The following is a 55532-nucleotide window of genomic DNA, read 5'->3' on the forward strand; positions in this document are numbered from 1 at the left end:
CTCGCCCGGCGCGCTGCCCGTCCAGGTCGACGCCGTGCGACTGCTCACCGAGGCCAAGCACCTGTGCGCGGCGCACGAGCCGGGGCGTGAGGGGGCGCCGCGTGCCGGCACCACCTCCTGAGCTGGCCGGCATCGGCGACGAGGCCGCCCCCGACCTCGACGGCCAGCTCGCCGCCGTGGGGGAGCTGGGCTGGAACCGGCTGGAGCTGCGCACGGTCGACGGCGTGCCGGTCGCCGCGCTCGGCGAGCAGGCGTTCCGGCGCGCGGCGCGGCGGTTGCGCGAGGCGCGGGCCGAGGTCGTCGCGGTCGCCTCGAAGATCGGCGACTGGTCGCGGCCGGTGACCGGCGACTTCGCGCTCGACCTGGCCGAGCTCGACGTGCTGGCCCGCCGCTGCCCGGTGCTGGGCACGCGGCTGGTGCGGATCATGTCCTTCCCCTCGGGCGGCCTGCCCGAGCCCGAGTGGGGGCGGAGGGTCCGCGACCGGCTGCGCGAGCTGGCCCGCCGGGCCGAGGACGCCGGGCTGCTGCTGGTCCACGAGAACTGCGCCGGCTGGGCGGGCGACCGCGCCGACCGCATGCTGGACCTGGTCACCGGGATCGGCAGCCCGGCGCTGCGGCTGCTGTTCGACATCGGCAACGGCGTCGCCCACGGCTACCCGGCGGCCCCGATGCTGCGCGAGGTCGTCCCGTACGTCGCGCACGTCCACGTCAAGGACGCCGTCACCGGCCCCGGCGGCGAGGTCGTCTACGTGCTGCCCGGCGAGGGGCGGGCGGGCGTCGCCGAGTGCCTGCGCCTGCTGTCCGCCCACGGCTACGCCGGCGCCCTGTCCATCGAGCCGCACCTGCGGCTGCGCCCCCACCTCGACGACCCGGGCGCCGGTGACCGGGCCGCGTTCGTCCGGTACGGGCGGGCGCTGGAACGGCTGGTGGGGCAGGTCGATGGACGTTGACGCCGTGCCTCTCGACGCGGCGGAGCGCGACCTGCTGCTGAGGCTGCTGCGGCTGCCCACGGCCGGCCCGCTGGAGACCGGACCGGCCGGGCCGCCGCCGCGGCTGCGCGAGGCCCAGGAGCAGTACGCGCGGGCCGCCGCGGCGCTCGGCTTCCGCACCGTGCGGCACACCTCGGTGCGCCCGGCCGAGCTGGACCGCGCCGACGTCCCCGCGCCCGTGCGCGAGGCCCTCGGCCTGCCCGGCTTCCTGGACGGCCAGCCCAGTCTGGTGCTGCGGCTGGGCCCCGGCCTCCCGGCGTCCCGCACGGTGATGTTCAACGTGCATCTCGACACGGTCGCCGGCGGCGGACCGGCCGGCTTCGACGGCGAGCGCTTCCACGGCCGCGGCGCGATCGACGCCAAGGGCCCGGCCGTCGCGCTGCTGGCCGGGCTGCGGGCGGCGCGCGCGTGCCGTCCGGCCATCGGGCGCGAGGTCGGGGTGCTGATCCAGGCCGTGGCGGGCGAGGAGGGCGGGGCCATGGGCGTGCTCGGCACCCGCCCGCTCGTCGAACGCGGCTACGTCGGGCGGCTCAACGTCTTCTGCGAGCCCACCGGCGTACGGTTCCTGCCGCGCAGCACGGCCGCCGCGACCGCGCGGATCGTGGTGGACGGCGACCACGCCGTGGACGACCGCCCGGCCGCCGGGCACAACGCCACGGTCCTGCTCGGCTTCCTGGCCCAGCACCTGGCCAGGGCGCTCGACCCGGACACCGTGTGCGTGGCGGGCCTGCACACCGGCACCCGCCACAACCAGGTGTACGGCCGCGGCTCCCTCCTGCTCAACCTGCCCTACGCCACGCCCGCCACCGGACGCCGCCTGGAACGGGACCTCACGCGCGCCCTGGACGACGGGCTCGCGGCCTTCGCGGCGGCCTTCGGCGGCACCGCCCTGTTCGCCAGGACCGCCCGCGACGCCAGGGCGGTCACCCGGCTGGAGTGGCGCAAACGCGGCCTGCCGGTGCTCGACGACCGCGACGCGTGGGGCCACGCGCTCCTGCGCGACCGGGCCGGGATCCCGCCCTGGCCCGCCGGAGAACCGGCCTTCACCTGCGACGCCATCTGGATGGCGGGCGTCGGGGGCGCCTGCACGGTCGTCCTGGGGCCGGGCGACCTGGCCGGCAACAACGCCCATGCCGAAGGGGAGTTCGCGCGGGCCGCCGAACTCGCCGGGTTCGCCGCCGCCGTGGCCCGGCTGATGATCGCCTTCACCGACGACAGGATTGGACGAGGAGCATGAACCCCACCGCCTCACCCGCGACGGACGCACCGCCCGCGCAGCCGTACCCGCCGGGCCCGGCAGTCGCCCGGCCGGCGCGGGCCGCCGTCCGGGTGCGCCACGACGACCTGCTGGACTTCGTCGCCGCCGTGTTCACCACCCGCGGCCTGGCCCCGGAACGCGCCCGCGAGGCCGCCGCCGCGCTGTGCTACGGCGACCTGGTCGGCATGACCTCGCACGGCCTGGCCAACCTGACCCGGCTCTACCTGCCGCTGTTCGACGAGGGGCGGGTCGATCCGCTGGCCGAGCCGTCGGTGCTGGCCGACCGGGGCGCGGCCGTGCTGCTCGACGCCGATCGCGCCCTGGGGTTGTGGGCCGCCGGCCTGGCCATGGAGATCGCCGCCGGCCGCGCCTCGACGTACGGCGTCGGCCTGGTCTCCGTACGCGGGGGCACCCATCTCGGCTGCGCCGGGCACCACGCGCTGCGCGCGGTCGAGTACGGCATGATCGGCGTCATCGCGAGCAACTGCGGCCGCCAGCGCATCGCCAGGCCGCCCGGCGGCGCGGTGGCGATGCTGGGCACCAACCCGATCAGCGTCGCGGCCCCCGCGGGCGGGCATCCGCCGTTCGTGCTGGACATGAGCACCACCGCCATGCCCACCGGGCGGGTCAGGCAGGCCGCGCGGCACGGCGAGGAGCTGCCCGAAGGGGTGCTGGCCGCCGACGACGGCGCTCCCGTGACCGACGCGGCGGCGTTCGACGAGGGGCGGGCGCACCTGCTCTGGCTGGGCGGCCAGGCCGGGCAGTACAAGGGCTTCGGGCTGGGGGTGGCGGTCGAGGTGCTGGCCGCGCTGGTGTCCGGCGCGGGTCTCGCCGCCCACCCCGACGCCCACGACGGCGACGGCGGCCCGAGCGGGCGCGACGACGACATCGGCTTCCTGGCCCTGGCCGTCGCGCCCGGGGCGTTGCGCGAGGGCCTGGAGGGCGACGCGGCCACGATGTTCGGCGCGCTGCTCGGCTGCCCGCCCGCCGACCCCGTCTCACCGGTGAGCTATCCCGGCTGGCACGAGCATCGCCGGGCCGAGGAACACCGGCGCTCGGGCGTCCCGCTCGGCACGGACCTGTACGACGAGCTGGCCGCCCTCGCCGCCGCCACCGGACTCGACGCCCCCGCCCTGGTGGTGGCGCGGTGAGCGCCCGGCTGCGCGTCGCGGTCATCGGGCTCGGCGTGATCTCGCGGTTCTACCTGGCGGCCCTGCACAGCTCGTCCGGGCTGCGGCTGGCCGCGGTGTGCGACACCGATCCGCGCGTCCTGGAGGGGCACCGCGTCCCCGGCTACCGCGACCACGTCCGGCTGCTGGAGGAGGAACGGCCCGACGCCGTCGTGGTCACCGTCCCCAACGACCTGCACGCCCGGGTCTGCGCCGACGCGCTGGAGCGGCGCATCCCGGTCTGCGTGGAGAAGCCGCTCGCCCTCGACGCCGCGCAGGGCAGGCGGCTCACGGACCTGGCCGCGAGCTCGGGCGTGCCGTTGTTCACCGCCTTCCACCGGCGCTACAACTCCGCCGTCGGACGGCTGCGCGCGGCGTGCGCGAGCGCCCGCGTCGAGGAGCTGACCGTGCGCTACCTGGAACGCATCGAGGACCACGCGGGCGACGACTCCTGGTACCTGGACGTGCGCCGCTGCGGCGGCGGCTGCGTCGCCGACAACGGGCCCAACGCCTACGACCTGGTGGACCTGCTGCTCGGCCCGGCGCACGTCGTCTCCGCGCACGTCGACCGGGACGCCGCGGGGGCCGACCGGCAGGCGGACGTCGAGCTGCGCGCCGGCGCGGCCCGCGCGCGCGTCCTGCTCGACTGGTCCTACCCGGGCGAGCGCAAGGACCTGGAGGTGCGCCTGGCCGACGGCCGCAGCCTGTACGCCGACATGCTGGCCGGCCACTCCGGCTTCAAGAACTCCCTGTGGCACGAGTACGAGGGCGTGCTGGCCGCGTTCGAACGCTCGGTGCGCTACGGCACGCCCGACGGCGAGGGCGGCCTGCCCGCCCTGCGCTTCGTCGAGGACGTCTACCGCCTGGAGAAGGCCGGCGCGGGACGGGGTGCCGCGTGAACCCCGACGAGGACGGCCCCAAGACCGCGGTCACCGGGACCCTGCTGAAGGTGCTGGTGCACCGCAGGCAGGACCGCGGCATGCGGCTCGAACCGTACGCCAGCCGGTGCGTGCGCGCCGGCGAGGTGCACGAGCTGGTCGCCACCGACCACACCGAGACCGACGCGGGCGCCAGGATCGACCGGGTCGCCTTCCTGGGCTTCGCCGAGATCGTCGCGGCCGGCGTGCTGGACCGGGGCGACGAGGTGTGGATCGGCGGGCGCCGGGTCGGGGTGCTGCTCGGCTTCGACGGCTGCCACCTGCCCAACCACTACAACGTGCTGATCCACAGCGATCCCGCGGTCACCGGACGGGAGCTGGGACTCATGCCGGGCGAGCCGCTGGTGTTCAGCCAGGCCCTCCCGGACGAGCCCGAGGAGGGCGGCGCCCGCGTCTTCCGCTGGCCCCTGCTGTAGAGCCGATCTTGGGGATTCCGATTACTTTCCGTGACCTCTGGTTTACCTTCAGTCACTCAGGGTAATCTGTTGATTGCGCACAGTAGTGGGAACCACTCGTTTTCGAGCCCACTAGAGGTCGCGTCCTTCCCCCCGATGATCCCCACCACGGCGGGCGGGCGCGTGTCACGAAAGGACAGACAATGGCTGCGGGCACCAAGACGACCAGCCGGCTGGAAGAGCGCTTCCGCCTCTGGGACAACGACGGCTCCGGCGCGATCGAGCGCTCCGACTTCGAGAACGAGGCCGACGGCATCATCGAGGGCCTGGGCGTGCAGGGGACGCCGCAGGCACATCAGCTGAAGCAGGCGTACCTGGCGATGTTCGACCACCTCGCGGGGGCGGTGGGCGCGTCGCGCCTCGACCAGGCGCAGTTCCTCCAGGCCGCCGAGCGCGAGATCATCAGCAGGGGCGACGACGGGTTCGCCCAGGTCGTGGGCCCGACCATCCAGGCCATCGTCAACGTCCTCGACCGTGACGGCGACGGCGAGGTCGACTCCTCCGAGATGGCCAAGTGGTTCGCGGCCATCGGGCTCGACGGCGCGGTCGCCGCCGAGGCCTTCCGGCAGATGGACACCGACGGCACCGGCAGACTCTCCGTCTCCGAGCTGGTCGCCGCCGTCCGCGACTACCACCTCGGCAAGAACGACATCCCTCTGCTCGGCAGGTGACCTAGGCCCGAGCAGGCCGAAGGGTCGCCCAGAGCCGCTGTCTCCGGGGCGGCTCCGCCGAGGGAGCCGTCCGGGGGCCTTGTCCCCGGGCGGCTCCGCCCGAAGAAGGGGCCGTCCGGGCCGCATCCCCGGGCGGCCCCGCCGCCACCATCGCACCAGGACGGGAACCTTGGAGAAAACACTCTCCCCGCCCGGGGGATCGCCGCCCCGCGCCGCCGCCGCTCCCATCCCCTTCTTCTCCCAGGCGGCGACGTTCGACCGGCTGTGGAAGGAGATCCGCGCCGGGTGCGTCGACGTGCTGGACCGCGGCAAGTTCTCCCACGGCGCGAAGGTCGCCGAGCTCGAACGCCGGCTCGCCCTGTGGACCGGCGCGGCGCACGTCGTCGGCGTCAACTCCGGCACCGACGCGCTGGTGCTGCTGCTGCGCGCGGCCGGCCTGCGGCCCGGCGACCAGGTCGTGGTGCCCGCCTACAGCTTCATCGCGACCGCCAGCTCCGTCGTGCTGGCCGGCGGCGTGCCGGTCTTCGCCGACATCGAGGAGCACGGCCACGGCATCGACCCGGCCTCCGTCGACGCCGTGGCCGGGCCGCGCACCACGATGGTCATGCCGGCGCACCTGTTCGACCGCCTGGCCGACCTGCGGGGCGTGTGCGAGGTCGCCCGGCGGCGCGACCTGACCGTGCTGGAGGACAGCGCCGAGGCCATCGGCATGCGCCTCGACGGCACGCACGCCGGGCTCGTCGGCGCGGGCGGCGTGCTGTCGTTCTTCCCGTCCAAGACCCTCGGGGCCATCGGCGACGCCGGAGCGCTGCTCACCGACGACGACGGCATCGCCGAGACCGCGCGGGCGCTGCGCCACCACGGCCGCGGCGGCCGCACCCTCGACCACTTCCCCGGCATCGCCAACCCCACGATCCTGCCCGGCTGCAACAGCAAGATGGACGACCTCCAGGCCGCCGTCCTGCTGGCCAAGCTCGCCCGGCTCGACGCCGACATCGCCCGCAGGTCCGAGCTGGCCACCCGTTACGACGCGCGGCTGCGCGACGTGCCCGGCGTGCTGGCCGTGCCGGGCGCGGCGCCGCCGCACCCGGGCGGCAACCGCGTCTGCTACGTCTACCTCGTCGAGGTCGAGTCCCGCGACGCCCTGGCGGCGCACCTGGCCGCGGCGGGCATCGGCACCGAGGTCTACTACCCGGTCCCGCTGCACCTCCAGCCCTGCTTCGCCCACCTCGGCCACGTCCGGGGCGACTTCCCGAGGGCGGAGGCGGCCTGCGAGCGGGCGCTCGCCCTGCCGCTCTACCCCGACCTGTCCGACGCCGCGGCCGACCGCGTGTGCGACGAGATCGAGGGCTTCTACCGAGGGCGGCGCGGATGAGCCGGGTGCCGTTCTTCGCCGCCGGCCTGTTCGAGGCCGACCGGGCGACGCTGCTGCGCACGGTCTACGCCGTCGGCACCGGCGAGGCCCAGAAGTTCATCCTGGGCGAGCACACCGCCCGGTTCGAACGCGAGCTGCGCCACCGGCTCGGCGCGGCCGACGTCGTGGCCTGCTCCAGCGGCACGTCCGCGCTCACGCTGGTGCTGGCCGCCATGGACGTGGGCCCCGGCGACGAGGTCGTGGTGCCCGCCTTCGGCTGCGCCCCGCTGGCCGCCACCGTGGTCGGCGCGGGGGCGCGGCCGGTGTTCGCCGACGTCGACCCCGTGACGCTCACCGCCGACCCCGCCGCCGCCGAGTCGCTGGTCACCGGGCGGACCAAGGCGGTGATGCCGGCCCACATGTTCTCCGTGATGGCCGACATGCCGCGCTTCCGCGAGCTGGCCGACCGGCACGGCCTGCGGCTGGTCGAGGACTCCGCGCTGGCCCAGGGCGGCACGCTGGGCGGGCGGCCCGCCGGCCGGTGGGGGGACGCGGGCGTCTACTCGTTCGTGCAGGTCAAGACGTTCGGCATGCCGGGGGAGGGCGGGGTGGTGATCACCGACGACCCGGCCCTGGCGGCGCACGTACGGATGCTGCGCAACCACGGCCAGGACGGCGCCCGGCGTTTCCACCACCGCCGCGTCGGCCACAACAGCCGCTTCGACGAGGTGATGGCGGCCTTCCAGCTCCACCGGCTCGCCGGCCTGGACGACCGCCTGTCGCGCCGGGCCGAGATCGCCTCCTACTACTCCCGGCGTTTCGAGCCCCTGGCGGAACGCGGGATCGTGGCACCGCCCGTCGGAGGGGACGGGCGGTTCCACTACGTCTACACCGTGCTCACCGAGCACCGGGACGCGCTGGCGGCCCACCTGGCCGCCCACGACATCGCCACCCACGTCTACTACCCGCGCACGCTGCCCGCCCAGCCGGCCTTCGCCCGCTTCGCGCCGCCCGGCGCGTCCTGGCCGGTGGCCGAGTCCGCCGCCCGGCGCAACCTGTCGCTGCCGCTGCACCCGCGGCTCGCCGACGCCGAGGTCGAACGGATCGCCGACGCGGTCTGCGCGTTCGCCCACGGCTCCCCGCAGGAGAACCCATGACCGACCAGGTGGTCACCCGCGGCCTCGGCCCCTACGCGCGGCTGGCCAAGCTCGACATCTACGACTACTACCTGGGCCTGCCGCTGGTGTGGTCGCTGCTGCCGCCGGCCGGGCGATGGCAGCCGTACGCCGTCGGCCTGCTGCTGTCCGTGCTGATCGCCGAGGCGGCCGTGGTGGCCGCGATGGTCGGGTTCGACGACATCACCGGCCACCGCGACGGCAGCGACGCGGCCAACTACTCCTCCGACGCCGCCCGGCGCAGACTGGCCCGCAAACCGCTGGTCGCCGGCACGCTCACCGAGCGGCAGGCGCTGCGCTTCGCCTGGACGGCCACCGCGATCAGCGCCGTGCTGTGGGCCGCGGTCGTGGCCGCCGCTCCCCACCGGCCCGCGTGGGTGGTCGTGACGGCGGCGGCGTGCGTGGTCGCGGCCGTGCAGTACTCGTGGGGGCTCAAGCTCAGCTACCGGGGGTTCCAGGAGCTGTTCCTCGTCGGGCTCGGCGTGGGGTGGGTGCTGGTGCCGTACGGGCTGCTGACCGGGCAGGCGAGCGGGTTCGTGGCGGTGCAGGCGGTGCTCTTCGGGCTCGGGCCGATGATCTTCGGCCTGTACTCCAACACCAACGACGCCCGCGGCGACCGGGAGGCCGGGCGGTTCACCGTCGCGGCGCGCACGTCCCCGCGGGTCAACGCCGCCTTCGTCACCGCGGTGAGCGCGGCCGAGAGCCTGGTCGTCGGGTGGGCCGTGGCCGCCGGGGTCGCGCCCTGGTGGTTCCTGGGCGTGCTCGTGCCGCTGGTCTCCCTCCGCGTCACCCAGCTGGTGATCGGGTTCGTCCGCGGGGACGTGCTGCGGGCCCGGCGGGTGGCGATCCGCACCCACCGCGTCACCGTCGGCGTGCTGATCCTGGCCAACCTGGTCCTGGCATGAACGTGGACGTCGCGGTGGTGGGCGCCGGGCCGGCCGGCCTGGCGGCGGCGTACGCGCTGGACCGGGCCGGGCTCGCGGTCCGCGTCCTGGAGGCGGCCGAGGCGGTGGGCGGGCGGATGCGCACGCTGCGGGCGCGGGGCTGCCTGATCGACACCGGCGCCGAGATGTTGCCGTCCGCGGACGGCTATCCGGCCACCTGGCGGCTGATCAGGGCAGTCGGCCTCGACGCGGCGGCCGTGCCGAGGGTGCGCGACGCCGTCGGCGTGTGGCGCGACGGGCGCGTCCACCCGCACGTCGGCCGCCCGCTCGGGCTGCTCACCGGCGCGGGCCTGCCGCCGCGCGCCCGCCTCGACCTGGTACGCCTGCGTCTTCGCCTGGCCCGCGGCCGTCCGGGCCCGGAGGCCACCGTCGCCGACCTGGTCGGGAAGTACCATCCCGACCTGCGCGCGTTTCTCGTCGAGCCGCTGGTCGCCGGGTTCTTCGGCTGGGACGCCGCGCGTTCGTCCGCCGCGGTGTTCGCCGAGCACCTGACGAGCTCGGGGAGCACGAACACCTGGCACACCTACCGAGACGGCATGGACACCCTGGCCAGGGTGCTCGCCGCCGGGCTCGACGTGGTCACCGGGCACGAAGTGACAGGGGTGGTCCCGTGCCCGGGAGGGGTGCGGCTGGAGTCGCCGCGGGGGAGCGTGAGCGCGCGGGCGGCGGTCCTGGCCGTTCCCACGCCCGTGGCGGCCCGGCTGCACCCCGGCGCCCCGCCGGAGGAGCGGGCGTACCTGGAGGCGTGCACGTACGCGCCCATGCTGCGGCTCAGCCTCGTCCTGTCCCGGCCGGCGGCGCCCGGCTGGCGCGGGTTCGCCACGCTCGTGCCCGCGGCCGAGGACCCCGTGCTCAACGTGATCACCGTCGACCACCACAAGCACCCGGGCCGGGCCCCCGCCGGTACCGGGCTCATCTCGCTCATCACCTCGCCGCAGGGCACGGCCGCGCTCATGGGGGAGAGCGACGAGAAGGTCGCCGACCAGCTCGTCGGGCGCGCCGAGCGGTTCGTGCCCGGCCTGGCCGGCCGGGTGGCCCGCTTCCACGTGCACCGCTTCCCGCACGGGCTGCCGGAGGCGACGCCGCGGGCGCTGGCGCTGCGGGCGGCGTTCGAGGGGCGTCCCGGGGCGACGGTCGACTACGCCGGCGACTGGGTCGCCCTGCGGCCGTGCAGCGAGGGCGCGGTCGCGGCGGGGGAACAGGCCGCCGCGCGGGTGCTCGCCCGCCTGTCGTAGCCGCCTGCCCGCCGTCCGCCCGTTTTTCAACGACGTACGCGCATGGAGAGAAATCAGATGGCCTTCTTCACCCGGCCCATCGAGTTGGGCACCCTTTTCGACGACCTCGCCGATCGCGGACGCGGGACCGGCGTGCACGTGAGCCGTCCCCTGGACATCGCCCCCCACCTGGGCGCCGACCTCGGCCTGCCGGACCTGGCCGAGCTGGTCAGGGAGGCGGCCGGCTGGCTGGCCGCCGCCGGCGCGCGCCGGGGCGACCGGGTCGCCGTCGTCAAGCGCAACCACTGGGACTACGTGCTGCTGTCCTGCGCCGCCGCGCGCATCGGGGCGGTGCCCGCCACACTGTCCGCCGACCTGCCGCCCGACGTGCTGGAGATCCTGCTCAAACGGCTGGAGCCCGCGCTGCTCGTCACCGACGCCGCCCTCGCCGCCCGGCCCGGCGTGGCCTTCCACGCGCCGCGCACCCTGGTCCTCGACGGCACGGCGAAGGGGCTGCTGTCGCTGGACGACGTCCGCGGCTGGGCCGTGCCGCCGGTGCACCGGCCCGCCCTCGACGACCCGCTGGCCGTCATGCACACCTCGGGGACGACCGGGGTGCCCAAACTCGTCGTGCACTCCACCCGTACGCTGCTGCGCCGCCTGGCCGGGTTCGAGGCCCACCGGTGGCCGGTGCTGGGCAGCCGTCCCGACGACGTCGTGGCGAGCGCCATCTCCTTCGCCCACGGGCGGGCCTTGGCCTGGACCGCGAGCGTGTTGTGGCTCGGCCCCGCCAAGGTGCTGGCCGTCTCCGCGCCCGGCTGGGAGGAGGCCGGCCCGTTCCTGGCCCGGCACCGGCCCACGACGCTGGAGGCGCTGCCGGCCACGTACGTGCGGTGGCAGCGGCGCGCGCTCGGCGAGGCCGGCCCGTTCGCGCGGGTGCGCCTGTACATCAGCACGTTCGACGCCGTGCACCCGCCCACCGTGCGCGCCTTCCTGAACGCCACCCGGCGCCGGCGGCCGGTGTGGATGCAGGGCTGGGGGCAGAGCGAGACCGGGCCGCTGACCTTCCGCCTGCTCACCCGCCGGTCCATGGCGGACGGCGACAGCCGCCACCCCACCACGCGCGACCTCGGACGTCCGGTGCCCACGCGGACCCGGCTGCGGGTGGTGGACCGCGAGACGTTGCGTCCGCTGCCGCGCGGCGCGAGCGGGCTCGTGGTCTGCCGCACCAAGGCCCTGTGCCTCGGGTACGTCGGCGAGCAGGAACGGTGGCAGGGCAAACGGCTCGGAGGGTGGTGGCACACCGGGGACGTCGGGACGCTCAGCCGTACCGGCCGGGTGCGGTTCGTGGACCGGGAGACCGACACGATCCCCGGCGCGAGCTGCGTGGAGCTGGAGGACGTGATCGACGACCGGCTGCCCGAAGTGCTGGAGTGCGTGATCCTGGGCGTTCCCGGACGGCCGTCCCTGCCGGTCGTGGTCACCGAGGACGGCGGCCTCGACCGCGACGCGTGGCGGCGGGCCGTCGCCGACCTGCCCGAGCTGGCCGACCCGGTGGTGATCACCTGGGACCAGGTCCCCCGCACCGGCACGGGCAAGGTCCGCAGGACGGCGCTGCGCGAGCTGCTGGGCGAGACCCCCGACACGTACGGCACCGGGCGGTGGACGTGACGCCGGGTTCGCGGACCGTGGGCCGGTCCGTCGCCGAGCGGGAGGCGGTCGCCCGGCCGCTGGCGGGCGTGGTCGTGCGGGCGCGCGGCGAGTCGGTGGCGTTGCGGGTGGCCGTCCAGCGGTTGTGCGCGCTGGGCTGCGAGGTCCGGTTCGACGGCGCGCCGCCGCCGGACGGGTCGCCCGCCGGATGGCTGGGGGTCGCCTCCGCGCCGTTCGGCAGGCCGGGGGAGGCGCTGCCGGAGTGCGGGATCGGCTGGTCGGGGCCGGTCGGGGTGCCGATGGAGGGCGAGCGCGACGTGCAGGCGGCCTGCGGGATCGCCCACGTGCACGGGCGGGCCGCCGGCGGGCCGAGGGCGCTGCGCCTGGACTACGCGTCGGTGTGCGCGGGGGTGCTCACCGCCCAGGCGCTCACGGCGGTCCTGCTCGCCCTGCTGCGGGGCGGGCCCGCGCTGGCGGCGCGCACGTCCGTGGCGCAGGCGGCGCTGCTCGCGCTCACCCAGTACATCGCCGTCGCCACCTGTGAACGCTTCGACCCGCCCCTCTCCGCCGGACGCGTGCCGTCCCCGGGAGCGGGCCGGGTGCCGCCGTTCCGGTCGGCGGACGGGGTGCGGTTCGAGATCGAGACGTTCGACGCGGAGTGCTGGCGGCGGTTCTGGGACCTGCTCGGCGCCGAGCCGAGGGCCGCGGCGGCGGGCTGGCCGCCGTTCCAGCAGCGGTTCGCGACGGCGACCTGCACGCTGCCGGCCGGGCTGGGCCGGACGGCCGCCGCCGCCGGATACCGGGACGTCGTGGCGGCCGCCGCGGACGCCGGCGTCAGCGTGCTGCCCGTACGGGACGCGGACGCGCCGCTGGCGCCCCCGCCCGCCTCGCCGTGGCGGCTGCGCGCACTGACCGAGGACGCCGCCGAGGCCGCCGCCGGGGAGCCGGCCGGCCTGCCGCCGCTCGCCCGGGACGCCCGGGGCCCGCTGGCCGGGCTGCTCGTCGTGGAGTCCACCAACCGGGTGCAGGGGCCGCTGGCCGGCCACGTGCTCGGCCTGCTCGGCGCGGACGTCGTACGCCTTGAGCCGCCCGGCGGGGACCCGCTGCGCGGCGTGCCGCCGATGGCGGGGCCGACCTCGGCCCGGTTCCTCGCGCTCAACCGCGGCAAACGCGCCCTCGAAGCCGACCTCAAGTCCGCCGCCGGACGCCGGGCCGCCCTGCGCCTGATCGCCTGCGCCCACGTGTTCCTGCACAACTGGCCGCCCGGCCGGGCCTGCTCGTACGGGCTGGACCACGACGACCTCGCGCCCGTCCGGCCGTCCCTGGTGTACGCGCAGGCCGGGGGGTGGGCCGAGGCGCTGCCCCCGCCGCAGCCCATGGGCACCGACTACCTGGTGCAGGCCTACAGCGGGGTGGCGGCGCGGCTGGCCGGGCCCGGCGAGCAGCCCGCGCCGTCCCTGATGACGCTGACCGACGTGCTGGGCGCGCTGATCAGCGCCGAAGCCGTCGTCGCGGCGCTGGTGGCGCGCGCCCGCACCGGCGCCGGCGTCCGCGCCGGGACGGCGCTCATCGACGCGGCCCGCCTGCTGCGCGTCACCCCGCCCGGGACGCCGCCGGGGAGCCGGGAGGCCGCGCCCGTGACGGATCTGGCCGCCATGGCCGACGACCCGGCGTTCCACCGGGTGCTCGACCGTACCCCGCAAGCCGCCTACAGCCGTGCCCCCTGGACGTTCGTGCCAGCCCCCCACCACGAGGAGGCCCTCTGAATGCGTACCGACCCCCTGCCCTGGACGTCGGCCAACGGGATCGTCCTGGCCGACCGCGTGCCCGCGGGCGTGCGCGCGGCATGGACCGCCCGCGGCTGGTGCCCCGGCCTGGACCTGTACAGCCTGTTCAGCCGGCACGTGCGGCGCACGCCGGAGCGTGCGGCGGTCGCCGACGAGACCGGCTCGCTCGACTTCGCCGCGCTGGACGCCCGCGTGCGCCGGGCCGCCGCCGCACTGGCCGCCGCCGGGCGGGGAACGGCCGACATCGTCGCCGTCCTGCTGCCCAACGGGCGCGACGCGGTGGTGGCCGAGCTGGCGGTGGCCGCCGTCGGCGCGGTGGCCCTGCCCATCCCGCACACGCGGGGACGGCGCGACATCGCGGGCCTGCTGAACCGGTCCCGGGCGGCCGCGCTGATCACCGTGCCCGAGCTGGCCCTGGGGCTGCGGGCCGGGCTGCCGTACCTGGAGCAGACATGGACGTTCGGCCCGCCCACGCCCGGCGCCCGATCGCTCGACGAGGTGGCCGAGCAGGACGTCCGCGCGTGGCGGCCCGCGTGCCCGGACGCCGAGCGGCCCGCCCGGATCCTGCTCTCCTCCGGCACCGAGTCCGAGCCGAAGATGGTCGCCTACTCCCACAACGCCATGGCCGGGGGCCGGGGCGCCTACCTGCGGGCCGTGCTGGGCGAGGACGGGCCCACGCGCAACCTGCTGCTGGTCTCGCTGGCCTCCTCGTACGGCTCCTGCGGCACCTCCGTCCTGCTGGCCCGGCACGGCGGCACGCTGATCCTGCGCGCCCGCTTCGACGCCGCCGACGCGTTGCGCGCCGTCGAGCGGCACCGCCCCACCCACCTGTACGGCGTCCCGACGATGTTGCGCCGCATGGCCGACTCGGCGGCCGAGGCCGACCTGTCGTCGCTGCGCCGCGTCGTCAGCAGCGCCCAGCCCCTGCACGGCGAGGCCAGGCAGGCGTGCGCCCGCCGGTTCGGCGTGCCGCTCGTCAACGTGTACGGCTCCACCGACGGCGTCAACTGCCACACCGGCCGCGCCCCGGACCGGTGGGCCCCCGGCCTGGCCGGAACCCCGGACCCCGCCGTCGCCGAGATCACGATCCGGGACGCCGACGGCGAGCCGGTGCCGCCGGGCGAGCCGGGCGAGATCTGGGCCCTCGGCCCGATGACCCCCCTGTGCTACGTCGCCGCCCCCGACCTGGACGACCGCTACCGCGCCCCCGGCGGCTGGGTCCGCACCGGCGACCTGGGCCGCCTCGACCCCGACGGCACGCTGTGGGTCCTCGACCGGATCAAGCGCGTCGTGATGCGCGGCGGCCTCAGCATCTCCCCGGCCGAGGTCGAGCGCGAGCTCAGCGCCCATCCCGACGTCGCCGACGCCTTCTGCGTCCCGGTGCCGGACGACGACCTGGGGGAGCGCATGTGCGCCTGCGTGTCGCCGCGGCCCGGCGCGAGACCGCCGTCCCCGGCCGAGCTGATCGTCTACCTGCGCGAGGAACGCGGCCTGGACCGGCGCAAACTCCCCGAACGGTTCCTCTGGCTGCCCGAACTGCCGCTCGGCCCGACCGGCAAGGTCTGCGCCGCCACCCTCACCCGCCTGGCCGCGCAGTCGGCGGTGCCCGTCCCGCGCAGCCCGATGAGGAGCGGCCGATGAGCCGGACCGCCTACGTGTTCGGCGAGCGCCGCGACCACGTCGCCGAGCAGCACCGCTGCCTGGAGCTGGCCTACGACCCGATGACCATCGAACGCCTGGCCGAGGCGGGCGTCGGGCCCGGTATGCGGTGCCTGGAGGTGGGCGCGGGCGGTGGCAGCGTGGCGGAGTGGCTGGCCCGCCGCGTCGGATCGGCCGGGAGCGTGCTGGCCACCGACATCGAGCCCGCCTTCGAGCCCGTGACCCCACGGCTGGAGGTGGTCAGGCACGACATCGTCCGCGACCCGCTGCCGGAGGCCGCGTTCGACGTGGTGCACGCGCGGCTGGTGCTGCTGCTCCTGCCGGAGCGGCTGGCCGTGCTGGACCGGCTCGTCCGGGCGCTCAAGCCGGGCGGCGTGCTGCAGCTCGACGAGTTCGACATCACCTACGGCCCCGGGCTGCTGATGCCCGACCCGGCCTCGGCCGAGCTCTACGAGACGTTCATGCAGGCCAAGATCCGCGTGATGACGCGCGCCGGGGTGGACGTGGCCTGGGGACGTCACGCGGCGGCGGCGATGCGGCGGGCCGGGCTGACCGGCGTCGACCCCAGGCCCCGGGTGGAGTTGTGGGACGCGCGCTCGCCGGGGGCGCGGCTGGTCGCCCACCACACCAGGCACCTGCGCGACCGGTTCGCCGAGGAGGGCCTGACCGACCGGCAGCTCGCCGACGTGCGCGCGCTGCTGGCCCATCCGGACTTCCGCGCCACCTCGTGCGTGACCTACTCCGTGCAGGGCCGCCGTCCCCTGGAGGTGGCGTGATGCGCATCGACCTGCACGGCGCCGCGCCCGGCGTGCATGCTGCGATGGCCCGCTTCGACGCCGCCGCGAGCCGGGAGCTCGATCCCGCGCTCGCCGAGCTGGTCCGGGTGCGGGCCTCGCAGCTCAACGGCTGCGCGGTCTGCCTGGGCATGCACACCCGCGCCGCCCTGGAGGCGGGCGAGGACGCCGAACGCCTGCACAACCTCGCCCTCTGGCGCGACAGCACCCTGTTCACCGGGCCCGAACGCGCGGCGCTGGCGCTCACCGAGTCGATGACCAGGATCGCCGAGGCCGGGGTGCCGGAGGAGGTGTTCGACGCGGCCCGCGAGCACTTCGACGAGACCGCGCTGGCCCACCTGCTGTGGACGATCGCCGCCATCAACGTCTGGAACCGGGTGGCGATCGCCGCCGGCCCGCCCGCCGGATAGGCGGCGGCTGTGGCACGATCGAGGCATGCGATCCCGTACGGAGGTGGCCTTAGCGGGCCTGATCGTGCTCACGCTGACCGGCGGTTGCGCCGACCCGGCGACCCAGCGGGTGTCCCTGATGAACGACCCGTCCGCGCCGCCGTCGTCCAGCCTGGCCCCGGCCATGCCGCGCGTCGCCACGGACGCCCCCGCGATGCCGGGCGGGACTCCGTCGCCGTCGTACTTCCGGCCGCCGCCGTTGGTTCCGGCGACCTCCCTGGCCGAGCCCATGGCGACGGGCAAGCCCCTGACGGCGACCGGGCCGCCGCGCTTCTTCGTCACCGCCCGGACGCCGATCTTCTCCTTCGCGGACTCGTCCAAGACGGCAACCGCCACGCCGGTGCCGCCCGCCGTGAACGACGCCGTGACGGGCGCCTTCGTGGCGGCCGTGCCGCTGCCGCCCGGGGTGCGCTCGTCCTGGCACCTCGTCGCCGCCGCCCCCGACAACCGCACGTTCGTGCTGGCCGGATGGACGGGGCTGGACACGCCCCTCCGGCTCTTCCGCATCCGTCTCGACGAGAAGGGACGGCCCGGCGAGCCGGAACTCGTGCCCGATTTGGAACCCGAGCGCGACCAGGTGACCGCGATGGCGCTCAGCCAGGACGGCACCAGGCTCGCCTACACCGTCACGCTCATCGGCGGCGGGACCAAGGTGGCGGTCCTCGATCTGGCCACCGGGCGGCGGCGGGACTGGGTCACCCGGGAGAGCACCGCCGTCATGGGCCTGGCCTGGGCCCCCGACGGGCGGCGGGTGGCCACGGTGCTGGGCCGAGGGGGCCTCAGCGTGCTCGACCTGGGGAACGCGGGCACCGATCTGATCGCCGCGTCGCGGCCGGTCAGGCCGGACAGGGCGGTGTGGAGCCCCCAGTCGGTGGCCTTCACCCCCGACGGGAGCGCTCTGCTCTACTCCACCGGTCACGACGTCGAGCGGGTGCCGATCGGGGGCGGCCGGCCCCAGGTGGTGGCGCGGCTGACCCTGCCGCGCGGAGCCTCGCTGGGCCTTCGCTTCAGCATCGACGGGACCGGCGGGCAACTGCTGTACACGGACGGATGGCGGGCGCACCGGGTCGACCTCGCCGACGGGTCCGACACGGCGGTCCCGATCGACGCGGGCGAGCGCTCGGGCGAGGGCGAGTCGCCGGTCGCCGCCTGGTGAGGGGTCAGGTGCCGAGGTGCTGGGCCTCGTGTTCCCACTGGTCGCGGGGCTGGGTGTGCAGGCGCCAGTAGTGCTCGGCGATGTCGTCGGGGTCGAAGGCGGTGCCGGGGGCGACCACGCCGGCCACCGTGACGCCGGCCACGTGCACGCCGTCCGCGCCGTACTCCTGGTCGAGCAGGGTCACCAGGGTCCGTACGCCGGCCTTGCCCAGTGACAGGCTCACGTAGTCCGGCTTGGGATGCGGCATGCCGCCGGTGACGATGAACGTGCCGCCGCCGCGCCCGGCCATCCCCGGCGCCACGTGGGTGGCGGCGGTGAGCGCCCCGACGACGTTGACCGCGTACGCGTCGAGCTGGGCCCGCGCCGGCAGCTCCCCGGGCCGGTCGGCCTGGACGATCGCGGCGTTGTACACCACGACGTCGGGCGGGCCCAGCTCGGCGGCCGTCTTGTCGAGCGCGGCGCGCAACGCGTCCTCGTCGGCGCTGTCGGCGACCGCCGTGGCGACCGGCACCCCGTAGGAGGACAGGGACGCCGCGGCCGACTCCACCGTCCGCGCGCTGCGCGCGATCAGGCCGACCGGCAGTCCCTCGGCGGCGAACCGGCGCGCCACCGCCTGCCCGATCCCCGGCCCCGCTGCGATGATCACTGCTCCGGACACCTTCATCTCCCATCTGTAGTGGCGACAATGGGGACGATAAAGGGTCACATCCATGTGAAGGTCAACCCGGAGGTTCCATGCGAATCGGCGATCTCGCCCGGCAGACCGGAGTGAGCCGCAGGCTGCTGCGCTACTACGAGGACCAGGGCCTGCTCAAACCGCTGCGCCGGCCGAACGGCTACCGCGAGTACGCCGAGACCGACGTCGCGGAGGTGCGCCACATCCGCGCGCTGCTCGAAGCCGGGCTGCCCACGTCGGTCATCACCAGGGTGCTGCACTGCGTCCACGACGACGGCGCCGACATGGTGCCCTCCTCCTGCCCCGAGATGATGGACAACCTCAACCGCGAGCGCGCCCGCATCAGCGGCGAGATCAGCCGCCTGGCGGCTTCGCGGAAGGCGCTCGACTCCATGCTCGCCACCGCCCGCGAGCCTGTCGAGAGGAAGCGTCCGCCCAGGTGAGAGGATGGACGGCATGGATCTGGGGGCCATCCGGACGATGAGTCGCGAGGAGTGCCTGACGCTGCTGTCCACGGTCCCCGTGGGCCGGGTGGCGTGGGCGCGGCCGGGCGGCACGATCATCGTGCTGCCGGTGAACTTCACGCTCGACGCCGACACCGTCGTGTTCCGGATCCCGCCCGGCCGCATCCTGGAGGCGATCGAGCACCGTGTGCCGATGGCGTTCGAGATCGACGACATGGAGCCGGCCATGCGCACCGGGTGGAGCGTGCTGGTGACCGGCGTCGCGGAGGTCGTCCGGGATCGGGAGGAGGCCGGGCGGCTGGAGCGGCTGACCGGCGCGCCCTGGCCGGAGCTGGCCGATCCGGTGCTCGTCCGGCTGCCGTTGCACCGGGTGTCCGGGCGTCGCCTGCCGCTGCATCCGGGCGGGGTGGTGGTCGAGCGCCTCGACGGGGAGGCGTGAGGCCGCGGCAGGCTCACACCGGCGGGACGAGCGTGAAGTAACGGTCGAGCAGGGCCCGGTCGCCGCGGACGTCGAGCCGGTCGGCGGGCAGCCGGTGCCACAGGTGCAGCAGCAGGTCGGAGGCCGTTCCGACAAGCTCCACCGCGGCCTTCGAGTCGCCGGTGAGCCGGACGTCGTCGCCGTCGAAGCACACCGCCCACACCCCCGGCCCGTCGCTCTGGCGGAACAGGTAGCGCTCGCCCGCCCCGGGCGGGGCCTGCGTCCAGGACCTGCGGGCCGGGGCCATCACCTCGAAGACCTGGGTGACGGCGTCGGCGGCGAACGCGGCGTCGATCGGGGCGGCCGTGCCGAGCGCGTTCTCGGCGTCCCAGCGGTGGATGGCCGCCTCGATGGCCTGCATGCGCTGCCAGAACCCGACGGTCTGCTCGGCGGACCACGTCCAGGCGGGGTCGTCGGGGGAGGCGGCGGAGAAGCGCGCTCCGAGCCGCGCGGCGCCCTCGGCGAACCAGTCGAGCACGGCCGGGGGCACCGGCCCGGTGTTGGGCGCGCGGTCGGGATGGGGCCAGTCGCCGAAGTCCGCCGGCAGGCCGAGGACGGCGACGTCGGCGGGGTCGGGCAGCCCGGGAAGGCGCTCGTCGATGACGGCGTGCACGTGCCGGTGCACCGCGCCGAGGTGGATGACCAGGTCGGCGACCGACCACCCGGGACAGGACGGCACGAGGGGCGCGCCACCCGACGCGGTCGCCCGCCGCGCGGCCGCCTCGAACGCCCGCACCTCTCGGTGGAAGTGCGCGACATGATCCATGGGCTCGCTCCGATCGGCTGGGTGCGGATGTCGGATGACGTTATGCGCGGGATGGAACGGCTCGAAACTGTACCGGTCAGCCGGTACAGTAATGGCCATGCCACGACCCAGTTCCAAGGACCGGCTGCTCGACGCCGCCGCCGACGTGCTGCTGACGGAGGGCGCGGAGTCGCTGACGCTGGAGGCGGTCGCCCGGCGGGCGGGCGTCTCCAAAGGCGGCCTGTTCTACCACTTCCCGACCAAGCAGGCTCTGGTCGCCGCCATGGTCGCGCGGCTGACCGACGCCTTCGACCAGGCGCTGGCGGCGGCGGGCGGCCGGCCGGGCGACTTCCTGCGGGCGTACGTGCGGGCCACGATCCCCGAACGGCACACCGCCTCCGTCCCGGCCGACCGGGTCACCGTCGCCCTGCTGGCGGGCGTGCTGGTCGACCCGGCCGGGCTGGAGCCGCTGCGCGAGCGGTTCGCCGCCTGGCAGGCCCGGCTGGCCGACGACGGCATCGACCCGGCCGCCGCGACCGCCGTCCGGCTGGCGGTGGACGGCTGGTGGGCCGCCCGCCTGCTCGGCCTCGGCGAACCCGGCCCCGGCCTGCACGAACCCACCCGCCGCTACCTGATGGAGGCCATCGACCGTGCTGCGCGCGACTAAGGCGTTGATGGTGCTGACGGATGTCGGCTTCGTGGCCTACTTCACGATCACCGGCCTCGGCCTGATCCCGCCCGAGTGGGCCTTCGCCGACTATGCCGATCCGCTGATGGCCGACTGGAACTGGTCGTTCCTCTGGATCGACCTCCTGGCCAGCGCCACCGGCCTGACCAGCCTGTGGCTGCTGCGCCGGCGTTCGCCCGCGGGCGAGCCGCTGATGCTGGTGTCGCTGGTGCTGACGGCGGCCTCGGGGCTGATGGCGATCGCGTTCTGGACGCTGCGCGGCGACTTCTCGCCCGCCTGGTGGATCCCCAACCTCTACCTGCTGCTCTTCCCGCTGCCGGCGATCGCCGCGCTCACCGCCCGGGGAAGAATTCCGCGCTCTGGACGTATTCCATCGCCTTGACGAACCCGGGGTCGGCCAGGCGGCGCTCCGCCTCCTCGGCGGAGACGTCCTCGACGTGGGTCTGGATCCACCACAGGTTGCCCCAGGGGTCGCGCACCCGGCCGACGAGGTCGCCGAAGAACAGGTGCGTGACGTCGGTGACGGACGTGCCGCCCGCCTCGACCGCGCGGCGGTGGACGGCTTGCGCGTCGGGCACGTACAGGCGGAGGAAGCCGGGCGTCGCGGGCCATTCGGGCCGGGCGTCGAACATCATCACCACGGCGTCCCCGATCCGCACCTCGGCGTGCTGGACGTCGCCGTCCGGGCCGGTCATCCGGCCCAGCTCGACGGCGTCGAAGGCGGCCTTGAGCCAGTCGATCAGTCCGGCCGTGTCCCGCGAGATGATCCACGGCGTCACGGTGGTGTAGCCCTCGGGGATGGGGTTGACGGTCATGATGTGCCTCCTCGATCGGTGTGTCGAGACGACATTAGGAGGCCAGTAGGTCAACTCCTGTCCTACATCGGCGGCATCCTTGAACCATGACGTCCTTGCGGTTGCTGAGCCTGCTGTCGCTGCTCCAGACCCCGCGCGAATGGCCGGGCGGCGAGCTGGCCGAGCGGCTCGGGGTCAGCCGCCGTACGGTCCGGCGCGACGTCGAGCGGCTGCGCGACCTCGGCTACCCGGTGGTCGCCACCATGGGCGCCGACGGCGGCTACCGGCTGGTCGCGGGCGCGGCCATGCCGCCGCTGCTGCTGGACGACGAGGAGGCCGTCGCCATCGCCGTGGGCCTGGTGACCGCGGCCCGGCATCCCGTGCAGGGCATCGAGGAGGCGTCGGTGCGCGCGCTGGCCAAGCTGGAGCAGGTGCTGCCGTCCCGGCTGCGCCACCGGGTGGCCTCGCTCGGCGCCGCGACGGTCCCGCTGCCCGGCGCCGAGGGGTTCGACGTCGATCCGGGCCGGCTCACGACGCTGGCCATGGCCGTCGCCAACCGCGAACGGGTGCGCTTCCGGTACCTGGCGGGCGACGGCGCGCGGAGTGCCCGGCTGGTGGACCCGTACCGGCTGGTGGCCGCCGGGCGGCGCTGGTACCTGCTGGCCCACGACCACGACCGGGACGACCGGCGGCTGTTCCGCGTCGACCGCATGGACGACGTACGGGCCACGGGCGCCCGGATCACCACGACCGAGCCGGCGGACCCCGCCGCGTACGTCGCCGCCAAGCTCTACTCGGGCGCGCCCACGTACGAGGCGGTGGTGACCCTGCACGCGCCCGCCGAGGTCGTGGCCCGCGCGATCCCCGGCGAGCTCACCCCGCTGGACGCGGACACCTGCCTCCTGCGCGCCTCCGCCGACACCCTGGACTGGCTGGCCTTCCGGCTGATCACGCTCGGCTGCGAGTTCGAGGCGCACGAGCCGCCCGAGCTCGTCGCCCACCTTCAGGGGCTGGCCGCCCGGCTCACCCGCGCGAGCGCGCCAGGAACTCCAGCACCAGCGGGCCCGCCACCTCGCGGAACTCCTCGAAGTAGGCGTGCCGCGCCCCCTCGATGAGCCGCAGCTCCGCCCCCGGGACGCGCCCGGCCAGCAGCGGGGCGTTGGCGGCCGGGTTGAACACGTCGTCGGCGCCGTGCACGACCAGCGTCGGCGCGGCGATGGCGGGCAGCACGGCCCAGGCGTCGTGCCCGGCGCTGGCGGCCAGGTGGCGGCGGCGCGCGTGGGCGGGCATGCCCGGATCGCCCACCGTCCGGTACGGCCCCGGATGCGTGGCCAGCCAGCCCGGCGTGTACATCAGCTCCAGCAGCGCCCGCCCGGCGGCGGCCCGGTCGCGTTGCGCGAGCGCCCTGCGCACGTCGGCGCCGCGCTCGAGGCCGTGGACGCCGCCGGGGGAGGTGCAGCCGAGCACGAGCGCCCCGACCCGGCCGGGATGGTCGGCGGCCAGCCACTGGGCCACCCGGCCGCCCATCGACGTGCCGTAGACGTCGGCACGGGCGACGCCCAGCTCGTCGAGCACGGCCAGCACGTCTTCGGCGAACCCGCGGGTGGTGTAGGGCTCGTCGGGCTTGTCGCTGTCGCCGGTGCCGCGGTAGTCGAAGGTGATCGTGCGGTGGGCGCGGTCGAAGTCGTCGCGGACCGGGTCCCACCAGCGGTGGTCGTTGGCCTGGCCCTGGAGCAGCACGAGCGCGGGACCGCTGCCGCGGACCTGGTAGGACAGCTTGACGCCGCCCGTCGTCATGGCGAAAGGCACGCCTTCGATGGTGCCACGGCGACGCCCGTGCCCTTGACGGAGTGAGTACTCACTCCGTACTGTCGTCAGTATGACGAACGAGACGAGCCGGCGGAGAGCGCCGGCGATGAGCCCCGAACGACGCCGCGAGATGATCGTGAAGGCCGCCCTCCCCTTGGTGGTGGAGTACGGCACCTCCGTGACCACCGCCCAGGTCGCCCGCGCGGCCGGCATCGGCGAGGGCACGATCTTCCGCGCCTTCGGCGACAAGGAGGCGCTGCTCGCCGCCTGTATGGCCGAGGCGCTGCGCCCCGACGACACCCTCGCCCACGTGTCCGCGATCTCCCTCGACCTGCCGCTGGCCGACCGGCTGGTGGAGGCCGCCGAGGCGCTGCGCGGCTACCTCGCCAGGATGGGCGCGGTCGCGGGCGCCCTCGCCACCACGGGCGGCCTGCGCCGCCCGGCACCCGGAGGCGAGGCCCGCCCGGCACCGGGAGGCGAGCCTCGCGCCGCCGAAGGGGGCGGGCGGCCCGGGTCCGGGCGGGAGGAGTCGATGGCGGCCTCCCGCGAGGCCCTGGCCGGGCTGTTCGAGCCCGAGCGCGACCGGCTCAGGCTGGCCCCCGAGCGCCTGGCCGAGGCGTTCCAGTTCCTGGTGATGGCGGCCGGCCGCGGCCCGTCCCCGCTGGGCTCGGAAGAGCTGGTGGACCTGTTCCTGAACGGCGCGCTCGGGGCGGGCGAACGCCCTTGACCGACCTCTACGAGGACCTCGCGCCCCGCCGCCGCACGGCGGTCACCTTCGCCTTACTCGGCTGCGCCTTCCTGGGCATGCTCGACGGCACCGTCGTCGGCACCGCGCTCCCGCGCATCGTCGCGCAGGTCGGCGGCACCACCTCCTGGTACGTCTGGCTGATCACCGCCTACCTGCTCACCTCGTCGGTGAGCGTCCCCATCTACGGCCGCTTCTCCGATCTGTACGGCCGCCGCCGCCTCCTCCTCTCCGGCCTCGCGATCTTCCTGGCCGGCTCCCTGGCCTGCGGGCTCGCCGGCTCGATGGAGGTCCTGATCGTCAGCAGGGCCGTCCAGGGGGTCGGCGCGGGCGCGCTGCTCACGCTGGGCATGGCCCTGATCCGCGACCTCCATCCGCCGCACCGGAGCGAGGGCCTGATCCGCATGCAGACCCTGCTGGCCGCCATGATGATCGTCGGCATGGTCGGCGGGCCGCTGGTCGGGGGCCTGCTGGCCGACCACGCGGGCTGGCGCTGGGCGTTCCTGGTCAACCTGCCCGCCGGGGCGCTCGCGGCCGCGCTGATCGCGCTGCTGCTGCCCGACCGGCGTCCGCCGCGCACCTCGGGCAGGCTCGACGCGGCCGGGATCGCGCTGCTCACCGCGGGCCTGTCGCTGGTGCTGATCGGCCTGAGCCTCAAGGGCAACACCGGCCGCGGCTGGAGCGACCCGGCCGTGCTCGGCTCGCTGCTCGGCGGGGTGGCGCTGCTGGTCGCGCTCGTCCCCGTCGAGCGGCGGGCGGACACGCCGGTGCTGCCGCCGCGGCTGATGCGCCGCCGCACGTACGCGGCGCTGCTCGCGGGCGGGTTCTTCTTCCAGGTGGCGGGGCTGCCCGCGGGCGTGCTGCTGCCGCTGTACCTCCAGCACGTACGCGCCTACTCGGCCACGGTGTCCGGCCTGCTGCTGCTCCCGATGCTGGTGGGCATGATCGCCGGGAACCGGCTGACGGCCGTCCTCGTGCTGCGGTCCGGCCGTACCAGGCCGGTGCTGCTGACCGGGGCCGCGCTGGTCACCGCCGGCACGCTCGCCTTCGCCGCGCTCGGGCCGGGCACCTCGCCGTACCTGGTCGGGGTCTGGCTGCTGCTCGTGGGGCTCGGCACGGGCCCGGCCATGGGCGGGCTCACCATCGCCACGCAGGGCAGCGTCCCGCACGCCGACATGGGCGCGGCCACCGCGGGTTCGGCGTTGTCGAAGCAGCTCGGCGGCTCCTTCGGCCTGGCCTGCGCCCAGTCGCTCATCGGCGCGCAGGTCAGTGCGGCGGCCGTGGGCTCCACCGTCGCCTGGACCGGCGGTGTCGCGGGCCTGCTGGCCTTCGCCGTCCTGCTGCTGGTCCGCGAGAACGGGCTGCCGGCCCGGCAGCCGGCCGCCGTCCGGACCTGAGCGGAATCGGGGGGAACGCGGGGAATGTTCCTGGGGGAACCCCCGTTACATAGACCGTGGCCGGTGTGTCCAGTGTCCCCGGGCCTCACCTATTGCCTTCGCGGACTACCGTTCGGCTGGAGCCGCGTTGTGCCTTTCGCCGAGAGGCGACCTGCACACCGGTACACGCACACGTGGAAGCCCGCCCTCTCCGGAGGGCGGGCTTTCGCGTCGTTCAGGCCGGGCGGTTCTTCACGTAGTACGGGTCGGTGATGCCGCCGGGGCAGGCCAGCTCCTCGACGTCCAGGTGGGTCAGCTTGGCCCCGGCCTGGTAGGCGCTCTGCAGGAACTCCAGCACGCTCGCCACCGGATCGCCCATGGCGCGCACGTCGTCGTAGCGCAGCACGGCCAGATGGCTGCCGCGCGCGGGCAGCCACTCGGCCTGCTCGGGCAGCAGCGGCTCCCGCTCCAGCCCCTTCGGCTCCGGCGCGGTGTAGGAGTAGAACGCCGGCCAGGGCCGTTCCTTGTCGCCGAACCAGAACCCGGCGCTGATCACCTCCCGGCTGTACGCCTCGCGGGTGACCGGGTCGGCCTCCTCCGGCACGTCGGCCGGGCGTCCGGTGAAGAGGGTGACCGCGATGTCGAACGTGTGCCAGAAGTGGTGCACCGGGCTGACCTTGCCGCCGAAGTCCGCGGCGAACCGGTCGAGCAGCTGCGCCACCTGCGACAGGATCCGCCAGTAGCGGTTGATCAGGACCGGGTCGTAGTGCGCGTGGCGGGTGTCCTCGGCGAACGGCGTCTCGTCGTCCAGGTCGTACGGCACCGCCCAGATCTCCGGCCGGATCCCCAGGTCGGCCAGCGTCTGGAAGAGCCGGGACTGGAACGCGGCCACCGACAGCCCGATCATGCTGAACTCCGCGCTGCGGCCGTCCAGCACGTCGATCACCAGGCGGTGGCGGACGAGGTCGAAGTCCACGCAGAACAGCGGCTGCTCGCCGAGCCCGCCCATGGGACGCGTCGTCAGGCCGCGCCCGGTCAGATGGAACGGCACCTGCCACCAATGGTTACGCCGGTTACTCACCGTCAGCCGGATTTTCCCGACGATCTGCGCGAAGCGGTGGAAGGTCTCCTTGGTGTCGGCCCACTCTTCGAGTGGCATGGCCGGAAAGAGCTCCATGTGTCCATCGTAACTACGCTGCGTAACCATTCTTCGGGGGGTCTCCGCTAATATCCGGCTTGAAGGGTGGTTCAAGTCGAGGAGCCGGGGCATGCGGGACACGTTGATCGACATTGGCGAGGTGGCCAGGCGTACCGGGCTGGCCGCGTCCGCGCTGCGCTTCTACGAGCGCAAGGGGCTCATCGAGGCCGAGGGCCGCAACGGCCTGCGCCGCGTCTACCTGCCCGAGACGCTCGACCGGCTGGCGCTGATCACCTGCGCCCGCGACGCCGGGTTCACGCTGTCGGAGATCGCCGAGTTCCTGCGCGCCCGGCCGGCGGACACGCGGCTGCGTGAGCGCATGGCCGCCAAGGAACGCGAGGTCGACCAGCGGGTGCGGCAGCTCACCCGGCTGCGCGACAGCCTGCGCCACGCGGCCGTGTGCGAGCACGACCCGCTGGTCGAGTGCCCCGAGTTCAAGCAGGCCGTGAAGGCCGTCAGCCAGAGCTGACGTACTTGCGCGGGCGCAGGGCGTGGGCGCGCAGCGCGGCCAGGGCCGCGTACTGGCCGGGCCGGTCCATCCGGACGACCAGGTCGTCGCTGTAGGCCAGGCCCAGCGCGGTGAGCTGGGAGACCAGGTCGGCGACCGGCGCGGTGACGTCGTCGAGGCTCGTGGCCGGGTGCCAGCCCTCGCCGCCCACCACCTCGGCCACCCGTTCGCGCAACTGGGCGGGGGACATCAGGACGCCGTCGGCCAGCAGCATGAGCGTGGCCTCGCGGGCCGAGACCTCGAACTCGTGCTCGCCCCTGGCCAGCAGCAGCCGGGTGACCGCCTCCCACATGGCCTCCGGCGAGCCCAGCAGGTGCCGGCCGTAGTCGGTGATGGCCAGCCGGGCGCCGTCGCGGCTGATCGCGCCGAGCTCGCGCTCGGCCAGCTCGCGCAGCCGCAGCGCCGCGGGCGAGGGGGCCAGCCGGAGCGGCAGGCTGCCCTCGGAGGCGGCCAGGGACAGCAGCTTGCGCAGGGCGGGCAGCGGTTGCGGCGTGACCGGCGCGTGCAGGCGCACCTCGAACGGCTGCGCCAGCTCCCGCCTGGCCGGGCCGCGGCCGAGCACCCAGCGGTTGAGCCGTTCGCCGTGCACGCGGTTGAGCCAGCTGTCGCCGCCCAGCTCGGCGCGGGGCTCGGTGAGCCAGCGGCGGGTGAGCGCGCCGCGGTCGACGTCGTCGCCGGCGACGATCGCCAGTTCGAGCGCCGCGGAGCAGGCCACGTGCGCGCCCAGCTCCTCGGGGCCCATGATCATGCTCCACTGCAGCTCGGGCACGTCGGGCGGGAGCACGCCCGTGGCCTCCAGGGCCTTCTGGTAGGCGCTGGTGCCGGCGTCCTCGCCCTCCTGGGCGTAGGTGCGCAGGATCTGCGCCGTGGTGGGGGACACGCACAGGGCGGCGTAACGTTCCATGCCGCCGAGCTGCAGCAGCCGTGCCAGTGAGCGGGACAGGCGTTCGTGGTCGCCTCCGGGCCGGAGCGGGCCCACCTTGATCGGAAGCGTGTACCAGAGGAACTCGCAGACGTCGAGCTGGGTCACCGTCTCCAGCGGTTCCCCACCCGTCAACCATTCGACGGCGGTCCTGGCCTCCTCGGCCAGGTCCGGCTGAGATCGCTCCAACTCGGCGAGAAGGGCGGTGACATCCGGTGCACTCATGCCTCGAAGTTTGCCGTATCGCACCCAGCTATGACGATGACCGAATGCGGTGCGTATTGGGTCTTGCACAGCGACTACCCTACGAAACCGATGTTTACCTACAGTGAGCGGGTCAGATCCATCGTTTGTCGAACAGCATCCGGGCCTTCCACTCGGTGTACGGGATCACTTCGGCGGACAGGATCGGGTGCAACCACCAGAAGTTGATCAGTGCCAGCAGCGCGTACGCGCCGACCACCGCGGCCCCCAGCGTGCGGCGCATCGGCATGGCCCCGCTCTCCGTCGGCGTGGCGGGCCCGATGAGCAACCCGGCGCACAACGTCAGCGCCAGGATCATGAACGGCACCATGGGGATCGCGTAGAACAGGAACATCGTGCGGTTCTCGGAGATGGCGAAGTAGAACCAGGGCAGCCACCCCATCGCGTACGCCAGCAGCACCGCCCCGGCCCGCCAGTCGCGCGAGGAGACGTACCAGGCGATCAGGGCCACCAGCGCGGCCAGCGCGCCGAACCAGATCACCGGCGTGCCCACGCCGAGCACCGCCTCCGAGCAGTCCTTGGCCCCGCACACGTTCTGCTTGCCCTCGTAGAAGAAGGCCACCGGACGCAGCAGCAGCGGCCACTGCCACGGCTCCGACATGTACGGATGGGACGTCTCCAGCCCGTTGTGGAAGGAGAAGACCTGCCACTGGTACTGGATCCATGAGCGCATGGAGTCGAACAGGAAGAAGAAGGGGCCGGAGGAGGTGGCCTGGTCCCAGTTACGGCCGTAGCCGTTGGCGGAGGCGAACCAGCCGGTCCAGGTGGCCATGTAGGCCAGGAAGGGGATGACGGTGAAGGAGAGCAGGGCGTGGGGGAGGTCCTTGTTCCAGGCTCCGGCGTAGGGGCGTTTGAGTCCGATGGCTCGGCGGGCGCCGAAGTCCCACATGAGGGACATGATGGCGAAGGCGACGGCGAAGGCGAGTCCGGACCATTTGACGGACATGGCGAAGGCGAGGCAGACGCCGGCGGCCAGGCGCCAGGGCCGGGCGCCGAGCCAGGGGCCATGGGGCGAGACGGGCGAGTTCTCGTACCAGGCGACCAGCCGTTCGCGGGCGCGGTCGCGGTCGACCACCAGGCAGGCGAAGGCCGCCAGCACCCAGAACATCAGGAACACGTCGAGCAGCGCCGTGCGGGACAGCACGTAGTGCAGGCCGTCGAGGGCCAGCAGCAGGCCGGCGAAGCAGCCGAGCAGCGTGGAGCGGGTCATCCGGCGCGCCACCCGGGCCAGGACGAGGATCGACAACGTGCCGATCAGCGCCGCCGCGAACCGCCAGCCGAACGGGTTGAGCCCGAACAGCCACTCACCGGCGCCGATCATCCACTTGCCGAGCGGCGGGTGCACCACGTACGAGGCGCACTTGTCGAGCGTCTCCTGCGTGCACGACTGCCAGATGTCGGTCTTCCCGGCCAGGATCGCCTTGTCCGCGTCCTTGATCGTGACGCGCTCGACACCCCAGTTGATCAGGGAGAAGGCGTCCTTCATGTAGTAGGTCTCGTCGAAGACCACGGCCCGCGGGTGGCCCAGGTTGACGAAGCGCAGGATGCCGCCGAAGAGCGTGACCAGCAGCGGGCCGACCCACCCCCACAGGACGCTGCCACGCATGGGGGGGATCACCCGGTCACGCAGGGACCGCGTCTGCGATTGACTCTCGCCGACCTCCGGGTTGTCGTAGGCCTGGTACGGGGAATCGGTCACCGCCATTCGGACATCGTACGGGCCCCAAGCCGTTAGGTACTGCAAGAATCACGGTCTAATTGGTATGCCCTGCCACAATGGTCGGGTGACTGGAGAAGGCAGGTTGGTGCTGGCCGGAGCCCCCATCGGTCAGGCGGGTGACGTCTCGCCGCGGCTGCGGGAGGTGCTCGCCGACGCCGACGTGGTGGCCGCCGAGGACACCAGACGGCTGCGCAGGCTCGCCACCGAGCTGGGCGTGGAGATCAGCGGCCGGGTGGTGTCCTACTACGACCAGAACGAGGCGGGCCGCGCCCAGGAGCTGGTCGAGGCGCTGAGACAGGGCCGTACGGTCGTGGTCATCACCGACGCCGGGATGCCCGGGGTGTCCGACCCCGGCTACCGCCTGACCCACCTGGCGGTCGAGGCGGGCATCACGGTGACCGCGCTGCCGGGGCCGAGCGCCGTCACCACGGCGCTCGCCGTGTCGGGGCTGGCCAGCGACAGGTTCTGCTTCGAGGGCTTCCCACCGCGCAAGACCGGCGACCGGGCGCGGCGGCTGTCCGCGCTGGCGGCCGAGGAGCGGACGATGGTCTTCTTCGAGGCCCCCCACCGGCTGGCCGAGTCGCTGGGCGCGATGGCGGAGGCGTTCGGGCCCGACCGGCCCGCCGCCGTCTGCCGCGAGCTGACCAAGACGTACGAGGAGGTGCGCCGCGGCGGTCTCGGCGAGCTGGCCGAGTGGGCCGCGGGCGGCGTCAAGGGCGAGATCACCGTGGTCGTCGCGGGCCGCGTGCCGGGGGCGGGCGAGCCCGACATGGACGAGCTGGTCGCCGAGGTCGACCGCCGGGTGGCCGAGGGAGAGCAGCGGAAGATCGCCATCGCCGACGTGGCCAAGGGCGCGGGCGTGCCGAGACGCGAACTTTATGACCTGGTGCACAAACGCATAGGGTGATCGACATGGGGGAGACGGCACGACGGCTGGTCCCGCCGTTCCAGGGGCGGCCCCTCTTAGGCTGGGCGGGGCCGCTGCTGGTCGCCCTCTTCGGCGGGCTGCTGCGGTTCGTCCGCCTCGGTGAGCCGAAGGCCGTCGTCTTCGACGAGACCTACTACGCCAAGGACGCCTGGTCCCTGCTCAGGTACGGCGTCGAGCGCGCCATGCTGGGCGACGCCAAGAACCCGATCGCCGACCGGCGGCTCATCGCCGGGAACCTGGACATCTTCCGCCAGTGCCCCCAGTCGTCCGACTGCGCCTCGTTCGTCGCGCATCCGCCGCTGGGCAAGTGGATGATCGCGGCGGGGGAGTGGCTGTTCGGGATGAACCCGTTCGGCTGGCGGTTCGCGGCGGCGCTGGTCGGCACGTTGTCGATCCTCGTGCTGGCCAGGGTGGCGCGCCGGATGACCCGTTCGACGCTGCTGGGCTGCCTGGCGGGGCTGCTGCTCGCGCTCGACGGCCTGCATCTGGTGCTGTCCCGCACGGCGCTGCTCGACGTGTTCCTGATGTTCTGGGTGCTGGCAGCGTTCGCCTGCCTGGTGGTCGACCGCGACCGCGCCCGGGAACGGCTGGTCGCCTGGTACGAGAACTCGCCCGTCTCGCCCCATGGCCCCTGGCTCGGCGCCCGGCCCTGGCGCCTGGCCGCCGGCGTCTGCCTCGCCTTCGCCATGTCCGTCAAATGGTCCGGACTCGCCTTCGCCGTCGCCTTCGCCATCATGTCCCTCATGTGGGACTTCGGCGCCCGCCGAGCCATCGGACTCAAACGCCCCTACGCCGGAGCCTGGAACAAGGACCTCCCCCACGCCCTGCTCTCCTTCACCGTCATCCCCTTCGTGGCCTACATGGCCACCTGGACCGGCTGGTTCGCCTCCGCCAACGGCTACGGCCGCAACTGGGACCAGGCCACCTCCTCCGGCCCCTTCTTCTTCCTGTTCGACTCCATGCGCTCATGGATCCAGTACCAGTGGCAGGTCTTCACCTTCCACAGCGGGGTGCACGAGTACCACCAGTACATGTCCGACCCCTGGACGTGGCCGCTGCTCGTCCGCCCGGTGTCGTTCTACTACCCCGCCGACGTGCCGCCGTCGGCGTGCGGGGCCTCCGCGTGCGCGCAGGCGATCCACGGGACCGGCACCCCCGCCCTGTGGTTCGGCGCGCTGCTCGCGCTGGCGGGCACGGCCGTCCTGTACGCCAGGAGCCGCGACTGGCGGGCCGGGGCGGTGCTGCTGGCGTACGCGATGGGCTGGCTGCCCTGGTTCTACTACGCCCTGGCCGACGACCGCACGATGTACCTGTTCTACATGCTGCCGGTGGTGCCGTTCATGGTGCTGGCGGTCGTGCTGATGGCCGGGCTCGTGCTCGGCCGGGCCGACGCGCCGCCCACGCGCAGGGCCGTCGGGGCGGCCTTCGTGGGCGCGTTCGCGATGATCGTGCTGATCAACTTCTGGTGGCTGCAGCCGGTGCTCACGGCCGAGACGCTCACGCAGACACAGTGGTGGGCTCGGATGCTGATGCGCTCTTGGGTGACCGCCGCCCCCAAGTGACGCCCTTGCGCAGCGTGATGGCCGCCGCGATGCAGGCCAGCGGGACGGCCGGCAGCACGTAGCGGTAGTCGAACTCGGCCGTCGCCGCCGGGGCCAGCAACAGCCCGAACGCCCCCAGCCAGGGCAGCGCCACCGGGCCGCCGAACCTGCGCCAGCGGACGACGATGCCGTACAGGCCGATCAGCATGATGCCGCCGAGCATGATGCCGCGCAGGTAGAAGATCTTCTGGTAGCCGCTCATGATGTCCGCCCACGGGTGGACGATCCTGGTCTCGGGCGGGCCCTGCTCGTAGCTGAACGCGTCGGTGTCGGTGTGGCCGCCCCCGTAGGAGGACCACTTCGGCAGGCGCTTGGGCCGCCCGGTGTCGTCCACCTCGTAATAGGGCTTGAACTGGTACATGTTGTACGTCGACTCGTCCGGGAAGCGCGGCCGTCCCCAGTGGAAGGAGCGGAAGAAGTCGCGCGCGACCACCTTCAGGTAGTCGCCCGGCTGGGACAGGATCGCCCGCGTCGCGAACGCGCTGGCCGCGTCGTTGGTGATGCCGCTGAACTTCTTGTTGATGCCCCACCGGTGGAGGACCTCGCCGGTGCCCGTGCCGTCGCCGTTGCCCTGGCCCCACAGATACCACTGTGCGTAGTCTTTGCGCTGGTTGACCGGGTCGTTGATGCACAACAGGAGAAGCTGCACCTCCTTGTACTTGTCGATCTTCATCTCGTTGCAGTCGGCGAAGATCGCGGTACGCATGTAGAGGATGAGCCCGTCGCTGTTGGTCATCGCGAATTTGCCGTAATTTGTCGAAAACCAACCCATATAGCTAAGAACGGGAACCGCGCACGCCGCGATGACCGCCACGATGGGCCGCCACCCGGTGCGCTGGACGATCAGGTACAGCACCACGAGCCCGAGGATCGGCATGCCGATCGACCGGGTCAGCCAGGTCAGCGCGAGCAGCAGCCCGACCACGATCCCGGCCCGCCACGACAGCCGCCGCTTCCACAGCACCAGCGTCACCACGCCCACGACCAGCAGCGTGAACAGGGTGTCGGACATGACCATCTGCTCAAGCTGGATCTGGTAGGCGTCGAACAGCACCGGCGCCGCCGCGAGCGTGGCCGCCCACTTGGGCAGCGCGAACTTGCAGCGCAGCAGGGCGTAGATGAGCGCGGCCGCGGCCAGGCCCATCAGGTGTTGCGTGAAGATGGCGAGCGTGAAGCTGTGGAACGGCTTGAGCAGCATCAGCCAGAAGCTGTAGCCGTCGGGCCTGATCGGGTGGGGCCTGGGGTGCAGCGCCACGTTGACGTACTCGTAGGAGTCGTTGAACCACATCGCCGGGCCGTAACCGAGCATGGTGATCAGCCGCAGCACGGCGCCGACGCCGAAGGCCACGGCGAACACGCGATGACGGCGCACGAGGGACAGCACGCGAGCTGCCCGGCCAGGAGCGGAGTGGTCCACAGGGGTAATCTCCGCGACGCTCACCATGCTGTAAAGAATGCCAGTCGTTTTTAGGTCTTGACCCGAGCACGCCGGGCACAGGGCATGATGGTTCACTGGAAGAGCCTTATTACTGAAGGGTTGAGACGTGGAACTGACGGTGGTCATGCCCTGCCTCAACGAGGCGGAGACCGTGGAAGTCTGTGTGCGCAAGGCATTGGCGTGCATGGAGGAGCACGGAATCGAAGGGGAAGTCCTGATCGCCGACAACGGCAGCACGGACGGCTCGCAGCAGCTCGCGCGTGATGCCGGTGCCCGTGTCGTCCACGTCGACGAGAAGGGCTACGGCAACGCCCTCATGGGCGGCATCCGCGCCGCCCGCGGCAAGTACGTGATCATGGGCGACGCCGACGACTCCTACGACTTCACCTCGTTGCTCCCGTTCGTCGAGCAGCTCCGCGACGGCGCCGACCTCGTGATGGGCAACCGGTTCAAGGGCGGCATCGCCCCCGGGGCCATGCCCCCGCTCCACCGCTACCTGGGCAACCCGGTGCTGTCGTTCATCGGCCGGCTGTTCTTCCCGTCGGCCATCGGCGACTTCCACTGCGGCCTGCGTGGCTTCCGGCGCGACTCGATCCTGCGCCTCCACCTCCAGACCGGGGGCATGGAGTTCGCCTCCGAGATGGTCGTCCGCTCCACGCTGTCCGGCCTCGACGTGCGCGAGGTGCCCACCACGCTCTCGCCCGACGGCCGTTCGCGCCCGCCGCACCTGCGCTCCTGGCGCGACGGCTGGCGCCACCTGCGCTTCCTGCTGCTCTACAGCCCCAAGTGGCTGTTCTTCTACCCCGGCGTGTTCCTGATGGTCCTCGGCCTGATCGCGGGCACGGCGCTGACGTTCGGGCCGGTGGAGATCGGCGAGCTGGCCTTCGACGTCGACACCCTGGTCGGGTCGTCGGCGCTGGTCGTGATCGGCTTCCAGGCGGCGCTGTTCGCGGTGTTCACGAAGGTCTACGCGGCCGAGGAGGGCTTCCTGCCCGAGTCGCGGCGGATCCGGAAGATCATCGACATCGTGACGCTGGAGAAGGGCCTCGTGGTCGGCGGCCTGCTGGCGCTGGCCGGTCTGGTCGGCCTGGTGATGTCGCTGGTCCACTGGCAGGTGCGCAGCTTCGGCGCGCTCGACCCGCGCGAGTCGCTGCGCATGGTCGTCCCGGCCGCCACGGCGCTCGTCATGAGCTTCCAGACGATCTTCGCCTCGCTGTTCATCAGCATCCTCGGCATCCGCCGGACCAAGGAGAGCTCGATCGACGTGGCCGCCAAGGCGGCCGAGGAGGCCGCTGAGGCGGTCTCCCTGGAGAAGTCCAAGCGCTAGGGTCCTCCGCGTCCCGGTGGGAGCCGGCGCCGGCCACGTGCCGGCGCCGGCTTCCGTCTTTCCGCGCGGGGGTTGGGGGTTTGGACGAGGAGCGGGGCCGGGCCCCGTAGGCTTAGGTCATGTCCCAGCACATCTTGACCGCCGTCGCGTGGCCGTACGCTAACGGCCCCCGCCACATCGGGCACGTCTCGGGTTTCGGCGTGCCGTCCGACGTCTTCAGCCGCTACCAGCGGATGGCGGGAAACAAGGTGCTGATGGTGTCCGGCACCGACGAGCACGGCACTCCGATCCAGGTGCAGGCCGACAAGGAGGGCGTCAGCGCCCGCGAGCTGGCCGACAGGTACAACAGGGTGATCGCCGAAGACCTGACCGGTCTCGGGCTCTCCTACGACCTGTTCACCCGGACCACGACGAAGAACCACTACGCCGTCACGCAGCAGATCTTCAAGGGCCTCTACGACAACGGCTACATCTTCCCCAAGACCACGATGGGCGCGATCTCGCCCTCGACCGGCCGTACCCTGCCCGACCGCTACATCGAGGGCACCTGCCCCATCTGCGGCTACGACGGCGCGCGCGGCGACCAGTGCGACAACTGCGGCAACCAGCTCGACCCGATCCAGCTCATCAACCCCAAGAGCCGCATCAACGGCGAGACCCCCGTCTTCGTCGAGACCGAGCACTTCATGCTCGACCTGCCCGCCTTCGCCGAGGTCCTGGGCTCCTACCTGCAGTCCAAGCAGGGCGAGTGGCGGCCCAACGTGCTGAAGTTCGCCCTCAACCTGCTCGGCGACCTCCAGCCCCGCGCGATCAGCCGCGACCTCGACTGGGGTGTGCCGATCCCGCTGGAGGGGTGGCGCGACCAGCCCAACAAGCGCCTGTACGTGTGGTTCGACGCGGTCATCGGCTACCTGTCGGCCTCCATCGAGTGGGCCAGGCGCTCCGGCGACCCCGACGCCTGGCGTCAGTGGTGGCAGAACCCCGACGCCCGCGGCTACTACTTCATGGGCAAGGACAACATCGTCTTCCACGCCGAGATCTGGCCGGCGATGTTGTTCGGCTACAGCGGCATCGGCGCGCGCGGCGGCTCGCCCGGCGCGCTCGGCGCGCTCGACGTGCCGTCCGAGGTGGTCTCCAGCGAGTTCCTGACGATGGAGGGCAAGAAGTTCTCCTCCTCCAGGCAAGTAGTAATTTACGTGCGCGACTTCCTGGCGCGTTACGACGCCGACGCCCTGCGCTACTACATCGCGGTGGCCGGCCCCGAGAACCAGGACACCGACTTCACCTGGCAGGAGTTCGTCAACCGCAACAACGGCGAGCTCGTCGCCGCCTGGGGCAACCTGGTCAACCGGTCGATCTCGATGGCGTCCAAGAACTTCGGCGTCGTGCCCGAGGCCGGCGACCTGACCGACGCCGACCGGGCCATGCTGGAGCGCTCGCGCAACGCGTTCGCCCCGGTGGGCGCCGAGCTGGGCAGGTCGCGGTTCAAGAACGCGATCACCGAGGCGTTCGACGTCGTCCGCGAGGCCAACAAGTACCTGGCCGAGCAGGAGCCCTGGAAGCTCAAGGACGACATCGAGCGGCAGAAGTCGATCCTCCACGTGGCCCTCCAGGTCGTCGACGACGCCAAGACGATGCTCACGCCGTTCCTGCCGGGCTCGTCCAACAAGGTCTTCTCGATGCTCGGCGGCCAGGGCGTCTGGTCCGGCATGCCGGAGATCCGCGAGGTCGACGAAGACGGCGGCGCCCCCTACCCCGTCATCACCGGCGAGTACGACGGCGCCGCGCGCTGGGAGCACCGGCCGATCAAGCCCGGCACCCCGCTCGCGCCGCCCGTGCCGCTGTTCAAGAAGCTCGACCAGAAGGTCGTCGAAGAGGAGCTGGGCCGGCTGGCCGACTGAGGCCGTAGTCCTTGAGCGTGATGGCGGAGGCGGTCTTCCTGACCGACTTCGCTATCACGCCCTTCCACGGCAGATACGGCATGATCTTGTAGTTCTGGTTCATGAACCAGGCCATCAGCCGGTTCTCCGGCACCATGAACTTGCTGACGCCCACGGCCGACTTCTGGCAGCCGGTGGCGTAGGCGCGCACCTCCTGCTCGTAGCGGGCGAACGCGGTCCGGTGGTCGCCGCCGGCCGCGGCCAGCTCGCCCGCCAGCACGTGCGCGCCGACCAGCGCGAGGCCCGTGCCCATGCCCGACAGCGGCGACGGGCAGCAGGCGGCGTCGCCGATCAGCGCCACCCGGCCGCGCGACCACGAGTCCAGGTGCACCTGGCTGGTGGAGTCGAAGTAGAAGTCGTCGGCGTCCCACATCCTGCGCAGCAGCTTGGGCGTCTCCCAGCCGACCCCCCGGTACGCCTCGGCCAGCAGCTCCTTCTGCCGGGTGACGTCCCGGCGGTCGTGCTCCAGCGGCGGTGAGCCGAAGTAGAACATGGCCTTGGCCTCGGTGTTGTTCCTGGCGCTGTAGAGGCCGACCGTCTTGCCGGGCGTGCTGTGGAGCAGGCCCGTGTGGTCGAGGCCCAGGTAGTTGTCGAGGGTGAACACCGCGCAGTAGAGCCCGAGGTGGCTGGTGACGGCGGCCTCCGGCGCGTCGAAGGCCAGCGAGCGCACGTTGGAGTGCAGGCCGTCCGCGCCCACCACGAGGTCGAACCTGCGCCCCGCGCCCCGCTCGAACGTCACCGTCACCCCGTCCGCGTCCTGGGCGAGGGAGGTGATGGAGTCGCCGAAGACGTACTCGGCGCGGTCCTTCGTGGCGTCGTGGAGGATGCGGGCCAGGTCGCCGCGGAGGATCTCGACGTCGCCGGAGAACAGGTCGCCGGGCACGGAGGCGAGCTTCCTGCCGGACTCGTTGACGTACGACATGTCGCCCATGTGGGTCTGGAGGCGCTCGACGTCGGCGAGGATGCCGAGGGCGCGCAGCGCGGTCATGTGCGCCTCGCCGCGGAAGTCGACGGAGTAGCCGCCCTCACGCAGGGCGGGGGCGCGTTCGACGACGGTGACGCGGTGGCCGGAGCGGATGAGGTGGAGGGCCAGGGCGGGACCGGCGACGCTCGCGCCGGAGATCAGGATGTCCATGCCTGAGAGCCTGCCGGGGCCCGCTCACCGCCCCCTCACCCCACGCTCACCGCCCTCTGTGCCCTTGCTCGGGATATCCCGCGTCTCAGGCCGGGTCGTGGAGCGGGAAGTCGTCGAGGGAGTGCAGGGGGGAGGCGTCGATGACCTCCGCCGGGACGCCGGCCAGCATCAGCGCCTCCCGGTGGGAGAGCCGCGCGCCCGCGCGCCGCGCCCCCGCGTACCCCTGCTCGCCCAGCGCCTCGCGCAGCCGCCGCGACAGCCCGGCGACGTGCTCGTCCTCGGGCACGTCGATGCCGCGGATCGCGACGGCGGCGCCGAGCAGCGTGGCCGCCGCCGCCGGATCGTCGTCGAAGGCCAGCACCGCCAGCGCCTCGATCGCCCTGACGCTCTCCGACAACGCGCCCGAGGTGACCGTGCTCTCCATCGCCCGCAGGTAGGAGGCCCGCGCCCCGGCCTTGTCGCCCTCGGCTGCGGCCAGCCGTCCGAGCCCGACGAGCAGCCTGGCCATGTTCCCGGACGTCTTCACCCAGACCGGGTCGGACCGGCGCAACGCATCCTCGTAGAGCTCCCGGGCCCGGACCAGGTCGCCCTCGCGTACCGCCACGTCGCCCAGGCCGCGCAGGGCCGCCGGCAGGATCGCGCCGCCCGTACGCCCGGCCAGCTCCGCCGCGCGCTCGTAGTCGGCCCGCGCGCCGGCCAGGTCGTGCCGGATGCGGTAGTCGCCCCGGTTGCAGTAGTGGTCGGCCAGGTCCTCCTCCGCGCCGAGCTGCTCGGCCAGCGTGATGGCCTCCTCGGTGCGGGCCAGCGCGGTGGCCTCGTCGCCGCACGTGCTGGCCAGCCAGGCCAGGGCGTCGAGCGTCATCGCCGAGCCCCAGCGCTCGCCGAGGCCGCGGAAACCCTGGAGGGCCGCCTTGAGGTCCGCCTCGGCGGCGGCGAACTCGCCGGCCGCCATTCGCGGGTAGGCCCAGATCAGCCGGGTGGCGGCCGTCTCCCACGCGTCGGGGCCGCGCTCACCGCGCCGGATCAGCGCGATCGTGACGGCGGGGTCGACCGACGCCGAGGTGACCATCGGCCACAGGCAGGTGACGACCGGGTTCCGCAGGCCGTCCGCCGCGATCATCGTCTTGGCGCCGTCCTTGTGGCGCTCCCACAGCTCGCGCCGCCCGCTCGCCGCGGTGAGCAGGGTCAGCAGGTACGCGTCCCCCAGCGCGGGATCGGGCCGTGGACCGGCGGCCTCCAGCAGGGCCGCCGCCTCCTTGGCGGGAACCGCGCGCATGCCGCGCATCCACAGCGAGAACGTCTGCGCGGCCAGCAGCCGCATCCCGAGCGCCACCTCGCCCTGCTCCACCGTCCAGCGCAGCGCCGCCTGGAGGTTGTCGTGGTCGGCCGCGAACCGGGCCAGCCACGGCAACTGCTCCGCGCCCCGCAGCCGGGGGTCGCCCTCCTCGGCCAGGGCGAGGAAGTACGCGGCGTGCGCCCGCCGGAAGGTCGCGGCCTCCGCGCCGAGCCGGTCGGCGCAGAACGCCCGGATCGTCTCCAGCATGCGGTAGCGGCCGCCCGACACCTCCAGGAGCGACTTGTCGGCCAGCGAGTCGAGCAGGTGCTCGGGCAGGCCGCAGACGGCCGCTGCGGCGGCCGCGGTGGCCCCGCCGGAGAAGACGGTCAGGCGCATGGCCATGGCCTGTTCGGGCTCGGTGAGCAGCTCCCAGCTCCAGGCGACGACCGCGCGCAACGTCTGGTGCCGGGCGTCGGCCGTACGGCTGCCGCGCAGGCTGAACCGGCCCTGACCGGCCAGGCGTTCGGCCAGCTCGCCGGCCTCGTGCGTACGCATGCGGGCGGCCGCCAGCTCGATGGCCAGCGGGAGGCCGTCGAGCGCGGCGCAGATGCGTTCGACCGGCTCACCAGGGGTGAAACCAGGACGTACGGCCTTGGCCCGGTCGGTGAAGAGCGTGCGGGCGTCGGAGGGGGTGAGGGGGCGTACCGGCCACAGGTGTTCGGGGGTGATCGCGAGCGGCTCGCGGCTCGTGGCCAGCACGCGCAACGCCGGGCACGCCGACAGCAGCCGCTCGGCCAGCGCCGCGGCCTCGCCGACGACGTGCTCGCAGTTGTCCAGGACCAGCAGGACCGGCCGATCGGCGAGCACCGCGACCAGGCGGGCCAAAGGATCAGGCTCACCGGACGCGCCCAGCGCCGCGGCCCCCAGCAGCGCGCCGTCGCGTACGCCCAGCGCCGCGAGGACCGCTCGCGCGAGGTCGGCCCCCGGGCCGAGCGGGGCCAGCTCGACCAGGACGGCGTCGCGGTGGTCTCTGGCCAGCTCGACCGCCAGCCGGCTCTTGCCCGCGCCGCCGGGCCCGAGCAGCGTGACGAGACGGGCGGCGGCCAGCAGCGCCCGGACCTCGGCCAGGTCGCCGTCGCGGCCGACGAAGCTGGTGAGCCTGCCGGGCAGCGGCACCGCCGCCGGGCCCGTCCCGGCCCGGGGCGCCGGGGCCGGGGCCCGGGGAGGGGTCGGGGGCGGGTCGGTCGCGCCGCGCAGGAGAGAGCGGTGCAGGGCGGCGAGCTCGGGGGAGGGGTCGGCGCCGAGCTCCTCGGCCAGCAGCCGCCGGGTCTCCTCGTAGAGCACCAGCGCCTCGGCCGGCCGGCCGTCGGCGCGCAGCGCCCGCATGAGCTGGCCGCGCAGCCGTTCGCGCAGGGGGTGGCGCTGGACCAGTTCGCCCAGCTCGGGGATGACGCCCTGGTGGCCGCCGCAGCGCAGGTCGGCCTCGATGCGGTCCTCCAGCGCGGCCAGGCGGCGCTCCTCCAGCGGCGCGCCGTGCACGGGGTCGAGGTCGGCGAACGCGGGCCCGCGCCAGAGGGCCAGCGCCTCCCGCAACAACGTCCCGGCCAGGGCGGCGTCGGCCCGGCCGTCGCCCGCCCTGTCGGTTTCGGCGGGGTGGTGGCCGAGGAGGGTGGCGCGGCCGGTGTCGGCGAGGTGCAGGAAACGGCCGGCGTCGATGTCGCCGGGGGCCGCCGGCAGCCGGTAGCCGGCGGGCGTCAGCTCGACCGGGATCCCGTCGCCCCGCAGGCGGGAGACCTGGGAGTGCAGGGCGTGCTGGGCGTTCTTCGGCGAGCGGTCGCCGTACAGGAGGTCGATCAGGCGGTCCTGGCTGACGATCTCGCCCGGACGGACGAGCAGCAACGCCAGCAGCGCGCGCCTGGCCGGACCACCCAGAGGTACGTCGACGCCGGCCGCGTCCCATGCCCGGGTGCTGCCGAGAATGCCGAAGCGCATGGAGGCTACTTTAGATGCGTGAGCAAGATTCCCGCCGCGCCCGAGCCGCTTTCCGCACCGGTGTTCGACAGCCACTGCCACCTGGACATCATGGTCGGCAACAGGCAGGCGTCCTCGGGCGACCCGGTGGCCCAGGCCGCCCAGGCGGCGGCGGCCACCGTGCGGTCCATCCTGCGGGACGCCCGCGAGGTCGGCGTGACCAGGCTGGTCACCATCGGGTACGACCTGCCCTCCTCGCGCTGGAACGCCGAGGTGGCGGCCGAGCAGGAAGGCGTGTACGCCGGGGTCGCCATCCACCCCAACGAGGCCCACGAGGCGACCCCCGAGGTGCTGGCCGAGATCGAGTCGCTCGCCGGGCAGGCCGACGTCCGCGCGGTGGGGGAGACCGGCCTCGACTACTTCCGCGACTGGGCGAGCAAGGACGACCAGCACGCGAGCTTCCGCGCGCACATCGAGATCGCCAAGCGCACCGGCAAGGCGCTGGTCATCCACGACCGGGACGCGCACGACGACGTCCTGAAGGTGCTGGCCGAGCAGGGCGCGCCGGACAAGGTGGTGTTCCACAGCTACTCAGGCGACGCCGAAATGGCGAAAAAGTGCGCGGAAGCCGGATATTTCATGTCCTTCTCCGGGCCCGTCACCTACAAGAACGCCGGCTACCTGCGCGAGGCCGCCGCCGTGGCCCCCATGGAGCTCCTGCTCGTCGAGACCGACGCCCCCTACCTGCCGCCGGTCCCGTACCGGGGCAAGCCCAACGCCCCCTACCTCATCCCGCTCACCCTGCGCTGCCTCGCCGAGGTCAAGGGCGTCCATCCGGACGAGTTGTGCGCGGCGATCAGCACCAACGGAGTCACGGTCTTCGGCGAGTGGTGACCATCTTTCCGTTCGGCTTTTCGCTGCTTTTCGTGAAGCGGTGGAGGCGGGCGCGCCGCCGCCGCTAGCGTTCGGGCGGTCCCTGGCCGTTTCCGGAGGTGGTTCGTGCGAGGCAGGAGGCGTGCGCCGCGTCCGCGGATCCCCTGGCGTTCTCCGTGGACGCCGGTGGTGTGCGTCCTGGGTACGCTGGCCGCCGGCCTGCTGGTCGCGGCCTCGTACCTGGTCAAGGACGTCGTCGTGGTCGTCGACGGCACGCCGGTGGCGATCCGCGGCTTCGCCGCGCGGGTGGCCGACGCGCTCGGCGAGGCGGGCGTGTCCGTGGGGCAGGGCGACGTCGTGCGTCCCGCCCTGAGCGAGAGCATCGCCGACGGCTCCACCATCGAGGTGCGCCACGCCCGCCTGATCACGCTGACCCTCGACGGCCACACCACGACCCACCTGGTCACCGCCACCAACGTCCGGGACGCCCTGGCCGAGCTCGACGTCGAGGCGGCGGCCGGCAGCCTGTCCGCGCCGCCCGGCCGTCCGGTGCCGCTGTCGGGAATGTCGCTCACGGCGTACACCGAGCGCAGGGTCTACGTGGTCGCGGGCGCCACCCGGCTCGCCGCGCGCACCACGGCGCGTACCGTCCGGCAGGTGCTCAGGCAGGAGCGCGTCGTCGTCCGGCGCGGGTCCATGGTGCGCCCGCCGCTCGACAGCTTCCCCGAGGACGGGACGGTCATCACGGTCATGCCGCCGCGAGCCGTACAGATCCCGTGGGAGGTGACCCGGCTCGACTGGCAGGCGCTGGCCGCCTGCGTGGCGCGCGGCGACCCCCGGGCGTACAACCCCGACGGGCCCTACTACGGGATGTACCAGTTCAGCCTGCCCATGTGGCAGGCGGTCGGCGGCGTCGGCCTGCCGAGCGCCTGGCCCGAGGAGGAGCAGACCTACCGGGCACAGCTGCTCTACCAGCGGGTCGGCGGCCGGTGGCAGACCCAGTGGCCCAACTGCGGCGACCGCCTGTTCACCTGACGCCACCCTGTCCGGCCCCCTGTCCGGCCCCCTGTCCGGGGCCCTTTCCGGCCCCCTGTCCGGGGCCCTTTCCGGCCCCCTGTCCGGGGCCCTTTCCGGGCCCCGGCTCGGTCACCCGGCCAGTGCGGTGCCGAAGTCGGTGCCCTTGGGGGGTTGCACCGACTGCACGTCGTCGGCGTTGCGCGGCGCCACCGCGACCTTCCCGTACGGCGGCCCGTCCGGCTGGCCCACGAAGAGCTTGTTCCCGCTGAAGGCCACCGACCAGCCGAACAGCCCCTCGGCCGTCGCGAGCTTCCGGTCGTCGGCCGGGTTCTTCCACGAGAACACCTGGACGCCGCCGCCGTAGGGCGCGCCGACGGCCAGCCTGCCGTCCGAGGAGGCGGCCATCGAGAAGCCGAACGCCTGCCTGCCGCCCTGCTTCAGCATCCTCGTCTGCTTCCTGCTCGGGTCGAGGAGCTGCACGTAGCCGGGGCCGGGCGCACTGACGGCGTAACCGTTGCCCTCGGCGTAGGCGACCGCGTAGCCGTACCGGTCGCCGGAGGCCTTGGTGGGCGAGTCGAGCTTGAGGCTCACGATCCGGGGAGCCAGCACGTCGTCGATGAAGACCACCGACCCCGAGTCGATCTTGCCGGCCTGGACCTGCCGTCCCGCGCCGTCGTCGTTCTCGTACGGGACGCCCACGACCAGGCCGTTGCGTGGCCCGATCGCCAGCGACCAGCCGAACTGGTCGCCGACCTCGCTGTTGCCGCGCACGTCCACGGTCTCCTGGCTGATCCGGCGCAGCGCGCCCGAGCCCTGGCGCACGTAGACCGCGCCGGCGTCCTCGATCTGGCCGTCGTCCTCGTAGGGCGCGCCGATCACCGTCAGGCCGCCCCTGGCCGCCAGCGACCAGCCGAAGTGCGCGAACCGCTGCGGCTGCGGGGCGGTCAGGCGTTGCGGGGGCCCGGCCTTGCCGCCGTAGACGACGTAGACGCTGCCCGCGTCCTGCTCGCCGTCCACGTCCGCGAAGGGGGCGCCGATCAGCAGGTCGGCGCAGGAGTCGCCGTTGACGTCGGCCAGCCGTACGGACCAGCCCAGCCCGTCCCCCTTGACCGGCCCCGGCACGGCGACGGGGGTCACCTTGGCGCCCGACAGCAGGTGGACCGACCCCTTCTGCCCGTCGCCGAACGGGTCGCCCACGGCCACGTCGTCCGCGCCGTCACCGTCGAAGTCGGCGGCTCCGGCGCAGGCCACCGCCGACGCGGCGGCGGGCGCCGGTGACAGGGCGCCGCCGGCGGCGAGCAGGACGGCCATCGCCACCGCCCGGAAAGCGCCGGCGGGGAGCGTTCGGACGGGGCTCACAGGGCGACCTCGATCTGTCGGCCGTTCTCCAGCATGGTCGCGGACAGCTTCACGGGTTTGCGATAAGGCGCCAGGTCGAACACGAAGGCGCCGTCCACCCGCCCGCCCGGCTGGAGGGCCGGGGGCAGGGTGACCGGGGCGGGGTCGTGCTCGCCGCCCTTGTCGTCGACCATGGTGACGACCGGCCGGACGAGCCGGCGGCGTTCACCGCCTGGATTGATCACGGTCCAGTGGACCACGCAGAGCTGCCCCTTCGTGGTGGTTTGCCCCTCGAACTCCTTCAACCCGCACTCCGGCGCCTCCGGCACGACCACCACCGGGTCGTCGAAGTTCCCGCCCAGCGCGAACCTGCGGCCCACGTCGCCCGGACGCGGGTTCGTCACGGCCCTGGAGGGGCTGTTGGAGGTGGCGACGGAGGAGGGGGTGCGGCCGGAGTTCACGATCAGGACGGTGACGGTGACCACGATCGCCAGGACGGCGGCCGCGGCGGCGATCAACCAGCGGGTGCCCTTCGTGCGGGTGCCGCCCAGGGTGTCCGGCTCGTCGGGGGCATACGTCAGGACGCCCGGGTCCGTGCCCTCGCCGCTCCGGGGCCCGAGGCCGGATCGATGCTCAGCGGCGGATCGACGCTCGGCGGCGGATCGGGGGCCGGTGAAGGGTTGGGAGTCGGTGGCGGGCCGGGTGTCGGTGGTCGGCCGTGACTCGGTGGTCGGGCGGGACTTGATGGGGGGCCGTGACTCGGTGGTCGGCCGGGACTCGGTGGGGGGCCGCGACTCGTAGGGAGGCCGCGGCTCGGTGGTCGGCCGGGAGCGTGCCGGTTGCCCGCCCGAGGCGGACTGCCTGCGTGCCAGTTGGCGGGCCTGCTCAAGCTGGCGCTCCTGCTCCTGGCGGCGGGCCTGCGCCTCGGCTTCCCAGCGGGCCAGCTCGTCGCGGGCGGCCTGCTCCTCGCGCCGCGCCAGCTCGTCCGGGGACGCCTGCCGCGCCCCCGCCTGCCCGCCCGCTAAGCCGGCGGCCCCTCCGGAAGCGTTCCGAACATCGGGCCCGGCATCGGCCCCGAACGCCCCAGGCACCTTGGGCCGCCCCGCCCCCGCTTCCGGCCGCGCACCTGCTTCCGGCCGCGGGGCGGTACTGGGGCCGGGGGTACGCGCGCCTGTCGCGTCGCTCGGCGGCGGGGTGGTGAACGTGGCCGTGACGTCCGGCTCGTCCACGACGTTCTGCGGCGGCTCCCAGTCGGTCAGCATCTCCGTGGCGACCAACGTAGGCGGATTGTCGGAGAGAGCCGGAGTGCTCCCGCCCACCAAGGCGATCAGAAGCTCCTGGGCCGTGGGCCGATGGGTGGGATCCATGGCGGTGGCACGGCGTACCAGCTCGTTGAGCGGCGCGGGAAGCGCGCCGAGCTCGGGCGGCGTGTTCAGCACGCGGGTCGCCATCGTGATGGGATCGCCCCGCCCGAACGGATGCCGCCCGTTGCCCGAGTACGCCACCAGGCACCCCCAGGCGAAGATGTCCGCCGCCGGGGACACCAGCTCACCCCGCACCTGCTCGGGAGCCCACCATCCGGGGCTGCCAAGCAGTTCCCCGGAGAGCGTGAACCCGGTGTCCCGGTCCAGCGCCCTGGCGATCCCGAAGTCGATCACCCGCGGCCCGGACAGCGACAGGATGACGTTCGCCGGCTTCAGATCCCGGTGCACCAGCCCGGCCACGTGGATCGCCGCCAGCGCCGCGGCGACCCCCAGCGCCACGCCGTGCAGCGGCCCCGGGTCGAGTGCCCCGAAAGTCGCGATCTGGTCGGAAAGGGGAGTGCCCGCGATGTACTCGGTCACCATGTAGGGACGTCCGTCCCCGGTGTTGCCGTTGTCGAGCACCTGAGCCGTGCAGAACGACGCCACCCGGCGCGCGTTGTCCACCTCGGCGTGGAAGCGGGCGGCGAACCCCTCCTGGTTGGCGAACTCCGCCTTCACCACCTTGAGCGCGACGAATCGCCCCGTCGGGGCCCTGGCGAGGAAGACGGTCCCCATGCCGCCTTCGCCGAGTCGTCCGAGCAGGCGGTAGGGCCCGATCTCCCGCAGATCGGTCGGACGGAGCGGCGCGGCGCCCGTTGGCTCCATCAGGGACGTCCCTTCCTGTTCCACGCCATCCTCTCCTTAGGTCTCCCCCATCCGCCATCGCAGGTTCTTCGATGCGGGAGACTGGTTGGATGATGAGGCTGTTGGGCCCTGCAGAAATACGTATTTTGGCGAACAAGCTAGATCTTCGCCCCACGAAAAAGCTAGGCCAGAACTTCGTGATCGACGCGGGAACCGTCCGGCGCATCGTCCGCGTGGCCGACCTGTCGGCCGACGACGTGGTCATCGAGGTCGGGCCCGGCCTCGGCTCGCTCACCCTGGCGCTCCTGCCTGAGGCCGCGCACGTGGTGGCCGTCGAGATCGATCCGGTCCTGGCCACCCAACTGCCCCTCACCGTCGCCGAGCGCGGCCCGTCCGACCGGCTCACGGTCGTCAACGCCGACGCCATGAAGATCTCCCTCGACGACCTCGCCGGTCACGACCCCACGGCCCTGGTGGCCAACCTCCCGTACAACGTGGCCGTCCCCGTGGTGCTCCACCTCCTGGAGACGCTGCCCTCGCTGCGCAAGGGCCTGGTCATGGTGCAACTGGAGGTGGCCGACCGCCTCGCCGCCGGTCCCGGCTCCAAGGTGTACGGCGTGCCGTCGGTCAAGGCCGCCTGGTACGCCGACGTACGCCGGGCGGGCCCGGTCGGCCGTACGGTGTTCTGGCCCGTCCCGAACGTCGACTCCGGCCTGGTCTCCCTGACCCGCCGCGAACCGCCGGCCACCACGGCCACCAGGGAAGAGGTCTTCGCCGTCGTGGACGCCGCCTTCGCCCAGCGCCGCAAGACCCTGAGGGCCGCCCTGGCGTCCTGGGCCGGAAGTCCGTCCCTGGCGGAAACGGCACTGAGAGCCGCCGGCGTGGACCCCTCGGCCAGAGGCGAACAACTCACCGTCGACTCCTTCGCCCGAATAGCCGAACAAAAGCCCTAACCCAACCCACCCCAAAAAGCCCAGGCCCCCACCCCCCGAGCCCCGACTAGGCACCCCCTCCACTCCCCAGGGCTTGGCATCCTGTGACGCCCGCACCCCCCAGGCGCCCGCCTCACGTCACACGCGGCCTCGGGGCGTCCACCTGGCGTCGGCGCGGCGAACCCGCACAGCTTCCACACTCCCCCTCCTTCCGCGCAGGCACGCCCCCCGTCCTTCCGCGCAGGCACGCCCCCGCCTCCGTGCAGGCGCACGCCCGGCCTACATCCACTCGGTGCTCGCACGAGGCCCCTGACACCGGGCGGCTGTCCACAACCCAAGACGCTCAACACCCACTCATCCACAGAACCCCGTTCGGCCCCTCCGCCCCCGCTTCACCCACGTGATCCTGGCTCTCGTCCCTCATCACGACGAAGGAGCCACTGATGAACACCCGCCACCACATCACCCAACTGTCGGTCATCCTCAGCAGCGGCCTCCTGACCGTCACAGGAGCCCACCCCACCCTCGCCAGAGCCACCCCCACTCCATGCCTCAGGGCCACCCTCACCATCCCCGCCGCCGGCGCCGCAGCAACCGCCACCACTCGCTGCCCGGCCCCCCACCGCCCCAAGAAACCGAAGCCGAAAAAACCCAGAAAGCGCCCGAAGCACAAGGGCGAAATCGCAGCCGCCGCCGCCCTTTCCCAGCTTGGCGTCTCGTTCTCCTGGGGCGGTGGCTCCTCAAGAGGCCCCACCATCGGAGTCGGCACCGGCGCGAACACAAGAGGCTTCGACTGCAGCGGCCTCACCCTCTACGCCTGGTCCAAGGCCGGAGTAAGGCTCGCCCACTACACCGGCACCCAGTTCCGCCAGGGCCGCAGAGTCCCCCTCGCCTCCAGGCGCAAGGGCGACCTCCTCTTCTTCGGCGGCCCCGGCGACCCGACCCACGTAGCGCTCTACCTGGGCGACAACATCATGATCCACGCCCCCCGAACCGGCGACGTAGTACGAAGAACCAACTTCCTGACCTCCGCCTACTACCGAACCGCCTACCGAGGAACCATCCGCCCCGCCTGACACCACCGCACCCTCAGCACAAGGAACACCCCAACCCCGAACACCCACCACCCGTCAACGCCCAAAACCCCGGACGTCGACCAACCCCGGACGTCCACCAACCATGGGCGCCAGCCAACTCCGGTCGCTAGCCAACTCCGGTCGCCCGTCAACCAGGGCGCCCGTTAACCAGGGCGCCCGCCGCCCAGGGCGCCCACCAACTGCTGACGACGCACCCTCCGGCAGGCGGCCATCCACCCCGGACGCCGACTCATCACCTGAGAGCAACCACCACGAATCAGCGCTGCGACCGGCTACAACCCTGAGCAGCGCCACGGGCCGCGAACCAGCGCTGCGACCAGCCACTTACCCCGAGCAGTGCCACGGGCCCCTGCCGTCCACCTTGACCAGCACCACAGGCGCTCACCTTCTACCCCCGAGGCGACTGCCGCTCGCCCTGATCAGCGCTACGGGCGCCCACCGTCCACCTGATCAGCGCCGCAGGCGACTGCCGCTCACCGGGACCAGCACCGCGAGCGCCCACCACTGACCCTGACCAGCACCGCAGGTGAGCGCGCGCCCCGACCAGCACCCAAGAGGGCCGCTCCGCCGCGAGCGCCACCTACCGCCCGGCGCAGACCGCCACCAACTCCTTCACCACCGACGCGAGCAACGCCTGATCCTCAGCCCCCGCCGGCTCATACTCCATGAGCCCCAACCCCACCACCTCGAACCGCTCCGCGATGGCCCTCACCAGCTCCAGAAGCTCCTCAGGCCGGAACCCCTCAGGCGTAGGAGACCCCACGCTCCCGAAGATCTGCGGATCCAGCACATCGAAGTCGACATGCACATAAACAGCCGTCCGCTCCCCGCCCGCCGCCGCCGCAGCACCGACAGCCTCGACCAGACCCTCCGCATCCGCCGCCCGCACCCACCGCACACCCCGAGCCTCGACGAACGCGACCTCGGCCACATCCAGATCACGCACCCCCGCCAGCACGACCTGCCCGGCCCCGACCGGCTGCCCGGCCACCAGCCCGTCAGGCCCTTCACCGGTCAACGCCCTCAGGACCATGCCGTGAAAGGCCCCCGACGGTGACGACTCCGGCGTGTTCAGATCCCCATGCGCATCGAACCAGACGACGACCAGCCCATCCCCGAACCTCCGCCGCGCCGCGGCCACCGGCTCCAGTTCGACACCGCAGTCCCCACCCGCGGTGACCAGAAGCCCGTCCCACCCAGCCTCGACGACCGCAGCCCGAACCCTGGAAGCAGTGACCACCAGATCATCGTCATCGACCTCGACCTGAATCCGACGATCCGCGTCCACCATCTCCGCAACCAGCCGGGCCCCCTCCCGCAGCCGCTCAGCCGTACGAGCCCCGGACCCCCGCCACTGCGGCACCTCGACAACCGTCACCTCGGACACGAGCACCTCCACATCAAGTAGTCCTCTCAGCATCCCAAGGACGAACCAATGCCGACCACCACAAACTCTGCTGAACCAGATCGACGAGTGCCGCATAAAGGCCCCGCAGGCCGTCGTCCCGGACGGGGGCACACCGTGCCCGCCGCCACCCACGTCCGCCTCGGCCAAATCCCGCACGTTCAGCTCTCAGAGCCTGCCGACAAAGGCTCAGGTGTGGCGGCGGCGCCGATCGTAGGCGTAGGCCAGGGCGAGCACGATCGGGCCCCACAGGTTCAGCGGGCTGATGCATGCCGCGGCCAGGATTTCCCACCAGACGTTCTCGTAAGCGACCTGGTCAACGGTTCCGACCCATTGAAGCACCGTCTGTACCGGCAGCACCGACAAGATCGCACCCCCGGCCACCGCGGGGATGATCGCGGCCATCGGCCGTACGCGACGCCCCCCGAGGAACGGGATCCAATTCGGGACGACCTCTCCCCACCGGCGCACGAGGCCGATGCACAGCAAGGCCGCCAGCTCCGACAACACGCTGAGCCCGAAGATGTACGGAAGCCTGATGATCCACAGCGCCGGCATGTCCGTGTCGTGGACTTGACCCATGGGGAAGTTGAAGGCGAACGGCAGCCTCCACAAACACGAAGGAAGCACCAGCCAGGGAAGCGCGTAGGCGGCACGCAGGGCCCAGCGCGGGACGGGCCGTTCGGTGTCGCTGGCGGCCGGAGCTTTGTGCAGCAAGTTGATCGTCATGGTTCTACCTCCAGGACTGTCCGGATGAGTAGCCGGCGTGTACTCGATCTTGGTGATTCATCCGGCGTCGGCGGCGAGACCGGCCAGCAGCCATCTCTCCCGCGTCTGCTTCTGCCGGCCCGCGCCCTGCCCGAGTGCTCCGTAAACGGCGCCTGACAGCAGCACGCCGGACATCGGTTTCCGTACCATCGCAGCCTCCTGGCCTCTGGAATCAGCACCCAGACTGCGCTCGCGCGGCGAGGAAGACATCTGCCGATCGGCTGATTCGCCGGCACCGGCGCTGCTCTAAGGTGCCGCCCATGAGACTTCTCGCAGGCGGGCTGGTGGCCGGCGTGCTCGCGCTCGCGTTCGTCCTGTGGCCGCTCCCGAGCCCGCTCGTCGTCGTGCCCGCGGTGCTCACAGCCGCAGCCATGTGGCTTGTCCGGTGGCCGAGGGCACGCCCCCGCCTCGCGGCGATCACGGCGGCCGCCGGTGTGATCGGCGCGGCGTGCACGCTCGTCTGGCTGGCCGATCCCGGCACCGCGGGCGGACCGTCGACCTACGTTCACACGGTCGCCGTGCTCACGTTGATGACGCTGACCGTGCGCTGGGCCGCCGTACGGCAGGCGGTCCCGGCGGTGGGGGTGGCCGCGATCTCCGAAGCGCTCCTGGCGTTGCAGATCACCCAGCCACCGCCGTCGGGCCTCGACGCGGTCGCCCTCACTCTCTTCTGGTCCATCGGCACGGCAGGCGCAGTCGGCCTCGGCGCCTATCTCCGTGCCCTCGATCGGCGCCGGGTCGAGGCGGTCAGGCAGGCCCGCCGCGCCCAGCGGCTGCAGCTTGCCCGCGACCTGCACGATTTCGTCGCCCACGACGTCAGCGCCATGGTCCTGCAGGCACAGGCGGCGCAGATCCTGCTTGACCGCGATCCGTCCGAGGCCGTGGGTGCACTGCGGGCGATCGAGGAGGACGGCTCGCGGGCGCTGGCGTCGATGGACCGGACCGTACGCATGCTGCGCGAGCTGGAGGGCGACAGCGCCCCCGCCGAGCCGCTGCCTGGCCTCGACGACCTGCCCGATCTGGTACGGCGTTTCGCCGACGCGGGCTTCCCCGACACCGAGATGCGCGTCGAACCGTCCGGCCCGGTGCCGCGCGAGGTCGCGACCACGACCTACCGCATCGTCGTGGAGGCGCTCACCAACGTCAGGAAGCACGCGCCGGCCGGGTCGAGCGTCACCATTCAGGTGAGCGACGAGACGGGGCCGGTCGTTGTCACCGTGGCCGACCATGCACGCGACCAGGCCCTGCCGCGCCTGCCGTCCGCCGAACGCGCCGGCGTCGGCCTGGCCGGGCTGGCCGAGCGGGTGCAGGCGCTGGGCGGCACGTTCACCTCGGGCCGCGCCGTCGGCGGCGGCTGGGTCGTGAAGGCGGTGTTCCCATGACCATCCGGGTTCTGATCGCCGACGATCAGCCGGCCATCCGGCGCAGCTTCCGCACGATCCTCGCCGCCCAGCCGGACTTGGAGGTGGTGGGCGAGGCAGCGGACGGCGTGGCCGCGCTCGACCTCGCCCGCGAGCTCCGGCCGGACGTGGTCGTCGCCGACATCCGCATGCCGCGCATGGACGGGCTCGAACTCACCCGGCGCCTGGCCGGCCCCGAGACGCCATCGCCGATGCGGGTGATCGTCGTGACCACCTACGACCTCGATGAGTACGTGCACGCCGCCCTCCGTGCAGGAGCCTGCGGTTTTCTGCTCAAACACGCGGGGCCGGTGCTCCTCGTGGAGGGCATCAGAGCGGCAGCCGCCGGCGATGCCTTGATCAGTCCTTCGGTGACCGTACGGTTGCTGCGCCATCTCACCCCGTCACCCGCTCGTACCGGCGTACCGGGTGAACAGCCGCTGAGCGACCGCGAGCTGGAGATCGTCAAGCTGGTCGCCGCGGGGAGATCCAACCCCGAAATCGCCGCCGAGTTGTTCATCTCGGCGGGCACCGCCAGGACCCACGTGGCCAACGTCCAGCGCAAGCTCGGTGTGCGCAACCGCGTGGGCATAGCCGCCTGGGCCTGGGAACACGGCCATGCGTGAACCCTGAGCGAGCGCCTGCGGTGACGCCGACACCGTTCGATCGCGGCGACGGTACGGCGGGCGGCGTACTGCTGTGTCGCCGGGTAGTTCGTGTCGTAGACCGCCTCGAAGCGATCTCGCTGTGTCACAAGTTCTCCTAGCGAAAGGTGCCGGACACAGAGGTAAATGTCCGGGACCAGCCCGCCTGTTGCACCACCGCCCACAACGCCCACAACGCCCACAACGCCCACAACGCCCACAACGCCCACAACGCCCACAACGCCCACAACGCCCACAACGCCCACAACGGCCGCGACGCCGCCGAAGCAGCTTCCCCGGTGCGGTCCGGGCCATCGGCGGCGCCCATGGAGGGCAAGGCGCCGTTCCGGAGAGAAGGTCGGCCCGAAGAGAAGGCGGTGGCAGAAAGACGGCAATGTCGGCGTATGACCACCTGATCGGCCGAAAGGAGGACGAACCCTCACTCTGCGTGGCCCGCAGTCGGTCATCTCACACGTCTAATTCCGAGAACCGCATGTCAGCGCACCCCACCCCGATAACATCGAGTGTCCTTGACCCCGGCAAGCGATGAAAGTGGCAGAAGATCGATGAGTTCGGTGACCGTACGTGTGCCCGCGAAGGTCAACGTGCAGCTTTCAGTCGGCCCGCTCCGGGAAGATGGCTACCACGACCTGGTCAATGTCTTCCACGCAGTGTCGATCTTCGATGAGGTGGTCGCGAAGGAGGCCGAGTCGATCACCGTCACGGTCAACGGCAGATGGTCCGACCAGGTGCCCGTCGACGACGACAACCTCGCCATCCGCGCCGCCCGCGCCCTCGCCAAGCACGCGGGCCGCTCGTACGGCGCCGACCTGATCATCGAGAAGGCCATCCCGGTCGCCGGCGGCATGGCGGGCGGCAGCGCCGACGCGGCGGGGGCCCTCGTGGCCTGCAACGAGCTCTGGGGGCTCGGCCTGCCCTTCGAGGACCTCATGGAGATCGCCGGAGACCTGGGGAGCGACGTACCGTTCTCGCTGCTCGGCGGCACGGCGGTCGGCACCGGCCGCGGCGAGCAGCTCAGCGAGCTGCCCACGGGCGGCACGTTCCACTGGGTGTTCGCGCTGGCCGACGGCGGCCTCTCGACCGCCAAGGTCTACGCGGAGTGCGACCGCCAGCGCGAGGCTTCGAACGCCCGCGTGCCCTGGCCCGAGCTCGACGCCCCGCTCATCGAGGCCCTCGGCACCGGCGACGCGTACGCCCTGGGCGCCCATCTGAGCAACGACCTCCAGGCCGCCGCCCTGGCCCTGCGTCCCGAGCTCGCCACGACCCTCGACAGCGGGCGCCAGCACGGCGCGCTGGGCGCGATCGTCTCCGGCTCCGGCCCCACGTGCGCCTTCCTGGCCATCGACGCCACCCACGCCCGCGACCTCGCCAACAGCCTCACCGCCACAGGCGCCGCCACCACCACGGTCGCCGCCCACGGCCCCGTAACCGGCGCCACCCTGCTCTAACCCGCCCTCAATGGCCCCCGCCACGCCAGCCCCGCACAGGCCGCCCCGCTGAGGTCGCCCCGCTGGGGGCGTCCGTTGGGGTCGTCCCGCTGGGCATGGCGTGGGAGGGGGCCAACGTTTCGTCGCGCCGGGGCGACGCCTCCAGGGGGCGGACGTGAGCCGGGCGCTCAAGATGGGCATTCCGTCCGGCAATCCCTGGCCCGTAGACGATCAAGGGACGTCGTGGGCGTCGGGAAGCGGTTGAGGGGACCGATACCCTGGACACGTCATGAATCTGGTCAACCTTGAGTCGGTCTCCCATGCCTACGGGCCCAAGCCGCTCCTCAGCGACGTCTCCCTGGGCATCGAGGCCGGGGAGCGCATCGGCGTCGTCGGCCGCAACGGGGGCGGTAAGACGACCCTGATGTCGGTCATCGCCGGCGACGTGCGTCCCGACAGCGGCCGGGTCACCCACACGCGCGGGCTGCGGGTCGGGTTCCTGTCCCAGCAGGACACCCTCGACCCCGAGGCCACCGTGACCCAGCTCGTCCTGGGGGACAGGGCTGAGCACGAATGGGCAGGTGACCAGCAGGTCCGCGAGATCCTGGCGAACCTGATCGGCGACCTCGACCTCAGCGCCAAGGCCTCCGCGCTGTCCGGTGGCGAGCGCAGGCGGACGGCGCTGGCCCGTCTGCTCATCGACGACCACGACCTGGTCATGCTCGACGAGCCCACCAACCACCTCGACATCGAGGCGATCGCCTGGCTCGCCGCCCACCTGGCGACCAGGAAGAGCGCCCTGCTGGTCGTGACCCACGACCGCTGGTTCCTCGACGC

Annotated in this window: 53 protein-coding genes (2 of these 53 only partly in view); 37 read left to right on the plus strand and 16 right to left on the minus strand. The window is 73.1% G+C overall.

Annotation, left to right across the window (positions count from 1 at the left end):
- The 17 genes from ACFYUV_RS35805 to ACFYUV_RS35885 all read left to right on the plus strand — a co-directional run.
- Positions 1-121: the final stretch of an oxidoreductase gene (locus tag ACFYUV_RS35805; protein WP_387676778.1), read on the plus strand. Its footprint begins 902 nt before the window's first position; the window shows 121 of its 1023 coding nt (coding positions 903-1023); its start codon lies off the left edge, out of view; its stop codon occupies positions 119-121.
- Positions 102-950: a sugar phosphate isomerase/epimerase family protein gene (locus ACFYUV_RS35810; RefSeq protein ID WP_387676781.1), complete on the plus strand. Its 849-nt coding sequence runs from the start codon at positions 102-104 to the stop codon at positions 948-950. Before ACFYUV_RS35805 ends, ACFYUV_RS35810 begins: the two co-directional genes overlap by 20 nt.
- Complete coding sequence (locus ACFYUV_RS35815; protein WP_387676784.1) at positions 940-2226, plus strand: M20/M25/M40 family metallo-hydrolase; 1287 nt, start codon at positions 940-942, stop codon at positions 2224-2226. Before ACFYUV_RS35810 ends, ACFYUV_RS35815 begins: the two co-directional genes overlap by 11 nt.
- On the plus strand, positions 2223-3398 hold the full coding sequence (locus ACFYUV_RS35820; RefSeq protein ID WP_387676787.1) for an Ldh family oxidoreductase: 1176 nt from the start codon (positions 2223-2225) through the stop codon (positions 3396-3398). The genes ACFYUV_RS35815 and ACFYUV_RS35820 overlap by 4 nt, the downstream gene beginning before the upstream one ends.
- The gene (locus tag ACFYUV_RS35825) at positions 3395-4315 is read left to right on the plus strand and encodes a Gfo/Idh/MocA family protein (protein WP_387676790.1); all 921 of its coding nucleotides are present in this window, start codon (positions 3395-3397) and stop codon (positions 4313-4315) included. Before ACFYUV_RS35820 ends, ACFYUV_RS35825 begins: the two co-directional genes overlap by 4 nt.
- Positions 4312-4770: a DUF6917 domain-containing protein gene (locus tag ACFYUV_RS35830; protein WP_387676792.1), complete on the plus strand. Its 459-nt coding sequence runs from the start codon at positions 4312-4314 to the stop codon at positions 4768-4770. The genes ACFYUV_RS35825 and ACFYUV_RS35830 overlap by 4 nt, the downstream gene beginning before the upstream one ends.
- Before the next feature lie 182 nt (positions 4771-4952).
- Positions 4953-5480, plus strand: coding sequence for an EF-hand domain-containing protein (locus ACFYUV_RS35835; protein ID WP_387676795.1), 528 nt, complete (start codon positions 4953-4955; stop codon positions 5478-5480).
- Between the two features lie 169 nt (positions 5481-5649).
- Complete coding sequence (locus ACFYUV_RS35840; protein WP_358300924.1) at positions 5650-6855, plus strand: DegT/DnrJ/EryC1/StrS family aminotransferase; 1206 nt, start codon at positions 5650-5652, stop codon at positions 6853-6855.
- Entirely contained in the window at positions 6852-7991 is a 1140-nt protein-coding gene (locus ACFYUV_RS35845; protein WP_387676798.1) for a DegT/DnrJ/EryC1/StrS family aminotransferase, read from the plus strand. The genes ACFYUV_RS35840 and ACFYUV_RS35845 overlap by 4 nt, the downstream gene beginning before the upstream one ends.
- On the plus strand, positions 7988-8914 hold the full coding sequence (locus tag ACFYUV_RS35850) for a UbiA family prenyltransferase (protein WP_387676801.1): 927 nt from the start codon (positions 7988-7990) through the stop codon (positions 8912-8914). The genes ACFYUV_RS35845 and ACFYUV_RS35850 overlap by 4 nt, the downstream gene beginning before the upstream one ends.
- The gene (locus ACFYUV_RS35855) at positions 8911-10188 is read left to right on the plus strand and encodes a protoporphyrinogen/coproporphyrinogen oxidase (RefSeq protein WP_387676804.1); all 1278 of its coding nucleotides are present in this window, start codon (positions 8911-8913) and stop codon (positions 10186-10188) included. The genes ACFYUV_RS35850 and ACFYUV_RS35855 overlap by 4 nt, the downstream gene beginning before the upstream one ends.
- Positions 10189-10230: 42 nt before the next feature.
- Positions 10231-11838 carry a class I adenylate-forming enzyme family protein gene (locus tag ACFYUV_RS35860; RefSeq protein ID WP_387676807.1) on the plus strand — a complete coding sequence of 536 codons (1608 nt, stop codon included), beginning with the start codon at positions 10231-10233 and terminating at the stop codon, positions 11836-11838.
- A 17-nt stretch (positions 11839-11855) separates the two neighbouring features.
- Positions 11856-13583 (plus strand): CoA transferase, encoded by a 1728-nt coding sequence (locus ACFYUV_RS35865; RefSeq protein WP_387676810.1) that lies wholly within the window; start codon positions 11856-11858, stop codon positions 13581-13583.
- On the plus strand, positions 13584-15245 hold the full coding sequence (locus ACFYUV_RS35870; RefSeq protein ID WP_387676813.1) for a class I adenylate-forming enzyme family protein: 1662 nt from the start codon (positions 13584-13586) through the stop codon (positions 15243-15245).
- Positions 15242-16039, plus strand: coding sequence for a class I SAM-dependent methyltransferase (locus ACFYUV_RS35875; RefSeq protein WP_387676816.1), 798 nt, complete (start codon positions 15242-15244; stop codon positions 16037-16039). The genes ACFYUV_RS35870 and ACFYUV_RS35875 overlap by 4 nt, the downstream gene beginning before the upstream one ends.
- Complete coding sequence (locus ACFYUV_RS35880) at positions 16039-16467, plus strand: carboxymuconolactone decarboxylase family protein (protein ID WP_387676819.1); 429 nt, start codon at positions 16039-16041, stop codon at positions 16465-16467. Before ACFYUV_RS35875 ends, ACFYUV_RS35880 begins: the two co-directional genes overlap by 1 nt.
- Before the next feature lie 25 nt (positions 16468-16492).
- Positions 16493-17662, plus strand: a complete 1170-nt coding sequence (locus ACFYUV_RS35885) for a hypothetical protein (protein ID WP_387676822.1) — start codon at positions 16493-16495, stop codon at positions 17660-17662.
- Positions 17663-17666: 4 nt separating this feature from the next.
- On the opposite strand, the gene ACFYUV_RS35890 is transcribed toward ACFYUV_RS35885, so the two are convergent.
- Positions 17667-18308 (minus strand): SDR family NAD(P)-dependent oxidoreductase, encoded by a 642-nt coding sequence (locus ACFYUV_RS35890; RefSeq protein WP_387676825.1) that lies wholly within the window; start codon positions 18306-18308, stop codon positions 17667-17669.
- 89 nt (positions 18309-18397) lie between these two features.
- Between ACFYUV_RS35890 and ACFYUV_RS35895 the strand changes: the two genes are divergently transcribed.
- The gene (locus ACFYUV_RS35895; protein WP_387676828.1) at positions 18398-18781 is read left to right on the plus strand and encodes a MerR family transcriptional regulator; all 384 of its coding nucleotides are present in this window, start codon (positions 18398-18400) and stop codon (positions 18779-18781) included.
- A 4-nt stretch (positions 18782-18785) separates the two neighbouring features.
- The gene (locus ACFYUV_RS35900) at positions 18786-19241 is read left to right on the plus strand and encodes a pyridoxamine 5'-phosphate oxidase family protein (protein ID WP_387676831.1); all 456 of its coding nucleotides are present in this window, start codon (positions 18786-18788) and stop codon (positions 19239-19241) included.
- A 13-nt stretch (positions 19242-19254) separates the two neighbouring features.
- Here ACFYUV_RS35900 and ACFYUV_RS35905 read toward each other — a convergent pair whose 3' ends face one another.
- A complete protein-coding gene (locus ACFYUV_RS35905; RefSeq protein WP_387676834.1) occupies positions 19255-20046 on the minus strand; it encodes a maleylpyruvate isomerase N-terminal domain-containing protein in 792 nt (263 codons plus the stop codon).
- 97 nt (positions 20047-20143) lie between these two features.
- Here ACFYUV_RS35905 and ACFYUV_RS35910 point away from each other — a divergent pair, with 97 nt between their 5' ends.
- Together ACFYUV_RS35910 and ACFYUV_RS35915 are read left to right on the plus strand one after the other, a co-directional pair.
- The gene (locus ACFYUV_RS35910; protein WP_352326247.1) at positions 20144-20692 is read left to right on the plus strand and encodes a TetR/AcrR family transcriptional regulator; all 549 of its coding nucleotides are present in this window, start codon (positions 20144-20146) and stop codon (positions 20690-20692) included.
- Entirely contained in the window at positions 20676-21095 is a 420-nt protein-coding gene (locus tag ACFYUV_RS35915) for a DUF5360 family protein (protein ID WP_352353063.1), read from the plus strand. Before ACFYUV_RS35910 ends, ACFYUV_RS35915 begins: the two co-directional genes overlap by 17 nt.
- Here ACFYUV_RS35915 and ACFYUV_RS35920 read toward each other — a convergent pair.
- Entirely contained in the window at positions 21046-21528 is a 483-nt protein-coding gene (locus tag ACFYUV_RS35920) for a VOC family protein (RefSeq protein WP_387676837.1), read from the minus strand. The two genes, ACFYUV_RS35915 and ACFYUV_RS35920, sit on opposite strands and share 50 nt — an antisense overlap.
- 86 nt (positions 21529-21614) lie before the next feature.
- Between ACFYUV_RS35920 and ACFYUV_RS35925 the strand changes: the two genes are divergently transcribed.
- Positions 21615-22622 (plus strand): helix-turn-helix transcriptional regulator, encoded by a 1008-nt coding sequence (locus tag ACFYUV_RS35925; RefSeq protein ID WP_387676839.1) that lies wholly within the window; start codon positions 21615-21617, stop codon positions 22620-22622.
- Here the strand turns inward: ACFYUV_RS35925 and ACFYUV_RS35930 are convergent.
- Entirely contained in the window at positions 22531-23316 is a 786-nt protein-coding gene (locus ACFYUV_RS35930) for an alpha/beta fold hydrolase (protein WP_387676842.1), read from the minus strand. The genes ACFYUV_RS35925 and ACFYUV_RS35930 overlap by 92 nt on opposite strands.
- A gap of 70 nt (positions 23317-23386) precedes the next feature.
- Between ACFYUV_RS35930 and ACFYUV_RS35935 the strand changes: the two genes are divergently transcribed.
- Together ACFYUV_RS35935 and ACFYUV_RS35940 are read left to right on the plus strand one after the other, a co-directional pair.
- Entirely contained in the window at positions 23387-24043 is a 657-nt protein-coding gene (locus ACFYUV_RS35935) for a TetR/AcrR family transcriptional regulator (protein ID WP_387676845.1), read from the plus strand.
- Positions 24040-25458 (plus strand): MFS transporter, encoded by a 1419-nt coding sequence (locus tag ACFYUV_RS35940; RefSeq protein ID WP_387676847.1) that lies wholly within the window; start codon positions 24040-24042, stop codon positions 25456-25458. The genes ACFYUV_RS35935 and ACFYUV_RS35940 overlap by 4 nt, the downstream gene beginning before the upstream one ends.
- A gap of 214 nt (positions 25459-25672) precedes the next feature.
- On the opposite strand, the gene ACFYUV_RS35945 is transcribed toward ACFYUV_RS35940, so the two are convergent.
- Positions 25673-26614 (minus strand): DUF5996 family protein, encoded by a 942-nt coding sequence (locus ACFYUV_RS35945; RefSeq protein WP_364341228.1) that lies wholly within the window; start codon positions 26612-26614, stop codon positions 25673-25675.
- A gap of 91 nt (positions 26615-26705) precedes the next feature.
- Here ACFYUV_RS35945 and ACFYUV_RS35950 point away from each other — a divergent pair, with 91 nt between their 5' ends.
- On the plus strand, positions 26706-27104 hold the full coding sequence (locus ACFYUV_RS35950; protein ID WP_352326258.1) for a MerR family transcriptional regulator: 399 nt from the start codon (positions 26706-26708) through the stop codon (positions 27102-27104).
- Here the strand turns inward: ACFYUV_RS35950 and ACFYUV_RS35955 are convergent.
- Together ACFYUV_RS35955 and ACFYUV_RS35960 are read right to left on the minus strand one after the other, a co-directional pair.
- Entirely contained in the window at positions 27091-28290 is a 1200-nt protein-coding gene (locus ACFYUV_RS35955; RefSeq protein ID WP_358300844.1) for a hypothetical protein, read from the minus strand. The genes ACFYUV_RS35950 and ACFYUV_RS35955 overlap by 14 nt on opposite strands.
- Positions 28291-28402: 112 nt before the next feature.
- Positions 28403-30034 carry a dolichyl-phosphate-mannose--protein mannosyltransferase gene (locus ACFYUV_RS35960; protein ID WP_387676850.1) on the minus strand — a complete coding sequence of 544 codons (1632 nt, stop codon included), beginning with the start codon at positions 30032-30034 and terminating at the stop codon, positions 28403-28405.
- 79 nt (positions 30035-30113) lie between these two features.
- On the opposite strand from ACFYUV_RS35960, the gene rsmI reads away from it, so the two are divergent.
- Together rsmI and ACFYUV_RS35970 are read left to right on the plus strand one after the other, a co-directional pair.
- Positions 30114-30956, plus strand: a complete 843-nt coding sequence (gene rsmI / locus ACFYUV_RS35965; protein ID WP_387676853.1) for a 16S rRNA (cytidine(1402)-2'-O)-methyltransferase — start codon at positions 30114-30116, stop codon at positions 30954-30956.
- Between the two features lie 5 nt (positions 30957-30961).
- On the plus strand, positions 30962-32539 hold the full coding sequence (locus ACFYUV_RS35970) for a dolichyl-phosphate-mannose--protein mannosyltransferase (RefSeq protein ID WP_387676855.1): 1578 nt from the start codon (positions 30962-30964) through the stop codon (positions 32537-32539).
- On the opposite strand, the gene ACFYUV_RS35975 is transcribed toward ACFYUV_RS35970, so the two are convergent.
- Positions 32475-33962 carry a hypothetical protein gene (locus ACFYUV_RS35975; protein WP_387676862.1) on the minus strand — a complete coding sequence of 496 codons (1488 nt, stop codon included), beginning with the start codon at positions 33960-33962 and terminating at the stop codon, positions 32475-32477. The two genes, ACFYUV_RS35970 and ACFYUV_RS35975, sit on opposite strands and share 65 nt — an antisense overlap.
- 160 nt (positions 33963-34122) lie before the next feature.
- Between ACFYUV_RS35975 and ACFYUV_RS35980 the strand changes: the two genes are divergently transcribed.
- Together ACFYUV_RS35980 and metG are read left to right on the plus strand one after the other, a co-directional pair.
- On the plus strand, positions 34123-35343 hold the full coding sequence (locus ACFYUV_RS35980) for a glycosyltransferase (protein WP_387676865.1): 1221 nt from the start codon (positions 34123-34125) through the stop codon (positions 35341-35343).
- A gap of 119 nt (positions 35344-35462) precedes the next feature.
- Positions 35463-37244: a methionine--tRNA ligase gene (gene metG, locus ACFYUV_RS35985; protein WP_387676868.1), complete on the plus strand. Its 1782-nt coding sequence runs from the start codon at positions 35463-35465 to the stop codon at positions 37242-37244.
- On the opposite strand, the gene ACFYUV_RS35990 is transcribed toward metG, so the two are convergent.
- Both ACFYUV_RS35990 and ACFYUV_RS35995 read right to left on the minus strand, forming a co-directional pair.
- A complete protein-coding gene (locus tag ACFYUV_RS35990) occupies positions 37189-38418 on the minus strand; it encodes an FAD-dependent monooxygenase (protein ID WP_387676871.1) in 1230 nt (409 codons plus the stop codon). The two genes, metG and ACFYUV_RS35990, sit on opposite strands and share 56 nt — an antisense overlap.
- An 85-nt stretch (positions 38419-38503) precedes the next feature.
- Positions 38504-41686, minus strand: a complete 3183-nt coding sequence (locus tag ACFYUV_RS35995; protein WP_387676874.1) for an ATP-binding protein — start codon at positions 41684-41686, stop codon at positions 38504-38506.
- Between the two features lie 18 nt (positions 41687-41704).
- Here ACFYUV_RS35995 and ACFYUV_RS36000 point away from each other — a divergent pair, with 18 nt between their 5' ends.
- Both ACFYUV_RS36000 and ACFYUV_RS36005 read left to right on the plus strand, forming a co-directional pair.
- A complete protein-coding gene (locus tag ACFYUV_RS36000) occupies positions 41705-42559 on the plus strand; it encodes a TatD family hydrolase (protein WP_387676877.1) in 855 nt (284 codons plus the stop codon).
- A 168-nt stretch (positions 42560-42727) separates the two neighbouring features.
- Positions 42728-43573 (plus strand): ubiquitin-like domain-containing protein, encoded by an 846-nt coding sequence (locus ACFYUV_RS36005; protein WP_387676880.1) that lies wholly within the window; start codon positions 42728-42730, stop codon positions 43571-43573.
- 111 nt (positions 43574-43684) lie between these two features.
- On the opposite strand, the gene ACFYUV_RS36010 is transcribed toward ACFYUV_RS36005, so the two are convergent.
- Positions 43685-44914 (minus strand): FG-GAP-like repeat-containing protein, encoded by a 1230-nt coding sequence (locus tag ACFYUV_RS36010; RefSeq protein ID WP_387676882.1) that lies wholly within the window; start codon positions 44912-44914, stop codon positions 43685-43687.
- Entirely contained in the window at positions 44911-47046 is a 2136-nt protein-coding gene (locus tag ACFYUV_RS36015; RefSeq protein WP_387676885.1) for a protein kinase, read from the minus strand. The genes ACFYUV_RS36010 and ACFYUV_RS36015 overlap by 4 nt, the downstream gene beginning before the upstream one ends.
- Before the next feature lie 68 nt (positions 47047-47114).
- Between ACFYUV_RS36015 and rsmA the strand changes: the two genes are divergently transcribed.
- Together rsmA and ACFYUV_RS36025 are read left to right on the plus strand one after the other, a co-directional pair.
- Entirely contained in the window at positions 47115-47954 is an 840-nt protein-coding gene (gene rsmA / locus ACFYUV_RS36020; RefSeq protein ID WP_387677464.1) for a 16S rRNA (adenine(1518)-N(6)/adenine(1519)-N(6))-dimethyltransferase RsmA, read from the plus strand.
- 422 nt (positions 47955-48376) lie between these two features.
- On the plus strand, positions 48377-49009 hold the full coding sequence (locus ACFYUV_RS36025) for an NlpC/P60 family protein (protein WP_387676888.1): 633 nt from the start codon (positions 48377-48379) through the stop codon (positions 49007-49009).
- A 601-nt stretch (positions 49010-49610) separates the two neighbouring features.
- Here ACFYUV_RS36025 and ACFYUV_RS36030 read toward each other — a convergent pair.
- From ACFYUV_RS36030 to ACFYUV_RS36040, 3 genes are all read right to left on the minus strand, one after another.
- Entirely contained in the window at positions 49611-50429 is an 819-nt protein-coding gene (locus ACFYUV_RS36030) for an arginase family protein (protein ID WP_387676891.1), read from the minus strand.
- 195 nt (positions 50430-50624) lie between these two features.
- The gene (locus tag ACFYUV_RS36035; RefSeq protein ID WP_387676894.1) at positions 50625-51164 is read right to left on the minus strand and encodes a hypothetical protein; all 540 of its coding nucleotides are present in this window, start codon (positions 51162-51164) and stop codon (positions 50625-50627) included.
- A gap of 57 nt (positions 51165-51221) precedes the next feature.
- Positions 51222-51353: a hypothetical protein gene (locus ACFYUV_RS36040; protein WP_387676897.1), complete on the minus strand. Its 132-nt coding sequence runs from the start codon at positions 51351-51353 to the stop codon at positions 51222-51224.
- A gap of 110 nt (positions 51354-51463) precedes the next feature.
- Between ACFYUV_RS36040 and ACFYUV_RS36045 the strand changes: the two genes are divergently transcribed.
- Together ACFYUV_RS36045 and ACFYUV_RS36050 are read left to right on the plus strand one after the other, a co-directional pair.
- A complete protein-coding gene (locus tag ACFYUV_RS36045; RefSeq protein WP_387676900.1) occupies positions 51464-52585 on the plus strand; it encodes a sensor histidine kinase in 1122 nt (373 codons plus the stop codon).
- Positions 52582-53229 carry a response regulator gene (locus tag ACFYUV_RS36050; RefSeq protein ID WP_387676903.1) on the plus strand — a complete coding sequence of 216 codons (648 nt, stop codon included), beginning with the start codon at positions 52582-52584 and terminating at the stop codon, positions 53227-53229. Before ACFYUV_RS36045 ends, ACFYUV_RS36050 begins: the two co-directional genes overlap by 4 nt.
- 136 nt (positions 53230-53365) lie before the next feature.
- Here the strand turns inward: ACFYUV_RS36050 and ACFYUV_RS36055 are convergent, their stop codons facing one another.
- Positions 53366-53575 carry a hypothetical protein gene (locus ACFYUV_RS36055; RefSeq protein WP_387676906.1) on the minus strand — a complete coding sequence of 70 codons (210 nt, stop codon included), beginning with the start codon at positions 53573-53575 and terminating at the stop codon, positions 53366-53368.
- A gap of 238 nt (positions 53576-53813) precedes the next feature.
- Here ACFYUV_RS36055 and ACFYUV_RS36060 point away from each other — a divergent pair, with 238 nt between their 5' ends.
- On the plus strand, positions 53814-54716 hold the full coding sequence (locus tag ACFYUV_RS36060; protein WP_352321954.1) for a 4-(cytidine 5'-diphospho)-2-C-methyl-D-erythritol kinase: 903 nt from the start codon (positions 53814-53816) through the stop codon (positions 54714-54716).
- A 268-nt stretch (positions 54717-54984) separates the two neighbouring features.
- Positions 54985-55532, plus strand: the start of a protein-coding gene (locus ACFYUV_RS36065) for an ABC-F family ATP-binding cassette domain-containing protein (RefSeq protein WP_387676909.1). The gene runs 1270 nt beyond the window's last position; 548 of the gene's 1818 nt are visible here — the first part of the coding sequence; the start codon lies at positions 54985-54987; its stop codon lies off the right edge, out of view.

The organism is Nonomuraea sp. NPDC003560, assembly GCF_042878785.1.
Taxonomy (GTDB): Bacteria; Actinomycetota; Actinomycetes; order Streptosporangiales; family Streptosporangiaceae; genus Nonomuraea.

Bases quoted from the DNA above. Each gene is read 5' to 3' on its own strand.
- ACFYUV_RS35815 (WP_387676784.1), top strand. From the start codon at position 940: ATGGACGTTGACGCCGTGCCTCTCGACGCGGCGGAGCGCGACCTGCTG.
- ACFYUV_RS35820 (WP_387676787.1), top strand. From the start codon at position 2,223: ATGAACCCCACCGCCTCACCCGCGACGGACGCACCGCCCGCGCAGCCG.
- ACFYUV_RS35835 (WP_387676795.1), top strand. From the start codon at position 4,953: ATGGCTGCGGGCACCAAGACGACCAGCCGGCTGGAAGAGCGCTTCCGC.
- ACFYUV_RS35845 (WP_387676798.1), top strand. From the start codon at position 6,852: ATGAGCCGGGTGCCGTTCTTCGCCGCCGGCCTGTTCGAGGCCGACCGG.
- ACFYUV_RS35850 (WP_387676801.1), top strand. From the start codon at position 7,988: ATGACCGACCAGGTGGTCACCCGCGGCCTCGGCCCCTACGCGCGGCTG.
- ACFYUV_RS35855 (WP_387676804.1), top strand. From the start codon at position 8,911: ATGAACGTGGACGTCGCGGTGGTGGGCGCCGGGCCGGCCGGCCTGGCG.
- ACFYUV_RS35860 (WP_387676807.1), top strand. From the start codon at position 10,231: ATGGAGAGAAATCAGATGGCCTTCTTCACCCGGCCCATCGAGTTGGGC.
- ACFYUV_RS35870 (WP_387676813.1), top strand. From the start codon at position 13,584: ATGCGTACCGACCCCCTGCCCTGGACGTCGGCCAACGGGATCGTCCTG.
- ACFYUV_RS35875 (WP_387676816.1), top strand. From the start codon at position 15,242: ATGAGCCGGACCGCCTACGTGTTCGGCGAGCGCCGCGACCACGTCGCC.
- ACFYUV_RS35880 (WP_387676819.1), top strand. From the start codon at position 16,039: ATGCGCATCGACCTGCACGGCGCCGCGCCCGGCGTGCATGCTGCGATG.
- ACFYUV_RS35885 (WP_387676822.1), top strand. From the start codon at position 16,493: ATGCGATCCCGTACGGAGGTGGCCTTAGCGGGCCTGATCGTGCTCACG.
- ACFYUV_RS35895 (WP_387676828.1), top strand. From the start codon at position 18,398: ATGCGAATCGGCGATCTCGCCCGGCAGACCGGAGTGAGCCGCAGGCTG.
- ACFYUV_RS35900 (WP_387676831.1), top strand. From the start codon at position 18,786: ATGGACGGCATGGATCTGGGGGCCATCCGGACGATGAGTCGCGAGGAG.
- ACFYUV_RS35905 (WP_387676834.1), bottom strand. From the start codon at position 20,046: ATGGATCATGTCGCGCACTTCCACCGAGAGGTGCGGGCGTTCGAGGCG.
- ACFYUV_RS35910 (WP_352326247.1), top strand. From the start codon at position 20,144: ATGCCACGACCCAGTTCCAAGGACCGGCTGCTCGACGCCGCCGCCGAC.
- ACFYUV_RS35920 (WP_387676837.1), bottom strand. From the start codon at position 21,528: ATGACCGTCAACCCCATCCCCGAGGGCTACACCACCGTGACGCCGTGG.
- ACFYUV_RS35925 (WP_387676839.1), top strand. From the start codon at position 21,615: ATGACGTCCTTGCGGTTGCTGAGCCTGCTGTCGCTGCTCCAGACCCCG.
- ACFYUV_RS35935 (WP_387676845.1), top strand. From the start codon at position 23,387: ATGACGAACGAGACGAGCCGGCGGAGAGCGCCGGCGATGAGCCCCGAA.
- ACFYUV_RS35945 (WP_364341228.1), bottom strand. From the start codon at position 26,614: ATGGAGCTCTTTCCGGCCATGCCACTCGAAGAGTGGGCCGACACCAAG.
- ACFYUV_RS35950 (WP_352326258.1), top strand. From the start codon at position 26,706: ATGCGGGACACGTTGATCGACATTGGCGAGGTGGCCAGGCGTACCGGG.
- ACFYUV_RS35955 (WP_358300844.1), bottom strand. From the start codon at position 28,290: ATGAGTGCACCGGATGTCACCGCCCTTCTCGCCGAGTTGGAGCGATCT.
- ACFYUV_RS35960 (WP_387676850.1), bottom strand. From the start codon at position 30,034: ATGGCGGTGACCGATTCCCCGTACCAGGCCTACGACAACCCGGAGGTC.
- ACFYUV_RS35970 (WP_387676855.1), top strand. From the start codon at position 30,962: ATGGGGGAGACGGCACGACGGCTGGTCCCGCCGTTCCAGGGGCGGCCC.
- metG (WP_387676868.1), top strand. From the start codon at position 35,463: ATGTCCCAGCACATCTTGACCGCCGTCGCGTGGCCGTACGCTAACGGC.
- ACFYUV_RS35990 (WP_387676871.1), bottom strand. From the start codon at position 38,418: ATGGACATCCTGATCTCCGGCGCGAGCGTCGCCGGTCCCGCCCTGGCC.
- ACFYUV_RS35995 (WP_387676874.1), bottom strand. From the start codon at position 41,686: ATGCGCTTCGGCATTCTCGGCAGCACCCGGGCATGGGACGCGGCCGGC.
- rsmA (WP_387677464.1), top strand. From the start codon at position 47,115: ATGAGGCTGTTGGGCCCTGCAGAAATACGTATTTTGGCGAACAAGCTA.
- ACFYUV_RS36025 (WP_387676888.1), top strand. From the start codon at position 48,377: ATGAACACCCGCCACCACATCACCCAACTGTCGGTCATCCTCAGCAGC.
- ACFYUV_RS36035 (WP_387676894.1), bottom strand. From the start codon at position 51,164: ATGACGATCAACTTGCTGCACAAAGCTCCGGCCGCCAGCGACACCGAA.
- ACFYUV_RS36040 (WP_387676897.1), bottom strand. From the start codon at position 51,353: ATGGTACGGAAACCGATGTCCGGCGTGCTGCTGTCAGGCGCCGTTTAC.
- ACFYUV_RS36045 (WP_387676900.1), top strand. From the start codon at position 51,464: ATGAGACTTCTCGCAGGCGGGCTGGTGGCCGGCGTGCTCGCGCTCGCG.
- ACFYUV_RS36050 (WP_387676903.1), top strand. From the start codon at position 52,582: ATGACCATCCGGGTTCTGATCGCCGACGATCAGCCGGCCATCCGGCGC.
- ACFYUV_RS36055 (WP_387676906.1), bottom strand. From the start codon at position 53,575: ATGGGCGCCGCCGATGGCCCGGACCGCACCGGGGAAGCTGCTTCGGCG.
- ACFYUV_RS36060 (WP_352321954.1), top strand. From the start codon at position 53,814: ATGAGTTCGGTGACCGTACGTGTGCCCGCGAAGGTCAACGTGCAGCTT.